This is a genomic window from Brevibacterium sp. AGC70 (assembly GCF_057334195.1).
On the sequence record NZ_JBHFIH010000001.1, the window covers coordinates 209,940 to 266,796 of the forward strand.

At 63.4% G+C, this 56,857-nt stretch carries 52 protein-coding genes and 2 tRNA genes; 16 read left to right on the forward strand and 38 right to left on the reverse strand.

Translation table 11 applies throughout. The annotated features are described in order from the left end of the window. Positions 1-59 precede the first annotated feature (59 nt). From rpmF to ACE03M_RS00920, 5 genes are all read right to left on the reverse strand, one after another. Complete coding sequence (gene rpmF / locus ACE03M_RS00900; RefSeq protein WP_009885115.1) at positions 60-263, reverse strand: 50S ribosomal protein L32; 204 nt, start codon at positions 261-263, stop codon at positions 60-62. Between the two features lie 2 nt (positions 264-265). Continuing rightward, a complete protein-coding gene (locus ACE03M_RS00905) occupies positions 266-784 on the reverse strand; it encodes a YceD family protein (RefSeq protein ID WP_198397064.1) in 519 nt (172 codons plus the stop codon). A gap of 121 nt (positions 785-905) precedes the next feature. Then, on the reverse strand, positions 906-2,093 hold the full coding sequence (locus ACE03M_RS00910) for an MFS transporter (RefSeq protein WP_485932226.1): 1,188 nt from the start codon (positions 2,091-2,093) through the stop codon (positions 906-908). A gap of 3 nt (positions 2,094-2,096) precedes the next feature. Further along, on the reverse strand, positions 2,097-2,585 hold the full coding sequence (gene coaD, locus ACE03M_RS00915; RefSeq protein ID WP_485932228.1) for a pantetheine-phosphate adenylyltransferase: 489 nt from the start codon (positions 2,583-2,585) through the stop codon (positions 2,097-2,099). Further along, entirely contained in the window at positions 2,582-3,343 is a 762-nt protein-coding gene (locus ACE03M_RS00920) for a GntR family transcriptional regulator (protein ID WP_485932230.1), read from the reverse strand. The genes coaD and ACE03M_RS00920 overlap by 4 nt, the downstream gene beginning before the upstream one ends. A 115-nt stretch (positions 3,344-3,458) precedes the next feature. Between ACE03M_RS00920 and ACE03M_RS00925 the strand changes: the two genes are divergently transcribed. Genes ACE03M_RS00925 through ehuA form a run of 4 tightly spaced genes read left to right on the forward strand, consistent with a single transcriptional unit; the run spans position 3,459 to position 6,617 of the window. Continuing rightward, complete coding sequence (locus ACE03M_RS00925) at positions 3,459-4,340, forward strand: transporter substrate-binding domain-containing protein (RefSeq protein WP_143922478.1); 882 nt, start codon at positions 3,459-3,461, stop codon at positions 4,338-4,340. 24 nt (positions 4,341-4,364) lie between these two features. Further along, positions 4,365-5,156: an ectoine/hydroxyectoine ABC transporter permease subunit EhuC gene (ehuC, locus tag ACE03M_RS00930; protein ID WP_143922477.1), complete on the forward strand. Its 792-nt coding sequence runs from the start codon at positions 4,365-4,367 to the stop codon at positions 5,154-5,156. Further along, complete coding sequence (ehuD, locus tag ACE03M_RS00935; protein ID WP_143922476.1) at positions 5,153-5,812, forward strand: ectoine/hydroxyectoine ABC transporter permease subunit EhuD; 660 nt, start codon at positions 5,153-5,155, stop codon at positions 5,810-5,812. The genes ehuC and ehuD overlap by 4 nt, the downstream gene beginning before the upstream one ends. Continuing rightward, positions 5,799-6,617, forward strand: coding sequence for an ectoine/hydroxyectoine ABC transporter ATP-binding protein EhuA (ehuA, locus tag ACE03M_RS00940; RefSeq protein WP_101571294.1), 819 nt, complete (start codon positions 5,799-5,801; stop codon positions 6,615-6,617). Before ehuD ends, ehuA begins: the two co-directional genes overlap by 14 nt. 44 nt (positions 6,618-6,661) lie before the next feature. Here the strand turns inward: ehuA and ACE03M_RS00945 are convergent, their stop codons facing one another. The 5 genes from ACE03M_RS00945 to thiL are packed head-to-tail and all read right to left on the reverse strand — an operon-like array spanning position 6,662 to position 12,445. Beyond that, positions 6,662-6,808, reverse strand: coding sequence for a hypothetical protein (locus tag ACE03M_RS00945; RefSeq protein WP_485932232.1), 147 nt, complete (start codon positions 6,806-6,808; stop codon positions 6,662-6,664). Further along, the gene (locus tag ACE03M_RS00950) at positions 6,805-7,569 is read right to left on the reverse strand and encodes an RsmD family RNA methyltransferase (RefSeq protein ID WP_485932234.1); all 765 of its coding nucleotides are present in this window, start codon (positions 7,567-7,569) and stop codon (positions 6,805-6,807) included. The genes ACE03M_RS00945 and ACE03M_RS00950 overlap by 4 nt, the downstream gene beginning before the upstream one ends. A 31-nt stretch (positions 7,570-7,600) precedes the next feature. Beyond that, entirely contained in the window at positions 7,601-9,748 is a 2,148-nt protein-coding gene (locus ACE03M_RS00955; RefSeq protein ID WP_485932236.1) for an ATP-dependent DNA helicase RecG, read from the reverse strand. Further along, positions 9,745-11,409: a DAK2 domain-containing protein gene (locus ACE03M_RS00960; RefSeq protein WP_485932238.1), complete on the reverse strand. Its 1,665-nt coding sequence runs from the start codon at positions 11,407-11,409 to the stop codon at positions 9,745-9,747. Before ACE03M_RS00960 ends, ACE03M_RS00955 begins: the two co-directional genes overlap by 4 nt. Before the next feature lies 1 nt (position 11,410). Further along, positions 11,411-12,445 (reverse strand): thiamine-phosphate kinase, encoded by a 1,035-nt coding sequence (thiL, locus tag ACE03M_RS00965; RefSeq protein WP_143922472.1) that lies wholly within the window; start codon positions 12,443-12,445, stop codon positions 11,411-11,413. Between the two features lie 32 nt (positions 12,446-12,477). On the opposite strand from thiL, the gene ACE03M_RS00970 reads away from it, so the two are divergent. After that, positions 12,478-12,996, forward strand: a complete 519-nt coding sequence (locus tag ACE03M_RS00970; RefSeq protein WP_485932239.1) for a DUF3515 family protein — start codon at positions 12,478-12,480, stop codon at positions 12,994-12,996. Between the two features lie 51 nt (positions 12,997-13,047). Here the strand turns inward: ACE03M_RS00970 and ACE03M_RS00975 are convergent, their stop codons facing one another. The 7 genes from ACE03M_RS00975 to leuC all read right to left on the reverse strand — a co-directional run bounded on the left by ACE03M_RS00975 (position 13,048) and on the right by leuC (position 20,208). After that, the gene (locus ACE03M_RS00975) at positions 13,048-14,163 is read right to left on the reverse strand and encodes a D-alanine--D-alanine ligase family protein (RefSeq protein ID WP_143922471.1); all 1,116 of its coding nucleotides are present in this window, start codon (positions 14,161-14,163) and stop codon (positions 13,048-13,050) included. A gap of 56 nt (positions 14,164-14,219) precedes the next feature. Then, positions 14,220-14,753, reverse strand: a complete 534-nt coding sequence (locus ACE03M_RS00980) for a YbhB/YbcL family Raf kinase inhibitor-like protein (protein WP_143922470.1) — start codon at positions 14,751-14,753, stop codon at positions 14,220-14,222. Between the two features lie 61 nt (positions 14,754-14,814). Next, positions 14,815-15,828: an NAD(P)H-dependent glycerol-3-phosphate dehydrogenase gene (locus ACE03M_RS00985; RefSeq protein ID WP_143922469.1), complete on the reverse strand. Its 1,014-nt coding sequence runs from the start codon at positions 15,826-15,828 to the stop codon at positions 14,815-14,817. Then, positions 15,825-16,592 (reverse strand): lysophospholipid acyltransferase family protein, encoded by a 768-nt coding sequence (locus tag ACE03M_RS00990; RefSeq protein WP_485932241.1) that lies wholly within the window; start codon positions 16,590-16,592, stop codon positions 15,825-15,827. The genes ACE03M_RS00985 and ACE03M_RS00990 overlap by 4 nt, the downstream gene beginning before the upstream one ends. After that, complete coding sequence (gene murA / locus ACE03M_RS00995; protein WP_143922467.1) at positions 16,589-17,905, reverse strand: UDP-N-acetylglucosamine 1-carboxyvinyltransferase; 1,317 nt, start codon at positions 17,903-17,905, stop codon at positions 16,589-16,591. Before murA ends, ACE03M_RS00990 begins: the two co-directional genes overlap by 4 nt. A 199-nt stretch (positions 17,906-18,104) precedes the next feature. Continuing rightward, on the reverse strand, positions 18,105-18,704 hold the full coding sequence (gene leuD, locus ACE03M_RS01000) for a 3-isopropylmalate dehydratase small subunit (protein WP_485932243.1): 600 nt from the start codon (positions 18,702-18,704) through the stop codon (positions 18,105-18,107). Positions 18,705-18,717: 13 nt separating this feature from the next. Beyond that, positions 18,718-20,208 (reverse strand): 3-isopropylmalate dehydratase large subunit, encoded by a 1,491-nt coding sequence (gene leuC, locus ACE03M_RS01005; protein WP_485932245.1) that lies wholly within the window; start codon positions 20,206-20,208, stop codon positions 18,718-18,720. A 196-nt stretch (positions 20,209-20,404) separates the two neighbouring features. On the opposite strand from leuC, the gene ACE03M_RS01010 reads away from it, so the two are divergent. From ACE03M_RS01010 to ACE03M_RS01025, 4 genes are all read left to right on the forward strand, one after another. Beyond that, on the forward strand, positions 20,405-21,121 hold the full coding sequence (locus ACE03M_RS01010; protein ID WP_009882470.1) for an IclR family transcriptional regulator: 717 nt from the start codon (positions 20,405-20,407) through the stop codon (positions 21,119-21,121). Positions 21,122-21,131: 10 nt separating this feature from the next. Next, on the forward strand, positions 21,132-21,905 hold the full coding sequence (locus tag ACE03M_RS01015; RefSeq protein WP_143922464.1) for a DeoR/GlpR family DNA-binding transcription regulator: 774 nt from the start codon (positions 21,132-21,134) through the stop codon (positions 21,903-21,905). Between the two features lie 443 nt (positions 21,906-22,348). Next, a complete protein-coding gene (locus ACE03M_RS01020; protein WP_485932248.1) occupies positions 22,349-24,046 on the forward strand; it encodes a sodium:solute symporter family protein in 1,698 nt (565 codons plus the stop codon). Positions 24,047-24,063: 17 nt separating this feature from the next. Next, on the forward strand, positions 24,064-24,348 hold the full coding sequence (locus tag ACE03M_RS01025) for a hypothetical protein (RefSeq protein ID WP_143922462.1): 285 nt from the start codon (positions 24,064-24,066) through the stop codon (positions 24,346-24,348). A 94-nt stretch (positions 24,349-24,442) separates the two neighbouring features. On the opposite strand, the gene galK is transcribed toward ACE03M_RS01025, so the two are convergent. Both galK and galT read right to left on the reverse strand, forming a co-directional pair. Next, complete coding sequence (gene galK, locus ACE03M_RS01030) at positions 24,443-25,678, reverse strand: galactokinase (protein ID WP_485932250.1); 1,236 nt, start codon at positions 25,676-25,678, stop codon at positions 24,443-24,445. Further along, positions 25,675-26,811, reverse strand: coding sequence for a galactose-1-phosphate uridylyltransferase (gene galT / locus ACE03M_RS01035; RefSeq protein WP_485932252.1), 1,137 nt, complete (start codon positions 26,809-26,811; stop codon positions 25,675-25,677). Before galT ends, galK begins: the two co-directional genes overlap by 4 nt. 180 nt (positions 26,812-26,991) lie before the next feature. On the opposite strand from galT, the gene ACE03M_RS01040 reads away from it, so the two are divergent. Together ACE03M_RS01040 and ACE03M_RS01045 are read left to right on the forward strand one after the other, a co-directional pair. Then, positions 26,992-27,960, forward strand: a complete 969-nt coding sequence (locus ACE03M_RS01040; protein WP_485932254.1) for an aldose 1-epimerase family protein — start codon at positions 26,992-26,994, stop codon at positions 27,958-27,960. A 98-nt stretch (positions 27,961-28,058) separates the two neighbouring features. Further along, the gene (locus tag ACE03M_RS01045) at positions 28,059-28,946 is read left to right on the forward strand and encodes a DUF4282 domain-containing protein (protein WP_485932256.1); all 888 of its coding nucleotides are present in this window, start codon (positions 28,059-28,061) and stop codon (positions 28,944-28,946) included. A gap of 211 nt (positions 28,947-29,157) precedes the next feature. Here ACE03M_RS01045 and ACE03M_RS01050 read toward each other — a convergent pair. The 5 genes from ACE03M_RS01050 to ACE03M_RS01070 all read right to left on the reverse strand — a co-directional run bounded on the left by ACE03M_RS01050 (position 29,158) and on the right by ACE03M_RS01070 (position 33,177). Then, positions 29,158-29,230: transfer RNA gene (locus ACE03M_RS01050), tRNA-Glu, on the reverse strand. 38 nt (positions 29,231-29,268) lie between these two features. Continuing rightward, a tRNA-Gln gene (locus ACE03M_RS01055) sits at positions 29,269-29,340 on the reverse strand. Positions 29,341-29,518: 178 nt separating this feature from the next. Beyond that, the gene (locus ACE03M_RS01060) at positions 29,519-30,808 is read right to left on the reverse strand and encodes an alpha/beta fold hydrolase (RefSeq protein ID WP_485932258.1); all 1,290 of its coding nucleotides are present in this window, start codon (positions 30,806-30,808) and stop codon (positions 29,519-29,521) included. 2 nt (positions 30,809-30,810) lie between these two features. Then, positions 30,811-32,277: a glutamate--tRNA ligase gene (gene gltX / locus ACE03M_RS01065; RefSeq protein ID WP_485932260.1), complete on the reverse strand. Its 1,467-nt coding sequence runs from the start codon at positions 32,275-32,277 to the stop codon at positions 30,811-30,813. Positions 32,278-32,370: 93 nt separating this feature from the next. Continuing rightward, the gene (locus ACE03M_RS01070; RefSeq protein WP_485932262.1) at positions 32,371-33,177 is read right to left on the reverse strand and encodes a fumarylacetoacetate hydrolase family protein; all 807 of its coding nucleotides are present in this window, start codon (positions 33,175-33,177) and stop codon (positions 32,371-32,373) included. A 73-nt stretch (positions 33,178-33,250) separates the two neighbouring features. Here ACE03M_RS01070 and ACE03M_RS01075 point away from each other — a divergent pair, with 73 nt between their 5' ends. From ACE03M_RS01075 to ACE03M_RS01085, 3 genes are all read left to right on the forward strand, one after another. Beyond that, positions 33,251-36,082 (forward strand): ATP-dependent RNA helicase, encoded by a 2,832-nt coding sequence (locus tag ACE03M_RS01075; RefSeq protein ID WP_485932264.1) that lies wholly within the window; start codon positions 33,251-33,253, stop codon positions 36,080-36,082. Next, positions 36,079-37,041, forward strand: a complete 963-nt coding sequence (locus ACE03M_RS01080) for a 3-methyladenine DNA glycosylase (protein ID WP_485932266.1) — start codon at positions 36,079-36,081, stop codon at positions 37,039-37,041. The genes ACE03M_RS01075 and ACE03M_RS01080 overlap by 4 nt, the downstream gene beginning before the upstream one ends. 69 nt (positions 37,042-37,110) lie before the next feature. Further along, positions 37,111-38,163 carry a zinc-binding dehydrogenase gene (locus ACE03M_RS01085; protein ID WP_485932268.1) on the forward strand — a complete coding sequence of 351 codons (1,053 nt, stop codon included), beginning with the start codon at positions 37,111-37,113 and terminating at the stop codon, positions 38,161-38,163. A gap of 64 nt (positions 38,164-38,227) precedes the next feature. On the opposite strand, the gene ACE03M_RS01090 is transcribed toward ACE03M_RS01085, so the two are convergent. From ACE03M_RS01090 to ACE03M_RS01140, 11 genes are all read right to left on the reverse strand, one after another. Continuing rightward, complete coding sequence (locus ACE03M_RS01090; RefSeq protein WP_143922448.1) at positions 38,228-38,662, reverse strand: HIT family protein; 435 nt, start codon at positions 38,660-38,662, stop codon at positions 38,228-38,230. 15 nt (positions 38,663-38,677) lie between these two features. Then, positions 38,678-39,256, reverse strand: coding sequence for a maltokinase N-terminal cap-like domain-containing protein (locus ACE03M_RS01095; RefSeq protein ID WP_485932270.1), 579 nt, complete (start codon positions 39,254-39,256; stop codon positions 38,678-38,680). Position 39,257: 1 nt separating this feature from the next. Further along, positions 39,258-40,043: an FAD-dependent thymidylate synthase gene (thyX, locus tag ACE03M_RS01100; protein ID WP_143922446.1), complete on the reverse strand. Its 786-nt coding sequence runs from the start codon at positions 40,041-40,043 to the stop codon at positions 39,258-39,260. 178 nt (positions 40,044-40,221) lie between these two features. Beyond that, positions 40,222-40,716 (reverse strand): hypothetical protein, encoded by a 495-nt coding sequence (locus tag ACE03M_RS01105; protein WP_485932271.1) that lies wholly within the window; start codon positions 40,714-40,716, stop codon positions 40,222-40,224. A gap of 2 nt (positions 40,717-40,718) precedes the next feature. Further along, the gene (gene lplB, locus ACE03M_RS01110; RefSeq protein WP_143922444.1) at positions 40,719-41,807 is read right to left on the reverse strand and encodes a lipoate-protein ligase small subunit; all 1,089 of its coding nucleotides are present in this window, start codon (positions 41,805-41,807) and stop codon (positions 40,719-40,721) included. Positions 41,808-41,853: 46 nt separating this feature from the next. Next, complete coding sequence (locus ACE03M_RS01115; protein WP_485932273.1) at positions 41,854-44,118, reverse strand: prolyl oligopeptidase family serine peptidase; 2,265 nt, start codon at positions 44,116-44,118, stop codon at positions 41,854-41,856. A gap of 26 nt (positions 44,119-44,144) precedes the next feature. Beyond that, positions 44,145-44,783, reverse strand: a complete 639-nt coding sequence (locus tag ACE03M_RS01120) for a GNAT family N-acetyltransferase (protein ID WP_485932275.1) — start codon at positions 44,781-44,783, stop codon at positions 44,145-44,147. 129 nt (positions 44,784-44,912) lie between these two features. Further along, on the reverse strand, positions 44,913-46,391 hold the full coding sequence (locus ACE03M_RS01125; protein ID WP_485932277.1) for an HNH endonuclease: 1,479 nt from the start codon (positions 46,389-46,391) through the stop codon (positions 44,913-44,915). An 85-nt stretch (positions 46,392-46,476) separates the two neighbouring features. Next, positions 46,477-48,012, reverse strand: a complete 1,536-nt coding sequence (locus ACE03M_RS01130) for an MFS transporter (RefSeq protein WP_485932279.1) — start codon at positions 48,010-48,012, stop codon at positions 46,477-46,479. Positions 48,013-48,483: 471 nt separating this feature from the next. Further along, complete coding sequence (locus ACE03M_RS01135; protein ID WP_485932281.1) at positions 48,484-49,575, reverse strand: branched-chain amino acid aminotransferase; 1,092 nt, start codon at positions 49,573-49,575, stop codon at positions 48,484-48,486. 151 nt (positions 49,576-49,726) lie between these two features. Next, entirely contained in the window at positions 49,727-50,764 is a 1,038-nt protein-coding gene (locus tag ACE03M_RS01140) for a 3-isopropylmalate dehydrogenase (RefSeq protein ID WP_143922438.1), read from the reverse strand. Positions 50,765-50,954: 190 nt separating this feature from the next. Here ACE03M_RS01140 and ACE03M_RS01145 point away from each other — a divergent pair, with 190 nt between their 5' ends. Then, on the forward strand, positions 50,955-51,806 hold the full coding sequence (locus ACE03M_RS01145) for an HpcH/HpaI aldolase/citrate lyase family protein (protein ID WP_204232523.1): 852 nt from the start codon (positions 50,955-50,957) through the stop codon (positions 51,804-51,806). Between the two features lie 10 nt (positions 51,807-51,816). After that, positions 51,817-52,575, forward strand: a complete 759-nt coding sequence (locus tag ACE03M_RS01150) for a phosphatase PAP2 family protein (protein ID WP_485932284.1) — start codon at positions 51,817-51,819, stop codon at positions 52,573-52,575. Between the two features lie 35 nt (positions 52,576-52,610). On the opposite strand, the gene serA is transcribed toward ACE03M_RS01150, so the two are convergent. The 3 genes from serA to ilvC form a co-directional block, all read right to left on the reverse strand. Next, positions 52,611-54,203, reverse strand: coding sequence for a phosphoglycerate dehydrogenase (gene serA / locus ACE03M_RS01155; RefSeq protein WP_485932286.1), 1,593 nt, complete (start codon positions 54,201-54,203; stop codon positions 52,611-52,613). 156 nt (positions 54,204-54,359) lie between these two features. Next, complete coding sequence (locus tag ACE03M_RS01160) at positions 54,360-55,652, reverse strand: GNAT family N-acetyltransferase (RefSeq protein ID WP_143922434.1); 1,293 nt, start codon at positions 55,650-55,652, stop codon at positions 54,360-54,362. A 130-nt stretch (positions 55,653-55,782) separates the two neighbouring features. Next, on the reverse strand, positions 55,783-56,814 hold the full coding sequence (gene ilvC, locus ACE03M_RS01165; protein WP_143922433.1) for a ketol-acid reductoisomerase: 1,032 nt from the start codon (positions 56,812-56,814) through the stop codon (positions 55,783-55,785). Positions 56,815-56,857: the final 43 nt, after the last annotated feature.

The window sequence follows — 56,857 nt, forward strand, 5'->3', positions numbered from 1 at the left end:
GGATCAATATCGATCCCGAGACTCTTCTGCAGTTCTGCTGTGGTGTCAGTGTCCACAGGTCAGACGTCAGCGACCTTGCGTCCCTTGTATTCAAGGAACAGCGGGGTGCCGGCTGCGTCTTCGACAACTTTGGCCTGGTGAGGGCGCGAGTACACAACGCGACCGTTCTCCACAGTCTTGACCAGGCTGGGAGCCTGAGCCTTCCACTGCGAACGACGGTGGCGGGTGTTGCTGCGCGACAATTTACGCTTTGGAACAGCCACGTCTAGCTCTCTTTCTTCTCATCCAACAAACTCTTCAATGATGCGAACGGCGAATCCGATTCGCTGTCGTCGACCTCAAGGTCCTCACCGAGGGTGAAGCTGAACTCTTCGCTCCGGTCCTTTGACGGACTGAAGGGCAGAGCCATGACAACAGCGTCTCTGATCGCGGGCTCAAGGTCGAGCTGATCGCGGTCGATGAGGTAGGAATCCTCGTCGCCATCGGCCTGCTCATAGACATACATCTCTTGGATGTCGACATCTATAGGCAACTCGATTTCGTCGAGAGTCCTCACATCTTCGCCGCGGGCCGTGGCCGAGACTGTGCCCGACACGTAGATTCCCTCCGACACGCTTTCGAACATCAGCTCGAGTGTCAGTGGTGAACCTTCTGCGACCCCGATCACTTCGATCTTGAGATCCGCTGGAGCAGACAGGGTGGTGTTCACCCGTTCCCATTCACCAGGATGACCGAGCAATCCCATCGACCTGAGATCGTAGACGAACTCAGACTGCTTCTTCATGCTCACTCCTCCTTTACGTGATTGAGGATGCTTACTCCTGCGTTCACACGCGACTCACCATTCTAGTCATCATCGGCGGTCATTACCAATCGAGCCTGCGAGGTTGCGCAGGTGTTCCTGGTCACCATTTCTCGTGCTGGTTGCGCCAGGTCACCCCACCGGCAGCCAAGAGCAGTGCCCCGGAGATCGTGAACACGATCCCGGACCCGGCGACGATGGTGAGCAGGGAGGCTGCCGAGGGGATCGCCACCTGGCTGAGTCGGTTGCCGGCAAGGCGGATCGACAGAACCGCCGCCCGGTTGGCCGGGTCCGACAGAGTCGAGACCCAGGTCATCGTCAGCGGCTGGGTGAGTCCGAAGCAGAATCCGGCCAGGATCAGCAGGATCGCCAGCATCCACGGCTGTGTGAACACCGGGATGAGAATGATGCAGACACCTGCCGCCGCCGAGGCGGTCCACAGCAGCGAGAGGCTGCGCCACTTGCGTGTGAGCATCCCGATGATCAGCCGCGAAACCACCGAGGCCAGTGTGCGCAAGGTGAGCAGCCACGTCACAGTCGTCACCGACAGCCCGTTCTGCTGGCCGATGAGCGGCAGGTAAGCAGTCATCAGGTCGACGGCGGCCAGGGTGGTCATCGAGGCGAGGATCGCGGGCTTCATCCCCCGGATCGAGAGGAGGGACCAGGGCGTACGGGCACCTTTGGCCGCATCGGCGCGGGAGACGTGAGGTGTCCGGCCGCGGAGCATGACGATGACCGCAGCAACCAGCGTCAGCGCGGAGATCCCCGTCATGAACCACAGGGCGTTGACGATCTGCGGGGCACCCTCCGTCGCGCCGGCGATGGCACCTGCCACGGGCAGACCGATCGTCTGCCCGATCGAGACGCCGAGGGTGAGGTAGCCGAACTTCGAGGTCAGGGCCGAGGCGGGAAAGCTCTGTGGTATCAGTGCCTGCGATGCAACGGTGGTCAGCAGCTGTCCCAGGCCCAGGCACATCGTGGCGATGAGGAGGACGCCGAGGTTGGGTGCCATCGCTGCGAGTCCGACGGGCACGATCGACAGGATCGTTCCCGTCCACAACACAGCGGTGGCGTATCCGCGGTCGACGAGTCGGCCGACGAGGAGTGCCGTGAGCAGCGGCACAAGGGAATAGCAGGCGGTCATGAGACCGAGGACGACTCCGCTGCCGCCGAGTTCCAGGGTCCGGTAGGAGATGAGGACGCGCACGCCGTTGTAGGTGGCATGAGCGACCACGGTGTGGAAGATGAGGCCGAGGAACCACGCCCGAGAGGAGGAAGAGGGAATCGGCATACGTCAGCGGCTGGCGTTCAGCGCCGACAGCACTGCGCCCGGGACGAGACCTTCGATGTTCCCGCCGCCGGAGTGAACTTCCTTGATGAGCGAGGACGAGACGTGTTCGTACTCGGGGCTGCCTGGAACGAAGATGGTCTCCAACTCGCTCAGATGCTTATTCATCAGAGCCATCGGCAGTTCGTAGGCGAAATCCGTGCCCGAGCGCAGCCCCTTGACCACTGCAGGGGCTCCGATGGAGATGCAGTAGTCGACGAGGAGGCCCCCGGCGACGGTCTCGATGGTGACGTTCCTCGTCTCTCGGGTCCGCTCATCCTCCTCCAGCGAGCGGCGGATGAGATCGGCGCGGACCTCGGGATCGAAACGACCGGATTTCTTGGGATTGTGCACGACGGCAACGACCACCTCGTCGAAGAGTCGGGCGCTGCGAGCAATGACATCGAGATGACCCATGGTGATCGGGTCATAGGAACCGGGGCAGACAACCTTCATGCCTTCATCGTATCCCTCAGCTGTGACCACTGGTCGTCGACGAGCTTGTCCTGATCGTCGGCCCTGACGATGACAGCCTCGGGTTCCGTCAGCGGGTTGTGCAGTCGGGCAGCGGCTCCGGCCATGACCCTGCCCACGACCGCCAGGGACCGTGCTTCGTTCCCGGCTGCGATCGCCTCGTTCAGCTCCCTGTGTGTCTCGATGAGGTCGCACCTGACCTCGTATCCACGCGGGTCGGAGAGTGAGAGCAGCCGGGTGTGGACCATCGAAACCTTCATCAGATCGCTGAGCCTGACCGACCCGGAGCAGGCGACGATCGAGTGATGGAAGTCGAGGTCGGCGTCGCCGATGGCGCGGGCGGCGTTCTCTTCGATCGCCAGCTCGAGTGTGGCCAGCGCCTGGTGGATGCGGGCGATCGGCTTGCCCGATCGGATGACGATCTTCACGGCCTGCGCCTCGATGGCCTCGCGGACGGCATAGACGTCATCGATGTCGTCGGTCGTCATCCGCTTGACCCAGACACCGCGGCCGGGCGCGTGTGTCATCACCCCTTCACTGACGAGTCGCTGCAGAGCCTCCCGCAGTGAGGGCCGGGAGACGACGAGGAGCTCTGCTGTGCGCACCTCGTTGATGGACTGCCCTGGCGCCAGTGAGCCGCTGTAGATGGCGTTCCGAATCTGATCGGCGATGAGGTCGATTGTCGAGGATCTGATGACCTTGCGCAGGACAGGGAGCTCCGAAGTCGGGGGTGAAGGCATATCACGATCATATAACGTTGTCTGACAGTGTGACATCCGGACAACGAAAGTATTGAATAGTGTTCCTGAGACGCATGTCACGAAGATGTGTCGACGTTCAATGAAAGGGACAGCTATGAAAGCCATCAAGGGGCTTGCCGCCGCGACCTCGATCATCGCCCTGACGCTCACACTGGGAGCATGCGGTGGAGGCGATTCCGATAAGAGCGCTCTCCAGAAGGCCATCGATGACGGGAAGATCTCCGTCGGCTTCGCTGGTGAGGCACCATACAGCTTCGAGAAGGACGGCGAACTCCAAGGAGCTTCCGTGGCTATGGCGAAGGCTGTCTTCAAGGAGCTCGGCGTCGACGACGTCGAGGGTGTCAACACCGAATTCGGCTCACTGATCCCCGGTCTCAACGCCGATCGCTTCGGCGCGATCTCCGCCGGAATGTCGATCCTGCCCGACCGTTGCGAACAGGCGGCCTTCGGCAATCCTGAGTTCATGTACACCACCGCCCTGATGACCAAGGAGGGCAAGCAGGATGGAATGAAGAACCTCGACGATGTCAAGAAGAAGGGCGTCAAGCTCGCGACGATGACCGGAGCAGTCGAGTCCGACTATGCCAAGTCCCTTGACCTCAAGACACAGGAAGTCGGCACTCCCCAGGACGGCATGGACGCTGTGACCACGGGCCGCGCCGATGTCTTCGCCCTGACCGGCATCTCGCTCAACTGGATGGCGCAGAACAACAAGGACGCCGGGGTCGAGGTCAGCGAATCCTTCGTCCAGGAGATCGATGGAGTTCCCCAGATCGGTGCTGGCGCCACGGTCTTCCGCACAGATGACACCGAACTTCGGGACAAGTGGAATGAGAAGCTCGACGAGATCGTCGGCGACGAGAAGAAGTACCTCGATGTCGTCGGCGACTTCGGCTTCACGAAGGAAGAACGCCCTGACGGCGAGATCACGACCGACCAGCTGTGCAAGGGCGAATTGCCCACAGCCAAGTCCTGATCCGGTCCTTGGTCACTCCCGATCATGACTGACAATGTCACAACGTTGCTGAATTCCCTCCCACAGCTGTGGGAGGGAATTCAGACAACGCTCATCCTCACCATCGCCGGCTCGATCGGCACCATCATCATTGCGATCATCCTCGGACTCGCCATGACCTCTCCTCACGCCTGGATGCGCATCCCTGCCAGGATCATCGTCGAGTTCTTCCGCGGCACATCTCTGCTCGTCCAGATCTTCTGGCTCTTCTACGTCTTTCCGCTTCTCGGAGTCGAACTCGATCCCCTGATGTGCGGTATCGGTGCCCTATCGCTCAACTACGGTGCCTATTCCGCCGAGGTGGTCCGATCCTCGATCAAGACCGTGAACCCCGGCCAGTGGGAGGCAGCCATCGCCCTCAGCCTCTCACCGACCAGGCGCATGATCCGCGTCATCTTCCCCCAGGCGTGGGCCCTGATGATCCCGTCCCTGGCGACCCTGCTCATCCAGCTCCTCAAGGGCACGGCAGTGGTCTTCTTCATCACGCTCAGCGACCTCACGGACAAGATCCAACAACTGCGGCAGTCAACGGGCGACACCGTCTTCGCGTTCACCGTCGGCCTCGTCATCTACTTCGTCATCGCCTGGCTGATTCAGGAGCTCATGAACCTTCTCGAACGCCAAGCCACCAAACGGCTGGGACGCCGACGCCCGAACTCCCGGTCCGATCGACGTGAAGCCCGTCGAGATGCTCGCGCGGAATCAAAACGCGAGGCCGGTGCCACGACCGTTTCCGGCCCGAGTTCCGGGAACGTCGGATACGGAGGTGCCCTGTGACCTGGAACTGGGAATTCGCGGTCGAAGCACTGCCGATCCTCCTCCAAGGATTCGTCAACACACTCATCGCCACCGTCGTCGGCACCGTCATCGCCGCAATTCTGGGCCTCCTCATCGCCGTTGCGATCCGCACGCTGCCCCGTTGGATCAACTGGCTGGTCAGACTGCTCGTCGCCTTCGTCCGCAATACGCCGCTGATCGTGCAGCTGATGTTCGTCTACTTCGCGTTCTCGGACATCCCCGGCCTGGTCAGCATTCCGGCGCTTGCCGTCGGCTGCATCGTCATCGGCATCCACTATTCGACGTACATGTCCGAAAGCTACCGTGCGGGCATCGACTCCGTGCCGCCTGGGCAGCACGAGGCCGCAACGGCTCTGTCTCTGCCGCCGGTGCGCACATTCACCGCTGTCGTGCTCCCGCAGGCTCTGCGCGCCACGATCCCGTCATTGGGCAACTACGCCGTGGCCATGTTCAAGGACACCCCGTTCCTGTTCGCAATCTCGGTCGTCGAACTCGTCACCTCGGCGAAGCAGTTCGGTGGTTCCACGTTCGCCTACACGGAGGCCTTCACCTTGGCCGGGATCATCTTCCTCGCCGCCAGCTACCCGACGTCCCTGCTCATCCAACGATTGGACAAGCGCCTTGCCACCTACTGAGAGCACCTCATCAACTCCGACGGCAGACCCCGCAAGCTCAGCCACACCGGCGATCGAGTTCAAAGAAGTGGAGAAGTCCTTCGGCAAGACCACCGTCCTCAAGGACCTCAACTTCACTGTCGCGCCCGGGGAGCGTGTGACCCTGATCGGGCCCAGCGGTTCGGGAAAGACGACGATCCTCCGCCTCGTCATGACCTTGGAGGAGCTGACCGGCGGCTACATCTTCGTCGACGGCGAACCGCTGACCCACACCGAGAAGAACGGCAAGCGAGTCGAACTGCCGTCGAAGACGACCCGCGCCATGACGACGCGGATCGGAATGGTCTTCCAGCAGTTCAACCTCTTCCCCAATATGACGGTGCTCGAGAACATCATCGAGGCGCCCATCCACGTGCTGGGCAGATCCAAGGCCGATGCCGTGGCAGAGGCGAAGTCGCTGTTGGACAAGGTCGGACTCGCAGACAAGGCCGATGAGCACCCCACTCGCCTTTCGGGCGGTCAGCAGCAGCGTGTGGCTATCGCACGGGCACTGGCGATGAGTCCGGAGATCCTCCTCCTCGACGAGGTGACCTCCGCTCTCGACCCCGAGCTTGTGGGAGATGTCCTCGGAGTCCTCCGCGATATCGCAGAGACGACCGACATCACGATGCTCCTGGTCACCCACGAAATGCAGTTCGCCCGAGAAGTCTCACACCGGGTGATGATGTTCGACGGCGGCCAGGTACTCGAAGAGGGCCCGCCGGATCAGATCTTCAACAATCCGCAGCATGAGCGGACGCGTACGTTCCTCTCCAGCGTGCAGTAGCCTCACGATCGATTCGCCGAGGCCCACGAACGTTGCGACGAACCTCAGCTGCGGATGCGACGCACGAGCCGCCAGATCCTCACGACGACTGCACTGGCGATGAGCACCATGGCCACACAGAGGAGCAGCAGACCCACCCCGCAGGCTGCGAACACCAAGGGTGTGCGGTGCCAGGGACGGTGAGAGCTCACGCCGACTCGTCTGCTGCCGTTGCACCCACTCCGTTGGCGACATCGGCTGCCTCTTCAGATTCGGCCTTGAGCTGGACGAAGTACAGTGCGGTCTCACCGAAGGTCTTCGAACGGAAGACCTCAAGGGCGGCCGGCATCGTCGGTTCGGGCGCTCGTGATGCCCGCTCGACGACAACGATGGATTCCATGTCGAGGAGCCCAGCGAGTCGACCCAGGATCTGGGTCACGGCGTCCTCCCCCAGCGGGTAGGGCGGATCCATGAACACCAGGTCGAAGATGCGGCCCTCATCGTCATCGCGATCGCTGCGCGCCTCCAACACCTGGCCGTCCTGAACCTCATCAAGGCCGTTGCCCAGCTGTGTTCGCCCCTCGTCGTCCGCTCCTGCGTGTCCTTCGGGTCGCCGCTGCACCGACGCATGCAGTCCCAGAACACGCTGGGAGCTGAGGAAGGAGACGACATCCGAGGAATGGATCCGAGTCGAGTGATCGATGCCGAGCTTCTGGGCATTCGACGCGACCGCCCGAGCCGAAGCGATGGCCGAATCGACGAAATCGACTTCGGCCGCACCCCGGGACATTGCTTCGAACCCCAGTCCGCCGGAGCCGGCGAAGAGGTCGAGGACATTCGCCGCTTGGAGGACCCCGTAGCCGTCGAGCATGGAGAACAGGGATTCCTTGACCCGGTCTGAGGTCGGGCGGGTATTGGACCCGCCCGGTGCGACGAGCTTGGATCCTTTGAACGCACCAGCGATGATTCTCATTGCGCTTCCTCCTCAGTGGGGTGGTCCGACATCAGCTCGCCTCGATGAAGTGAGCCGATTCGGCGGGCAGGACTCTATTGATGAAGGTACGCAGGGCCGGCAGTGAACTCAGATCGGGGTCGACGGAGATGATCTTCTCCGCAATGGTTCTCGCCTCTTCGACGATCGGCGCATCGCGCAGAATGGACAGGTGCTTCAGCGACGATCCTCCCCACTGCGAGGCTCCGAGCACATCGCCTTCTCCCCTGGCGCCGAGATCGTACTCGGCCAGGGCGAAGCCGTCGAGGGTGCCTGCGACCTCACTCAAGCGCTCGAAGCTCTCATCGGCCTCGGAAGCCTGGGTGAGCAGGAAGCACATGGCTGCACTGCCGTCTCGTCCGACACGACCGCGCAGCTGGTGGAGCTGAGCGACACCGAATCGCTCCGCTTCGAAGACGACCATCATGGTCGCCCGCGGCACGTCGACTCCCACCTCGACGACGGTCGTGGAGACCAGGATGTCGGTCTCGCCGGAGACGAACGCAGCCATCGTCCGGTCCTTCTCCACCGGAGACATCCGCCCATGGAGAAGTTCGATCGAACGAGATCGGAGCTCATCGGAGTTCTGAAGCTTGTCCCGCAGGTCCTCAATTCCCTCTCTGCTCCCGACCACCTCGCCCGTTTCGGGATCTTCGATGTCGGAGGGGTCGATCCGCGGGAAGACGACGAATGTGCCGCGGCCGTCCTCGGCCGCCTCGTCGATGAGCTGGAGGACCCGGCCCAACCAATTCGGATGGTCGCCCAGTGACACAGCGTGGGTGGTGATGTCCTTGGTGCCGGCGGGCATCTCGTCGAGAGTGGAGACATCGAGATCGGCGAAGACTGTCATCGCCACGGTCCGCGGGATCGGCGTCGCGGACATCACGAGCGTGTGCGGAACCTTGAGTCCGGCTTTCGCCCGCAATGCCTCACGTTGTTCGACGCCGAACCGATGCTGCTCGTCAACGACGATGAGGCCCAGTTTGTCGAACATCGTCGTATCCGACATCAGCGCATGCGTGCCGACGACGATGTCGATCTGACCGGTGGCGAGATCGAGTGCGAGCTGTTTACGTTCCCGGGCCGGCATCGACCCCGTCATCAGCGCCACTCGCACCTGATCATCGCCCGAGAGCAGAGGACTGAGCGCCATCTGGTCGCCGAGGAGGCTCTCAATTGAGCGGAAATGTTGAGTGGCGAGCACTTCAGTGGGCGCGAGCATCGCGGCCTGAGCTCCCGAATCGACGGCAGTGAGCATCGCCCGCAACGCCACGACGGTCTTGCCGGAGCCGACGTCACCGTGGAGGAGGCGATGCATCGCCGTCCTCCGGCCCATGTCTGCTTCGATCTCCTCACCGACTCGCAGCTGTGAGGCGGTGAGGTAGAAAGGCAGACTGTTGTCGAACCGTTCGCTTCTGGCTCCGACGTTGAGCAGAGGGGTGGCCTCGAGCTTTTCGTAATCGGCCTTGCGGGAGACGAACTCTGCCTGCAGGGCGAGCGCCTCTTCCCATTTCCAACGCTGTTTGGCCTTCTCCGTAGCCGCCGCTGACCTGGGCCGATGCATGTCGTTGAATGCGGTGCGCAGGTCGGGCAGATCGAGGTTCTCTCGCATGGCGGTCGGCAGCGGGTCCTCGAACTCGTCCGGATCGGCGACGTCGAGGAGAACCTTGATGGCCTTCCACAGTCGAGTCTGCGCGATGCCCTTGACCCGTGAATAGACGGGGAACGGTGAGTTGAGGTCCTCCGGGGTCCACTTCTCATCGTGTTCGTCCCGATTGAGCCAGGTGGGCGAGTTCAGGGTCAGCTGACCGCGGTATTCCTCAACCTTTCCGGCGAAGACGACGGTGAGTCCGGGCACCAGCTGGCTGTCCAGCCAGCGCTGGTTGAAGAAGGCGATCTTCATCGACTGCTGTCCGTCGTGGACGATCACATCGGTGATGGTGCCGCGGCGCTTCTGCATGCGCCGGGTGTCTACTGAGATGACCTCGGCCTGGAGGATTGCGGTCTCCCCCAAGGGGAGCCCACCCAGGGGCGTCTTCTCTCCGGGCACGAGGAATCTGCGCGGGAAGAAGCGGAAGAGATCCGCCACCGAGGTGATCCCTCGCTTCTTGAGCGCACCGCGGTCTCGGGCGGTGAAGTAGTCGTCGAGGCGGGCGCTCATTCGACTCCCATGATGAGGAGCGTCGCCCGGTCCCTCGAGTCGATGTCCTGGAACCTCACCTGAGAGTGTGATTTGCGGATCCAGTCCCGCAGGTGCGAGAGGACATCGGGTGCGCACCCGGGACCGTGGACGACGGTGAGGAGCTCTCCCCCGGCGCCCAGGAGGCGATCGGCGAGCTTCTCGACCAGGGTCGTGAGTTCGGTACTCTGGGTCTTCACCTTCCCGTCGATGAAGACCCGGTAGAACTGCGAGGGATGAGAGAGCGGAATCCTGCGCATGCCCACCGTGCTGGAGTCGAGCATTGATCCAGGACCCGAACTCGCTCCCGGAACATCGTCGATGACCGGCAGGGCACCTGTAGGCGGATTGAGGGCAAGCTGTTCGGCCGAGACGATGGTGCCCACACGGGTGCCGGCAGCAGCCTCGGTCATATCGGCGAAGATCTCCGCGGACGGGGCGAAGGGATCATGGACTGCGAGCGCCGAAAGCAGAGTGGCGACATTGCGGGAACGGACCACCTGTCCGCCGGAGACGTGTCCCAGTGCTTTCAGGACGGTCGTCGAGCTGGGGACGACGATGACCGCACGTTCTTCCTCTGCGATGATGTCCCTGGTCATGGCCCGCACGTCACCGGAATCCGGTGTCAGGGCACTTGCCCCGTTGAGCGCGCAGTGCATGAGGAGCCCGGTGCCCGAGACGATGGCTACCAGGTGGGTTTCGCCCTCTTCCTCGTGCAGACGAAGGTCTTCCATGTCCAGACGGGCGATGCCGTAGCCGGCGAGGTGGTCGAGAATGGTCACGGCGGTGGCCTCGTCGGCGACGTGGACGTGAACCTTGGGTCCGTTGATGACGATCGATGTCCCGCCGAGGTCATCGAGCGCCTCGGCGAGGGTGTTCGTGGTCTTTTCGGAATCGGTGGATGCCGGATACGTGGCCAGGATGGCAACGATCTCGAGCTCATCGGCACTGGCCTGATGGATGATGCGCGGTGACCTGGTGACTTCGACGAGCATCGAATCCTGCGGTGTCCGACCGGTGACCGTGGCGTAGAGGAGATCGAAGAGCTCCACGATCCCCGTCGAACCGGCATCGACGACCTCGGCTTCGCGGAGCACTGAGAGCTGCCCTGTGGTCTCGCGCAGTGCCGAGCGGGAGCGTAGGCGCACCGCGGAGATGAGGTCGATGAGGTTCGCCCCATTCTCGGCCTTCTCTGCAGCCTCCGTGGCCATGGCGTCGAGGACCGTGAGCATGGTGCCGTCGACAGGCCGGGCCACGGACTGCCGGGCCCTGGCGGAGGCGAGTTCGAGGGCTGCGGCCATGGCTTCGGGCGTCGCTACGGTCACGCCCTCCAGCGCATCGGCGACGCCTTGGAGTGCGACTGCGAGGATGAGTCCGGAGTTTCCGCGAGCACCGCGTCCTGCCCCATCTGCGAGAGCCGCGACGACCTGGGGCAGCGTGACGGGTCCGGTGAGTTCTTCGACGGCCAGGTAGGCGGCGCGCAGGGTGTGGTACATGTTCGTGCCGGTGTCGCCGTCTGGGACAGGGAAGACGTTGAGTTCGTCGATTTCGACACGTTCCTTGCGCAGACGATCAACGGCCCGCCGAGCCCACCTGGCGGCCAGACGCCCGTTGAGGCCGATGGCTTGATTGGGTCCGCTCATGTCACTTCCCGAAATGGCTGAAGCCGCTCGTCGGCACCGGTGCGCCGTCGAGACTGACCCCGTTGCCGACTCTCATCTCTCCGATTCTCCGCCAGCCTACCGGAGGTCTGTCGAACTGCGCCGACGACGCGACGAAGCCATGGTCCTCTCCCCCGTTGAGCACCCAGGCCAACGCCAACTCCTCGGCCTCTGCGGCAGCCTGTGCGGTCCCTTCGCCTGACTGGGCACCCTCGATGGCGCCCGCCAGGTGCCGTGCGGCAGGCAGCAGCTCATCGATGAGCTCTTGGAGTGAGGCGCGGTCGATGCGAGCGTGGACTCCCGAGGCCGACGCGATCCGTCCCACGTCCGTGCTCAGCCCATCGGAGACATCGATCATCGCCGAGGCCGCTCCCATCTGCAGGACAGCCGCATAGTCCGGCTGTGGAGCCAGTTGGGTGGTGATGAGCGACGTGAGGCTCTCATCGAGTTCAGCATCCCCGTCGACACCGGCGAAGAGGAGATCCAATCCGGCTGCGGCGCGTCCGATGGTCCCTGCCAGGTAGATCGAGTCGCCCGGCCGCGCATCTGAGCGGGTGATCGCTGCATGATCGGCGACGGTGCCCAAAGCGGTGATCGCGATGACGATGAGGCCCGAGGACGAGAGGTCTCCGCCGATGATCGGGATCTCGCAGCCCAGGTCCTCACCGGCACGCCCCGCCTCGGCGACGATCCCGGCGAAGAGCGCTTCGAGGTCCTCAATCTCGGTCGAGTTCGGCACGGCCAGCGACACCAGCAGCCCATGAGGTCTGGCGCCCATGACGCACACATCGGAGAGGTTCTGTGCTGCGGCTTTGATCCCGAGCCTGCCCCAGTCGAGCCAGGCACGGGTGAAGTCCTCGTTCTCCACGAGCATGTCCGCGGTCGACACCAGGTTGCCGTCCACCGCGGTCACCGCGGCATCATCTCCGGGTCCGATGATCACCTGCGAGCCGCTGTGATTGTGAGAGAGGATGCGTTCGAGCACGTGTGATTCGCCAAGTTCGGACAGTCGGGTCATTGCTCAAGGTTATCGGGAGATACGGTAGTTGTATGAGATCTCGTCGCCTCCGCCCGTCGCCTCGACCTACGCCTCGGAAGGCGCGCACCATCGGCCTGGCCGCCATCGCCACTGTGGTGGCCGGTATCAGCCTGGCAGGGTGTGAGCGCACGGTCGTCGTCGAGCCTGCTCAGGACGCACAGAATCCCGACTGCGCCGACATCATGCTGCGTATGCCCGATGAGATCGCCGGCGAGAAGTCACGCACGACATCCTCCCAAGGTACGAAGGCGTGGGGAGATCCCAACATCGCAGTGGTCCGCTGCGGGGTCACCCCACCCGGACCGACCACCGATCAGTGCGTGAGCGTGAGCAGCGTCGACTGGATCTCCAAGGCTTCCGAGGAGGAGGACACATGGGTCTTCACCAGCTACGGTCGCACCCCCGCAGTCGAGGTCCTCGTCAACCGCAAGGCGGAATCGGGCAATAATGTACTCGCAGCGATCTCACCGGCGCTGACTGCTGTGAAGTCTGAGGCCAAGTGTGTGGGAGCCCAAGACCTCGACAGCTGAGCAGGTGCGCTCAGGGTTGCAGGTGAACTCAGCGCGTTCGCGGCTCGGGACTCAGTGGGTGCGGGCGTGGTCGACCAGGGCGATGGTGATGAGCTCTGAGATGAGCGCCGGGTACTCGATGCCCGAGTTCGACCACATGAACGGGTACGCCGAGGTGGGGGTGAACCCCGGGAGCGTGTTGATCTCGTTGATGAGGACGTCACCGGCATCTGTGACGAAGGTATCGACTCGTGAGAGTCCTGTGCAGTCGAAGAGCCGGAAGACCTGGGCTGAGAGTTCCTGGATCCGGGCCGTCGTCTTCTCATCGACGCGCGCCGGACAGGTCAGCTGCGCATCGGCGAGGTTGAGGTATTTGGCCTCGAAGTCATAGAAGGAGTGCTCGCCGGAGACTTCGATCTCTCCGGGGAACGAGACGCGGACCTCACGGTCGTGAACCGAGCCGAGCACCGCGCACTCGATCTCACGGCCGACGACCTGTGGTTCGACGATGACCTTGGAGTCATGCTCGAAGGCAGAGCGCAGTGCCTGATCCAGACCCGCGGCGGACTCGACGCGGCTGACTCCCATGGACGATCCTGCCCGTGCAGGTTTGACGAATACGGGCAGACCAAGTCCGGTGATCCGAGCCTCGGCGTCGGCCTGCTCTGATTCCCACATGGTTTCGGTCACGAGCTCCCAGGGGCACGTCGGAATTCCGGCGTGGGCCATGAGGGACTTCGTGTAGTGCTTGTCCATGCTCGCCGCCGAAGCGAAGACCCCGGAGCCGACGTAGGCCGTGTCGCTGAGTTCGAACAGGCCTTGCAAGGTTCCGTCTTCCCCGTACTGACCGTGCAGGAGAGGGAAGTAGACATCGACGGATCCGAGTTCGGTGTACCGCCCCTCGGCGTCCCGCTGCAGCAGAGGTGAGCCCTGCGCGGAGACCGGTGGGATGACCTCGGTTCCGTTGTCAACGACCTCGGGCATATCGGCCGGGTCGAAGGCCATCGTCGACCAGTCTTCGACGATGCGCCACACGCCGGACTTTGTGATGCCGATCGGCAGAACACGGTAGGCGTCGGTGTCGATGGCCTGGATGACCCCGGCTGCAGTGACGCAGCTGACGGCGTGTTCGCTCGATCGTCCGCCGAAGAGGACTGCGACGAGTGGCCGGTGATCAGATTCAGGCATAGAAATCCTTGGTCGTTAGCGCGCGTGACCGTTTGTACGGACTGGAAAACTCTAACTCACTTGAGCTCGAACGTGCATTCCAGGGATGCACGGGCGATGCCTTTGAAGAACATGTTGAACCCGGCGAAGGCCGGTGAGGCGGATTCGTCGAGGCCAAGCGGCTCCGCCAGTGCTGTGACGATGAAGAAGTAACGGTGCGGTCCGTGGCCCTGTGGTGGGGCGGCACCGACGAAGCGAGGTTCGCCTGCATCGTTGCGCAGGGTCACTGTTCCAGCAGGCAGAAGGTCCGCCGAGGGATCGCCGGCGTTGGCGGGCAGGCTGGTCGTCGACGCGTCGAGGTCGGTCACGACCCAGTGCCAGAAACCGGAGCCGGTGGGTGCATCCGGGTCGTAGCAGGTCACGGCGAAGGCCTTGGTCTCTTCGGGGAATCCCGACCAGGACAGCTGCGGGGAGACGTCCTGGCCGCCGTCGACGCCCATCGCACCCGAGAGCTGCGGTCCGCTCAGTTCGCCCCCGTTCTCGATGTCCGTGCTGGTGAGAGTGAATGTCGGAACTTCGGAAAGGTTGTAAAACGGTGAGTTGACGCTCATGTCTGCTCCTTGACGTGCGATGTAGTGGTCGTGCGATGTGGTGCCGGACAGCCTGAGTTGCTCAGGCGGGTGGTCCCTCGTGCTTACGCTTCCGAGACAACAGCAAACCGGCGAGTTCGTCAACCCTCAGCTGTCCTCCGAGGACCGCACATACGGCTTCGGTGATCGGCAGGTCGACCGAGTACCTGCGTCCCAGGGCCAGGATGGCGGGCGCCGATTTCACTCCCTCAGCGGTCTGAGAAGTGTGAGCGATGACATCATCCAGGCTCATGCCCTCGCCGAGGTGGCGCCCGAATGTCCGGTTGCGCGACAGTGGCGAGGCACATGTGGCGACGAGGTCGCCGAGTCCGGCCAGCCCCGAGAGTGTGTGCGGCTGGGCACCCATGGCAGCGGCCAGACGAGAGGTCTCAGCCAAGCCGCGGGTGATGATCGAGGCCTTCGAGTTGTCGCCGAGCTTCTGACCGTCGGCGATGCCGACTGCCAGGGCGATGACGTTCTTCACGGCACCGCCCATCTCGACGCCGACGACGTCGGTGTTGGTATAGGGCCGGAAGTAGCCGTTCGCGCTGATCTCAGCGACCACCTCGGCGGTCTCGATGCTCTCCGAGGCCACGACGGTGGCTGTGGGCTGACGATCGGCGATCTCACGGGCCAGGTTCGGGCCGGAGACGACCGCGATCTGGGTCGAGTCCACCTCGGCGACCTCAGCGATGACCTCGGACATGCGTTTGCCCGTGTCGACCTCGATGCCCTTCATCAGGCTCACGAGCTTCACGCCTGGGCGCAGGTGCGGCTTCCACCGGCTCAGGTTCTCCCTCAGGGTCTGCGCGGGAACGGCGAGGATGATGACCTCGGCGTCTGCGACGGCGGCGATGTCATCGGCGGTCGCGCTCAGCAGCTCAGGCAGGACCCGGTCGCCCAGGTACCGTTCATTGGTGTGTGAGGAGGTGATCTCCTCGGCGACCTCGGACCGGCGAGCCCAGAGGGTGACGGGGAATCCAGCGTCGGCGACGACGGCGGCATAGGTTGTCCCCCATGATCCGGCGCCCAGCACTGCGGTCTTCTCGACGCTCATTCGCCGACCTCCTTGTTGTGGAATCTCGCCGGCAGCTCACGATTCGAAAGCTCACCGACCATCGCTGCAATGGTGTTCGTCAGACGGTGAGTGAGCACCGTCTTAGCCCTCTTCTCCTCGCGGTGGGGCCACAGGTCCTCGTAGTCGAGGGAAGGCCCGAACCTGACGACGCAGCTGTGGCTCAGAGGCTTGAACCTCGGCAGCCGAGATCCGAGCGGATAGATTCCGTTGAGCCCCCAGTGGGCGACGGGAATGATCGGTGCCCCGGTTTCAAGGGCGAGCCGTGCAGTGCCGGATTTGAAATGCTGGGGCCAGAAGTCCGGATCCTTGGTCAAAGTGCCTTCGGGGTAGATGACCACGGTCTGGCCGTTGGCCAAAGCATCTTTGGCGTATTCGAGCGAGTCCCCGGCCTGTCCCGAGGCTCGCAGCACGGGGATCTGGCCGATCGTCTTGAGGATCGTTCCGAGAACGCCGGAGAACAGAGATGACTTCGCCAGGAAATGCGGCATCCGACCGTGACGCTTGAGAGCCAGGCCCACGAGGATCGGGTCGAGGTGGTTCGCATGGTAGGCGGCGATGATGGCGGCCTTGCCCTGCGCCGGCAGATGTTCAGCCCCCGTCACCGTCATCTTCGTGGCCGTGCGCATGAGCCCGAAGGCAGCAGTGGCGGCGATGGTGCCGGCCCGGTTCTGAGCACGCACTGAGGCGGGGTCGAAGGAGACGAGGTCGTGATCATTCGAGTCCGGCTCGGTCACCGCACTCATGCGGCCACCTCGGCCCCGAGACCGAGAAGCTTGTCGAGGAAGTTCTCGTATCCGCGGTTGATGAGCTCGATGCCGTGGACCTGGCTGGTGCCGCGTGCCGCCAGGGCTGCGATGAGGTGGCTGAACCCACCGCGCAGATCGGGCACGTCGATGCGTGTTCCGGTGAGTTCGGTAGGCCCGGAGACCACGGCCGAATGCTGGTAGTTGCGGCGCCCGAAGCGGCAGGGTGTACCACCGAGGCATTCGCGGTAGAGCTGGATCTGGGCGCCCATCTCACCGAGAGCGTGGGTGAAGCCGAAGCGGTTCTCGTACACGGTCTCGTGGATGATCGACAAGCCCTCGGCCTGGGTCATGGCAACGACGAGCGGCTGCTGCCAATCGGTCATGAAGCCCGGGTGCACGTCGGTCTCCAGGGCGAAGGACGTGAGCCTGCCACCTGGGTGGCGGAAGCGGATCCCGGTCTCCTCGACCTCGAATTCGCCGCCGATGCGGCGGAAGACGTTGAGGAAGGTGATGAGCTCGGGTTGGGAGGCACCTTCGACGAAGATGTCTCCGCCGGTGGCCAGCGCGGCCGAGGCCCACGAGGCGGTCTCATTGCGGTCCGGCAGTGCGCGGTGGATGAAGCCGCGCAGGGTGTCCACGCCCTCGATGCGCACCACACGGTCGGTGTCGACGGTGATGATGGCGCCCATCTTCTGGAGCAGGGCGATGAGATCCATGATCTCGGGTTCGATGGCCGCATTGCGCAGCTCGGTCACACCTTCGGCGCGGACCGCGGTCAGCAGAACCTGCTCTGTGGCACCCACAGAGGGAAAGGGCAGTTCGACCTTCGTGCCCTGGAGTCGTCCCCGGGTGGTGAGCATGATGCCGCCGGAGGTCTTGTCGACCTCGGCACCGAACTGCCGCAGCACATCGAGGTGGAAGTTGATGGGACGATCGCCGATGTGGCAGCCGCCAAGATCCGGGATGAACGCTTGGCCCAGGCTGTGCAGGAGAGGTCCGCAGAAGAGGATCGGGATCCGTGAGGAACCGGCGTGTGCGTCGATGTCGACGATCGATCCCTGTGCCATATCGGAGGGATCCAAGTGAAGTTCACCGTCGGACTGCTGTCCATCGACCCCGGGCGTGACCCGAACCCCATGGAGCTCGAGCAGACCGGTGACGATCTCAACGTCCCTGATCTGCGGCACCCCGCGCAGGACGGAGGGCGTCTCTCCCAACAATGAGGCGACCATGGCCTTGGGAACCAAGTTCTTGGCACCTCTGACCTGGACGGTTCCACCTAACGGATTACCGCCGCGAACTTCGAGCATGTTCCTCCCTGCGTCACACTTGCACCCGGTAGGATCCGGACGTGGCCCAGACTAGTCCGGACTCGTCCAAGACTAGCGCAGACGCGGCGTGGGTCCTCTGTGTCACGGCTCTCAGACCGTCGCGTTCGACGATTCGAGCCTTCACTGAGAAGGGTTCAGACCCTCACTGAGAAAGCCTCAGACTTTCGCTGCGGAAAGTTCAGACCTTCGCGGGCAGAGTCGTCGGCTTGAACGTCGCCCGATTGGACTCGAAATCGGAGGTCTCGGATTCCTTGGCCAGGGTCAGGCTGATGTCGTCATGGCCCTCGAGGAGGCGCCAGCGCGTGTAGTCATCGATCTGGAACGTCACTGTGACCGAATCGCAGGTCACGGTCTTCGCGTTCAGGTCCACGGTGATCGGGGTGCCCGGGTGGTTCTCCAGGATCTTCCAGATCAATTCGATGTCCTCCTGTTCCAGCTGAGCTGCCAGGAGACCCTCTTTGCCGGAGTTGCCGCGGAAGATGTCGCCGAAGCGCGAGGAGAGGACGACGCGGAAACCGTAGTCCTTCAGTGCCCACACGGCGTGTTCACGCGATGAGCCGGTGCCGAAATCAGGTCCGGCCACGAGGACGGAGCCGGCCGAGAAGTCGGGGTCGTTGAGGACGAAGTCGTCGTTCGTCCGCCACCGGTAGAACAGCGCGTCTTCGAATCCGGTGCGGGTGACCCGCTTGAGGAACTTCGCCGGGATGATCTGGTCGGTGTCGATATTGGCGCGACGCAGCGGGACGCCGATGCCGGTATGTGTGCTGAAAGCTTCCATCAGTCGTCAGTCCTTAAGCGTTCGCCGAGGTGGGGGTCGGTGTCAGTGTCAAGGTGGGCCTATTGTCCGTCCACGCCACCGGTTCGGCGTCGCGTGGGAGGTCCTTGACGTCACCGGGCGAGGACAGCGTCCCGCGCACGGCGGTGGCCGCGGCCACGAGCGGGGACACCAGGTGGGTGCGCCCGCCCTTGCCCTGACGGCCCTCGAAGTTGCGGTTCGAGGTCGAGGCACAGCGCTCACCGTCGGCCAGTTGGTCCGGGTTCATGCCCAGGCACATCGAGCAGCCAGCGAAGCGCCACTCACCTCCGAAGTCTTTGAAGATCACGTCGAGGCCCTCGTCCTCGGCCTGCAGGCGAACCTTCGCCGATCCGGGGACGACCATGAAGCGGACGTTCTCGGCCTTCTTCCGGCCGCGGACCACCTCGGCGGCGGCACGCAGGTCTTCGATGCGTGAGTTCGTGCACGAACCGAGGAACACGGTGTCGACTTCGATCTCACGCAGCGGGGTGCCCGGCGTCAGACCCATGTAGGCCAGAGCGTTGGCGGCCGATGCCTTGTCGTTCTCGTCGGCGAAGTCATCGGGTGAGGGCACTGAGGCCGACAGCGGCAGTCCCTGGCCCGGGTTGGTTCCCCAGGTCACGAACGGTTCGATGTCCTTGGCCTCGAGGACGACCTCATGGTCGAAGGTGGCACCTTCGTCGGTGTACAGGGTCTTCCAGTAGTCGACCGCGGCGTCCCAGTCTTCGCCCTCGGGTGCGTGCGGACGGCCCTTGACGTAGTCGAAGGTGGTCTCGTCCGGGGCGACCATGCCTGCGCGGGCTCCGGCCTCGATCGACATGTTGCAGATGGTCATCCGTGCTTCCATCGACAGCGCGCGAATAGCCGAACCGCGGTATTCGAGCACGTAGCCCTGCCCGCCGCCGGTGCCGATCTTCGCGATGATGGCAAGGATGATGTCCTTGGCGCTCGATCCTTCGGGCAGTTCGCCGTCGACGGTGATCGACATCGTCTTGAAGGCCTTGAGGCTCAACGTCTGAGTGGCGAGCACGTGCTCGACCTCTGAGGTGCCGATGCCCAGTGCCAGCGCCCCGAAGGCGCCGTGAGTGGATGTGTGCGAGTCGCCGCAGACGACGGTGGTCCCCGGCTGGGTCAGGCCCAGCTGTGGGCCCACGACGTGGACGATTCCCTGGTCGGCATCGCCGAGGCTGTGCAGCCGGATCCCGAATTCCTTCGTATTCTGCCGCAGGGTTTCGATCTGTGTGGCAGAGGTGGGCTCGGCGATGGGCTTGTCGATGTCCCAGGTCGGAGTGTTGTGATCCTCCGTGGCGATCGTCAGGGCGGGGCGGCGCACCTGGCGCCCGGCGAGTCGGAGACCATCGAATGCCTGCGGGCTGGTGACCTCGTGGACGAGGTGGAGATCGATGTAGATGAGGTCGGGCGCACCGTCTTCGCCCAGGGATACGACGTGATCGGCCCAGACCTTCTCGGCCAAAGTGCGTGGCATGATTCCTCCCGCTGGTACAGGGATTGCCTGTACGTGCTTACTGCTGTGACGGCCCGTGTTCGGGCGTGGGTGACATTCGATTTGAGCGCTCGACGAGTGCGCGATGTGCGCTCAACGAGTTCGTATAGGAAACCTACTCGCCCGTATCGCATTTCGAACTTGCATCTCGCCCACTGAGACGCGCACAATAGTGTCTATGACAAGCAATGGTAGCGGCGTCGGAGTCATCGACAAGGCCGCAATGGTTCTCTCCGCCCTTGAGGCTGGGCCCGCGTCACTGGCCGAGCTGGTCTCACTGACCGGACTCGCCCGACCCACTGCCCACCGTCTGGCCGTTGCGCTCGAATTCCATCGCATCGTCGGACGTGATCTGCAGGGTCGCTTCGTCCTCGGCCCACGTCTGGCCGAACTCTCCTCGGCCGCCGGCGAGGACCGCCTGCTCGCCGCGGCCGGACCGGTGCTCGGCCAGCTGCGCGACCAGACCGGCGAGTCCGCACAGCTCTTCCGCCGCCAGGGCGACCTGCGTCTGTGCGTGGCCGCCGCCGAACGCCCTGTTGGTCTGCGCGACTCGGTGCCGATCGGTGCCACCCTGAGCATGCGCGCAGGTTCCGCCGCCCAGGTGCTGCTGGCCTGGGAGGAACCCGACCGTCTGCACACCGGTCTGCGCGGTGCCCGCTTCTCCGCCACCATGCTCTCCGGTGTCCGTCGCCGAGGCTGGGCGCAGTCGATCGCCGAACGTGAACGAGGAGTCGCCTCCGTCTCAGCCCCCGTGCGCGGACCCAGCAATCGCGTCGTGGCCGCTGTGTCGATCTCCGGCCCCGTTGACCGCCTGACACGTCAACCGGGACGCCTGCACGCGAAGTCCATCATCGAAGCGGCCCGGACCTTGAGCGAAGCTCTCATCAGAGGCTGAGGACAACCCCATGATCGCCGCCCAAAGACGAAACGTGATCATCGAGACGATCGAACGAGACGGCGCGGTCTCCATCGCCGCCCTTTCGGATCTGCTGAGCACCTCAGCGGTGACGGTCCGTCGCGATCTCGATCAGCTCGCCGACGAAGGACGCCTGACCCGCACCCACGGAGGCGCGGTCGCCTTCTCCAGCGCCCGCGAATCGACGTATGCAGAGAAGCTCGAGCAGGCACTGGCTGAGAAGACTGCGATTGCGCGGGCCGCAGCCAAACATGTGCGCAACGGCGACGTCGTGGCCCTGGGCCCCGGCACCACGACCGAGCTGCTGGCCAAGGAGCTCAGCGATCGCTCGGGCATCCGCATCGTCACCAATTCCCTCCTCGTCGCCGAGGCGATGGTCTCCTCCCCCGACGTCGAAGTCATCGTCGTCGGTGGAATTCTGCGACACTCGATCCGAGCCTTCGTCGGCGGCGGCACAGTCTCAGCGCTCCTCGGCCTGAGGGCGGACACGGTATTCCTCTCGGGCAACGGGCTGGCCGCGGACTTCGGCCTCTCCACCCCTGCATTTCCTGTCGCCGACACCGACCGAGCCATGGCCGCCGGCGCCGGACAGGTCACCGCACTCGTCGACCACACGAAGGTCGGCCTGCGCTCCTCGGTGCTCACGGTCCCCACGGAGGAGATCGACCATCTGATCACGGACTCCGGCAGCGACGGCTCCGAGCTGGATGCACTGCGCACCGCAGGCGTCGATGTCGAGGTCACCACCACCTCGGCGAGCTGACCGACGACCCGCGCCCAGCTCGCCGGAGCCTCTCGACCTCTCGATCTGGCTGAACGGCGCTCAACGGCGGCCGCGTCAGAGTCCTCGGCACCGTCGGAGGCGCACTGCTCTTGCAGCTCATCGTCTCCACCTTTTCGTCCCCCACAGTGTTGCGGACTCCGTCACGCAGATGATCCAGGCCGTCGTGATCGTCGTCGCGGTCGCAAAGCTCCTCCTCTCGCGGGTCCAGGCAAAGGAGCGTGAGCGCAGACGCGGAGGCGAGGTCGCGGGTATCTCCGACACGCCGAGGGCAGGGGGAGAATCCCCGCCCACAGGCGAGCGATCATAAACAATCAAAACTTTTCATGTTCGATCACTGGAGATCGGTCGATCCGTCCTCTAGAGTATCCGTTTGAGGTGGCTTTGATCACAAGGAGCCATTCACCGAAGACGTTGGAGGAACCTTGGAAGACATCCGCCTGGACGCTCAATGGATCGACTATCTGCTGATCGCGATCTACTTCGTATTCGTCCTCGGAATCGGCTGGTTCGCCAAGCGCGGCATCTCCTCGAGCATCGAATTCCTTCTCTCCGGGCGCAGCCTTCCGGCGTGGGTGACGGCCTTGGCCTTCGTCTCGGCGAACCTCGGTGCCGTAGAGATCATGGGGATGTCGGCCACCGGCGCCCAATACGGCATGCCGACGATGCACTATTTCTGGATCGGCGCGGTCCCGGCGATGCTCTTCCTCGGTGTGGTCATGATGCCCTTCTACTACGGTTCGAAGGTCCGGTCCGTTCCCGAGTTCATGCGCAGACGTTTCGGCACTGGCGCCCACCTCGTCAACGCGCTGTCCTTCGCCGTCGCACAGATCCTCATCGCCGGCGTCAACCTCTTCCTCCTCGGCACGATCGTCAATCGTCTCCTCGGTTGGCCGCTGTGGATCGCCCTGGTCGTCGCTGCCGCCATCGTCCTGTCCTACATCACGCTCGGCGGGCTGACCGCTGCCATCTACAATGAGGTGCTCCAGTTCTTCGTCATCGTCGCGGCCCTGCTGCCGCTGACGATCATCGGCCTCAATCGGGTGGGCGGTTGGGACGGTCTCGTGGCGAAGGTCAGCAACGACGGCATGCTCGGGGCCGAGCAGCTGAGCAGCTGGCCGGGAGAGCAGCTCTCCGGGTTCTCCAACCCGGTGCTCTCGGTGGTCGGGATCGTATTCGGGCTCGGTTTTGTGCTCTCCTTCGGCTACTGGACGACGAACTTCGTCGAGGTCCAACGTGCCATGGCCTCGAAGAGCATCAATGCCGCACGACTGACTCCGATCCTCGGCGCCTTCCCGAAGATGCTCATTCCGTTCATCGTCATCATTCCCGGAATGATCTCGGCGGTCCTCGTGACCCAGATGACGAAGTTCAAGCAGATCGCGTCCAGCGTCGACGAAGCGACCGCCCAGTCCCAGACCGGAGTGACCTACAACGATGCGCTCCTGCTGCTCATGCGCGAGGTTCTGCCCAATGGTCTCCTCGGAGTTGCCATCGCCGGCCTGCTCGCCGCCTTCATGGCCGGAATGGCCGCCAACATCTCCGCGTTCAACACCGTCTTCAGCTATGACCTGTGGCAGCAGTACGTGGTCAAGGACCGCGACGACGCCTACTACCTCAAGGTCGGCCGCTACGCCACGGTCGGCGCCTGCATCGTCGCGATCTTCACCGCCCTCATCGCCGGCAACTTCGCCAACCTCATGGACTACCTGCAGACTCTGTTCGGCTTCTTCAACGCACCGCTGTTCGCCACCTTCATCCTCGGTATGTTCTGGAAGCGCATGAGCCCGACTGCCGGCTGGGTCGGACTGGTCGGCGGCACCCTATCGGCCGTCGCGGTATTCGTCCTCAGCGAGACCGGCGTGTTCGACCTGCCCGGTCAGGGCGCAGCGTTCCTCGCCGCCAGCACGGCGTTCGTCGTCGATATCGTCCTCTCGGTGATCGTCACCTTCAGGACCACACCCAAGCCTGCCCAAGAACTGCGAGGGCTCGTCTATTCGGAGACGCCGAAGACCGACTTCGAAGATCTCAGTGAACCGAAGCCCCCGATGTGGAAACGCCCGGTGCCCGTTGCGGGAGTCGCCCTGGTCCTCGTCATCATCCTCAACGTGGTCTTCGGCTGAAGGAGCAAGTGAGAACAATGAGCAAAGCCAATGAACTGACCAAGACCGCAGGTGCCTTCGACATACGAAATTTCATCGGCGTGCTGCTGGGGATCTTCGGAGTCATCCTCGCCATCGCAGGCCTTGTCGACTACACCCCCGACGAGGCGGAGCGGACCGGCGGAATCGACGCCAACCTCTGGACGGGAATCAGCCTCATCCTCGCCGCGGTCTTCTTCATCGCCTGGGCCAGGCTGCGTCCGATTCGCATCATCGCCGATGAGTCGACCGAGGTGGCCGAGACCGGCGAGACCCGCGCCTAGTCCGGCCGGGCGTTTTCGCTGCCTGGTCGGCCGATCGTCCTGCCTGGTCGGCCGATTCTCCTGCGGGCCCAGGTCGGTCGATTCTGCCTCGAAGTCAGGCGACTCTGCCCGCGCCCTTTCCCGGACTGACTGCGAAGATGTCGGGCCTGCGGAATCCGTGGTCGGCGAACGTCGCGCGGACTGCCTCGCCAACCTGGTCGACACTCGCAATGTCAACGAGTGCGATCGCCGAACCCCCGAAGCCGCCGCCGGTCATCCGCGCTCCGATCGCACCGGCCGACATGGCTGCCGCGACAGCGGTGTCGAGTTCGGTGCACGAGACCTCATAGTCGTGGGCGAGGGAGTCGTGGGAGGCAAGCAGGAGTTCGCCGATTCCGCGAATGCTGTGGCTCCCGCCGCCGGACTCTAAAAGGTCGACGGTGGCTCGGACTCGGGCGTTCTCAGTGAAGACGTGCCGCACCCGCTTCCTCTGCTCCTCGTTGAGTGGGCCAAGGTCCACGCTCTCATCCAATTCGCGCAGACTCGCAGCTCCGAGGATCCTGGCGGCCTCCTCACAGGTGCGCCGCCGGTCGCCGTATCCGCTCTCGCTGTGGGAGTGGGACACGCGGGTATCAATGACGAGCAGCCGCAGCCCTTCGGCTTCGAGATCGAAGGGGATCTGTCGAGTCCGAAGGTCCCGACAGTCGAGGAAGAGTGCATGCCCAGCCTCGGTCATGATCGAGGCCGCCTGATCGACGATTCCGGTTGGAGCGCCGACGAAGTCGTTCTCGGCGCGCTGGGTCAGCAGCGCCTTCTCTCGGTCGTCGAGTCCGAGCCCGCAGATCTCGTCGACGGCGATGAGGACCGCCACCTCGAGCGCATGGGACGAAGACAGACCGGCTCCTACGGGGACACTCGATTCGATGTAGAGGTCGATGCCGCCGACGACTGTGCCCGTCGTCTTGGCGATCTCATCGACGACACCCGCCGGATGGCTGAGCCAGCTCGGCAGAGCTCCGGGTACCAGTTCTTCGGCCGTGAACTGGCCTGCGAGTCTCTCACCCGACTCGTCGCGATGGTCGGAGACGATCCGGATGCTCTCCTCGCGCCGAGGTGGTGCCGCAGTTCCGTGTTCATGATCCTCCGACCGGCCCCAAGGACGCAGGCCGATGGCCACGTGGACAGCCCTGTCAATGGCGATGGGAAGGACGAACCCGTTGTTGTAGTCGGTGTGTTCTCCGATGAGATTCACGCGCCCGGGAGCACGGAAGCAGTCATTCGGTGGATAGTCGAATAACGCTTCGAACTCGCGGCGCATGTTAGTGCCCGTCGGAGGGGTGGCCGCGCTCATCTGCGACCGTCTTCGAGCGCAGGCGACGCCGCACGCAACCGTGCAGCCGTCTCTTCGGCGGAGACGTCGCCGACGAAGGCTCCCATTGCCGCTTCGGATCCAGCGAGGAACTTCAGCTTGCTCTCGGCACGTCTGGGGCTGGTGATCTCGAGATGCATCCACTCCGCCGAGCGGTCCGCACAGTTGACCGGCGCCTGATGCCAAGCTGCGATGTATGGGGTGGGAGTCGAATACAGGTTGTCGATCCTTCGCAGCACCTCGGGGTAGATGCCAGCGAGGTCGTCGCGTTCGGCATCGTCGAGTTCGTCGAGTCCCAGCACCTGCCGATGCGGGACGATGTGGACTTCGACGGGCCACCGAGCTGCAAAGGGCACGAAAGCAGAGAAGTATGCCGACTCAAGGACCATCCGCTCCCCCGAGCCGCGTTCGAAGTCGAGGATGTCGCCCAGCAGCGGCCTGCCGGTCTCGCGCTTGTGCTGCACCGCTCGAGCCGAGGTGACTACGGTGTGCGGGGTGACGAACGGATAGGCATAGATCTGGCCGTGCGGGTGGTTCATCGTCACACCGATATCCTCACCCCGATTCTCGAACACGAAGACCTGCTCGATCCCCTCTTGTGCAGCGAGCTCCCGGCTCCGATTCGCCCAGGCGTCGATGACTGTGCGGGCACGCGCCGGGTCGAGGTCGGCGAACGATCCATCGTGCTCGGAAGAGAAGACGACGACCTCACAGCGCCCATGGGCGGGGGCGGTCAGTGCGGATTCGGAGGCCGCCTCGGCGAATTTCTGTCTCGGATCGGCAGGCACCGCTCCGAGTGATGGCCCCAGCGAAGGGAACCGATTCTCGAAGACGACGACGTCGTAGTCGGCGACAGGGATCTCAGTGGGTCGTCCGGGTGCCGAGGGGCAGAGGGGGCACTCGGCGGCGGCGGGAAGATGCGTCCGCGACTGGCGATGCGTGGCCACGGCCACCCACTCGCCGGTGAGCAGGTCGAAGCGCAGCTGTCCGCCGGTAGGACGCGGTTCTGCGGGGCGATGGTCCTCGGCAGGTGGTGCCGCCGTCGAATCTTCGTCTTGGAAGAAAAGGATGTCTCTGCCGTCGGCAAGCGTGTTCCGACGAACCTGTGTGCTCAACGGACACCCACGAGTTCAACGGCTCGTCGGTGGAATTGAGAAAAGCTACACTGACCCATCAGACCTCCCAAAACTGATCATTTTCGATCATAATGCTAACATCCGCATGGGAGAGATCCCAGATCTCGCGTAGAATTCTGGGACACCGGAATATCCGCTCACCACCTGCTCAGGAGTCGCATGACCGATCTCATCGAGCTCGCCCTGGGCGACGACAGCGCGGTCGTCTCCACAAGCGGAGCAGCTCTGCTCGACTATACCGTCGGGGATCGTCCAGTCGTCGTCCAGATGTCCGCCTTCGATGGCGCCGTGCTGGCACCGTGGCCGAACCGTATCGCCGATGGACGCTATGACTTCAACGGCCGCTCCCACCAGTTGCCCATCACCGAAGTCTCACGCGAAACGTCTCTGCATGGTCTTGTGGCCGAGACCGCCTGGAAGGTGAGTCAACGCAATGATGCCTCGGTACGGCTCGAAACAGACATCTCCGGCCCGCCGGGGTATCCCTTTGATTTGTCCCTTGAGGTGACCTACGCCCTCGTCGAGCGTGAAGACGAGGGCGAATGTGCGAATGAATACGAGGGCAGCGGCGAGCTCCGGGTCCTGGCTGTCGCGAGAAACATCGGGCACGAGACCGTTCCCTTCGGTTTCGGCTTTCATCCCTGGATCCATCCAGGCGCGGAACGAGTTGATCAGGCACAGCTGCTCGTTCCGGCAGAAACCTGGTTCGAGACCGATGACAGACTCATCCCCCAGACGATCAGGCATTTCGACACCGGATCGTACATCCCCGCCGATCACGGGCCCGACGAAGCATCCTGCGTCCTCTGCAAAGACTTCCGCGCGCTGCGCACTCTTGGCCCGGCGATCCTCGATGACGCCTTCGGCACACCACAGCGCGGTGACGACGGGTGGTCGCGAGTGAGGTTGAGAGGAGCCGACGACAGGACGGTCACCATCGGAATGGATGAGAGTTTCCGGGCCTGGCAGTTGTGCACCGGAGACGAACTCGACCAGCCGCTTCGCCGCAGCGCCATTGCCATCGAACCGATGACGTGCCCACCCAACGCCTTCGCCTCAGGTTCGGACTTCGATGTCATAGAAGCGCAGGGCGAACTCCGCGCGGAATGGACTGTCTCCTTACGTTAGCGGAATGGACCGTCTCCTTACGTTAAGAGTTCTGGCTGCAAAGTCAGCCTGCACTGATAAGTTGCGACTATCGGCTTCAACTCGTGCGAAGGAAGATTATGTCGACACCACAGAACCCGTACTCCGGTTCGGATGCAGAGAACAATCAGAACATCCCGGGCGATCAGCCTGATCCTGACCTGGACCAGCCGCAGGAACCCGCGGCCGGCGAACAGACGGTTCACGAACCCGCTGTCGGCGAACAGCCAGGTGACCCCCAGTCGCATGCTGGCACTGCCCAGTATGGCCAAGGCTCACAGTTCAGTCAGAGCGATCAGTACAGCCAGGCAGATCAGTTCAGTCAGAGCGATCAGTACAGCCAGGCAGATCAGTTCAGTCAGAGCGATCAGTACAACAGCCAGCAGAGCCAGTTCGGTCAGCAGCAATTTGGCCAAGGCGGCCAGTACACGCCTCAGGATCAGTACGACCAAGGCGGTCAGTACGACCCACAGAATCAGTACGTTCAGTATGGACAGCCAGCCCAGCAGGGTCAGTACTATCAGGATGCTGACTACGCTGCATACAACCAAGGCAATTACGCTGGCTCCCAGCACGCTCCGGTGGGCAATTTCCAGCAGCCGGCAGCGCAGCAGAAGCCTGGCGGAAGCGGCGGTTTCTTCAAGTCGCTCTTCGACTTCCGCTTCGATAATCTCATCGCCGTGCGATGGGCAGGATTCATCTACATCATCGCCATCGTTGTGGCTGCGTTGTCCTGGCTGGGATCCATCATCGGCGGAATCGTCACAGGTGCAGCAGCAGGAGCGGCGACCGGTTATCTGGGCGATGGCCCGAGCTTCAGTCCGTGGCCGCTGCTGCTGGCGATCATCTTCGGCTGGATCATTCCCGCCCTCTGGGTGATCTTCGTCCGATTGGCCCTCGAGCTCATCGTGGCCAACGTCAAGACGGCGGAGAACACGAAGAGGATCGCGGACTCCCTCGGACGCTGAATCAGCTCAGCATTCTCTCTGAGTTCATTCGACCTGAGTGCATTCGCTCTGAGTTGCAGTGATCGGCTTCGAAGCCGAGCTCTGTGACTCAGAGCGAGCTGATTCAGAAACATCCGGACCCGCGAGGCTCAAGGAGGCTCGCGCATCTGCAGAAAAATGGTCGTGAATTAGAGCGAGCCCCACACCGATTCCTCGATGCGGGACTCAACCGTACCCCCGAGCAGGTTCGAACTGCCGTTTCCGCCTTGAGAGGGCAGCGTCCTAGGCCACTAGACGACGGGGGCCAATAAACAGCTCAGAGTCATACTCCCGATGCTGTTCGCTGGGGTACCAGGACTTGAACCTAGACTAAATGTACCAGAAACACTCGTGCTGCCAATTACACCATACCCCAATGTCATTCAGGCCCATCCCCGAAGGAATTTCCCTGAGCAACGAGATATAACTCTACACAAACCCCCCGCTCGACTCCAAATCATCGGGGCTCATTTTCGGTGTGACCTTCTTAACACCGCTTCCCGCGAGAACGATTTGCCTCTCACTCGAACGATGTGCCACCTGCACGAACGAATTCACTCCCGCGCCAGGGAGATGAGTCGATCGAGCACCCGGTATCCATCAGCACGCAGTCCGTTGTGCTCGTACTCGTTCGTCACCCATGGTTTCACTCCGTCGAGGAGGTCCGCTGTAGCCAATGAGTACTCCGGAGGAACGTAGGCGTCCTCGAAGTACACCGCTGCGCCTCCGCGCACGTTCGAGGCCCGCAGCGCATCAACGTCGTAGAGCCTGGGCCATTCGTGCTGTGCCACGAGCTGGGCCACCTCGGCGAAGGGGGCAAGCTCGGGATCCTCGGCAAAAGACTCGGGGCCGGCGTGCTCGCCGGCCAAAAGGGTCGGATCGGCTTCGACGTCCGCAGGCATTGCCCTCCGAGCTGCCCAGTTGGTGACCGCGCCGTCGGCCCAGCAGGACTCGTGGACCACGGCGTAGAGCGGGTTTCGTCCCGAGAACGGCAGTGCAGCAGCCAGATCATGACGGAATGCCGCCGAGGCGAGGTCCAGGTCCAGCAGGTAGTGCAGCTTCTCGGGTCCGTCAGAGGCTCCGAGGAAGTGCCCGAGGAGCCGGATGCGTTCCGTCGTGGCGCGGGCTCCGCCGGGCAGTGCGATGCCCCCATCCGCCTCGGCGAGGTCGATGAGCCGGGCGAGCTTGTCACGGTCACCGGGGAACGCTCGGTAGAACTGCTCCGACTTCCGCTTCATTCCTTCCCACGTCGTGGCGTACACGGTGGCGGGGTCGGTGTCGATCGCCGGCAGTCCGCCGGTGAAGTAGACCTCGTTCAGCGATTCCGAATGCGCGGAGACATACCGCAGGGCGGTGAATCCTCCGAACGACTGACCCAGCAGCGACCAGGTGTCGACTCCCAGCCCGCGGCGCAGGATCTCAGCGTCTTCGACGATCGAATCGGCACGGTAGTGGCTCAGCGCCGCAGCGATGTCTGCAGGGGCCTCGCCGACTCCGTCGAGACCGGTGATGCGTCCGTCCGCGGAGCCGATCGGGCTCGACCTTCCGGTTCCGCGCTGGTCGAGCATGACGACTTGGAAGTCCTCGAGTGCTCGCGCCAACCAGGTGGACTCGCCGACGGGGGTGGTGGGCCTTGGCGCTTCGACACCCGGACCGCCCTGCAGGAACACGAGGTACGGCTTGGTGCTGTCCGCCTCGGTCGCGGTGATTCGGGCGAAGACCTCGATGTGCGCCGAGGCGGCCGCGGACAGTCCCGCTCCCCCGCCGAAGTGGTCGAGTGGGGCTTCGAAGGTCACGTCCTTCAGGTGCAGTCCCCCACGCGTCCAGGCCGCCTGCTTGAGCATCGTCACAGCTGGGCTGCCAGCGCCCGCAGGCGAGTCAGTGACGAGTCCTTGCCGAGGATCTCCATCGACTCGAACAGAGGTGGTGAGACCTTGCGTCCGGACACGGCCACGCGCAGCGGGCCGAAGGCCAGTCGAGGCTTGATCTCCATCTCGGTGACGAGTTTGACCTGAAGCGTTTCGTGCAGCGTGTCAGTCGTCCAGTCCTCGACTCCTTCGAGGACCTCGATCGAGGCGGCGAGCACCTCGGGAGCCGAGTCCTTCAGGGTCTTCAGACCGTCCTCGGCCATGGTCAGCTCGGCATCGGGAGTGAACAGGAATGCGAGCAGGTCAGGTGCTTCGCCGAGGAGGTTCATCCTCGTCTGCACGAGCGGAGCCGCCTGGCTGAGGATCTCCAACTGAGCCTCCGATGGCTTCTCCGGGAGCACCTCGGCGGCCTGGAGATAGGGCACCAGACGGTCACGGAAGTCGCTGACGTCGAGGAGCCGGATGTGGTCGGCGTTGATCGACGTCGCCTTCTTCACATCGAAGCGGGCGGGGTTGGGCAGAACATCGTGGATGTCGAAGGCCTCGACGAACTCCTTGACGCTGAACACGTCCCGGTCGGGTCCGATTGACCAGCCGAGCAGGGCCAGGTAGTTGATGATGCCTTCGGGGATGAAGCCGTTGTCGCGGTGGAGGAACAGGTTGGATTCCGGATCGCGCTTGGACAGTTTCTTGTTGCCGTCGCCCATCACGTAGGGCAGGTGACCGAACTCGGGGGTTGCCTCGGCGACGCCGATGTCCTTGAGCGCTTCGTAGAGCACGACCTGACGTGGGGTCGAGGACAGCAGGTCCTCACCGCGCAGCACATGGGTGATGCCCATGAGGGCGTCGTCGACGGGGTTGACCAGGGTGTACAGCGGCTGGCCGTTCGCACGGACGACGACATAGTCGGGAATGGTGCCTGCACGGAAGGTGATCTCTCCGCGCACCAGGTCGGTGAAGGTGACGTCCTCGGCCGGCATGCGCACACGCCAGACCGGCTCGCGTCCTTCAGCCTTGAAGCCGGCGATCTGCTCGGCAGTGAGGTCCCGGTCATAGCCGTCGTAGCCGAGCTTGGGGTCGCGGCCTGCGGCCTTGTGCCTGGCTTCGACCTCTTCGTTGGTCGAGTAGGACTGGTAGATGTGTCCGGCGGCTTTGAGCTTCTCGATCACGCCGGCGTAGATGTCGCCGCGCTGGGACTGGCGGTAGGGTCCGTCGGGTCCACCGACGTCGATGCCTTCGTCCCAGTCGAGACCGAGCCACTTCATGGCCTCGAGGACCTGGCCGAAGCTCTCCTCGGTGTCACGGGCGGCGTCGGTGTCCTCGATGCGGAAGACGAACTTTCCGCCGGTGTGCTTCGCATACGCCCAGTTGAACAGGGCGGTGCGGACCATACCGACGTGCGGGGTGCCGGTGGGTGATGGGCAGAAACGAACTTTGACGCTCACTGTGATCCTTCGGTCTCTGGTGCTGCGAGTTGTGTGGCTGCGAGTTTTGGGGCTGCTGCGCGGTGGGGCTTGAGCTGGTGATGTGTGCCGGTCTCAGGCGTCCATGACCATGTTGGTGAGGACTCCGAGCCCGTCGATCGCGATATCGACACGGTTTCCGGCGACGATCTGACCCACGCCGGCGGGAGTGCCGGTGAGGAGGACGTCCCCGGGCAGCAAGGTGATCGTCTCGGACAGGTGCTCGATGATCGTCGGGATGTCGAAGATGAAGTCGGCGGTTGTGCCGTCCTGCTTCAGATCCCCGTCGACCCAGGACCGGATGGAGAGGTCATCGACGTCGAGCTCGGTTTCGATCCATGGTCCAAGTGGGCTCGAGGTGTCGAAGCCCTTCGCCCGGGTCCACTGCTTGTCCGACTTCTGGATGTCCCGCAATGTGACATCGTTGCTGGCGGTGTAGCCGAGGACGTAGTCGAAGGCGTTCTCTGCCTTCACGCCTTTGGCGACGCGGCCGATGATGACGGCCAGCTCGGCTTCGTAGGACACATATTCGCTGATGGCGGGCAGACGGATCGGGTCTCCGGGGCCGATGACCGAGGTGTTGGGCTTGAAGAAGGTCAGTGGGCTGATGGGCACCTCATTGCCGAGCTCGGCGGCGTGGTCGGCGAAGTTGCGGCCGACGCCGATGACCTTCGACCGTGGCAGGATCGGACTGAGCAGACGAACATCGTCGAACTTCAGCCGCTCCCCCGTCGACTGGGCCGGAGCGAAGAACGGGTCCTGGTCGAGAACGGCGAGGCTGAGACCGGATGTGTCCCACACGCCGTCCTCAATCTGCGGCACGTCGCCTTCGACGACTCCGTATTTGGGTTCATCCTGGTGCACAAATCTGGCAATACGCATGTGCCCCAGTCTAGTCAGTCGCCTGAGTCCCTGGCACACGGGCTTTCCAGCTTTCGGCTGAGACACTGGGGACATGCCCGATTCTCGACGCTTCGACCTGCAGACCATCTCTGCGGGCCTGCCCGCTGCTGCGCTCATCGACCAGTTGGCGAACTCCTCTGTCGGCAGCTTCCCCCGTCTGGTCGTCGAGGCCCCGCCTGGAACCGGCAAGACCACCTTGGTGCCCCCGCTCATCGCCGAGCATCTGTCCGGAAGTCAGACAGGGCCCGCCGGTTCATCCGCTGACCCGGGGCGCATCATCGTCACTCAGCCAAGGCGCATGGCGGCTCGAGCAGCGGCCAGGCGACTGTCGACGCTGACGGGGACCCGCCTCGGCGAGGATGTCGGGTTCACGGTTCGCGGCGAGTCGCGCACCTCGGCGCGCACGAGGATCGAGTTCGTGACCACGGGAGTGCTGCTGAGTCGGCTGCTGCGCGATCCCGAGTTGGCGGGAGTCTCAGCGGTCATCCTCGATGAAGTGCACGAACGGCAGTTGGACACCGATCTGACGTTCGCGCTGTGTCGAGAGCTCATCGATCTGCGTGAGGACCTTGGTCTCGTCGTCATGTCGGCAACCCTCGATGCCAGGATGTGGGCGAGGCGCCTGGGCTCCGGGGACAGCACCGCCGGGGACAGCGCAGTCGAAGACTTCTCTGACGGGATCTCCTCCGACGGAGGCGGGGAGCCTGCGGTGATGCTCTCGGTCGCCGCCGAGGTCCATCCCCTCGACATCAGGTGGGCACCGCCGAAACAGCGGCCGCTGGATGCACGCGGAGTGACCTGGGACTTCCTCGATCACATGGCGCGAACGACCATCGATGCCCTGTCTCGGCACGACAGTGGCGACGTGCTCGTGTTCGCCCCCGGTGCCCGGGAGGTCGAGGAGATCGCTTCACGGATCACCCGGTCGCCTCACACCGGTGCGGGAACAGAAGTCCACACACTGCTCGGACGCACTTCGGCCAAGGATCAGGATGCGATCCTGCGCCCCCATCCCGCCGAGGCTGGCCATCGTCGCGTGATCGTGTCGACCTCGGTCGCGGAGTCAGCTCTGACAGTTCCCGGAGTGAGCATCGTCGTCGACTCGGGGCTGGCCAGAGTTCCACGGTTGGACACTCGTCGTGGAATGTCGGGGCTGGTCACGACCCGCGAGTCCAAGGCCTCGGGAACCCAGCGTGGTGGTCGTGCCTCACGGCTGGGCCCGGGCACTGTCTATCGCTGCCTGTCCGAACCGGATTGGGCGAGTCTGCCCGAGCACACGCCGGCAGAAATTGCGACCTCCGATCTCACTTCGGCGGTCCTGACCCTCGCGGTGTGGGGCGGCGACACGGACCTGCTGCCGGATCCGATGCCAGAGGGCCCGCACCGCCTGGCCATAGAGAATCTCGTGGCCCTCGGGGCGATCGAGGTCGCAGAATCCGCAGTGATGACGGACGGTGAAGACAAGGCGAGCGCCGAGACTGGGGCGCTTGAGGACGCCGCCGTCACCGTGACGGAGCTGGGGCGGGCCATCGCCCGGATTCCCGCCTCCGTGTGGTCGGCGCGAGGTCTCTTCGACGGAGCCGCAATGCTGTCCCCGACCGCGGCAGCCGAGGCGATCGCTGTGATCGAATCCGAGCAGCGGGCTCCCGGCGCCGATCTCGTGGCCACCCTGCGCGAGCTGCGGCGCAGCAAGGACCGGCGGTTCACCCAGGATGTGAAGCGCTTCGCGGGCCTGGCCGCGGAGTTCTCGGATCCGCCCGGCGCTGCCGCACGCGACGCAGCCGGACGGGACTCTGCAGGGCGCGACACAGCCGTACGCGACACAGCAGTCCACCAAGCACAAGGCCACAGCTCAGTTCGGGGTGGTTCTCTGCGCCCTGATGATCTGGGTCTCGTGGTGGCGCTTGCCCACCCCCTGCAGATCGGACGGCTGCGCAGTTCCTCTGCTTCCGAGTATCTGCTGGCATCCGGAACGGCGGCGTCCCTGCCCCGGAACTCGTCTCTGCAGGGCAGCCCTTGGTTGGCGATCTCCGATGTCGGACTCTCGGGCGGTCGCGCCGTGATCAGGGCTGCTGTGGTCATCGACGAGGACACCGCTGAACTTGCAGGCGCCGGACTGATGGCGACCGAGGAGACTGCGACTTTCGATCAGGGGAAGGTGCGTGCGGTGCGCCGGACTCGCCTCGGCGGCATCGAACTCACTGCCACGCCGATCAAGGCGAGCCCGGATCTGGCTCGGTCGGCGATCGCAGCGTCTGTGCGCCAGCGCGGGGCCCGCGAGATTCTGCGACCCAGCGAGGCATTCGAAGACCTGCGGTCCCGCTTGGGGCTGCTGCATGCCGTCTATGGTGCACCGTGGCCGGACGTGCGCTGGTCGCGGCTGTCCCAGACCCTGATCGACTGGTGCCCGGCAGCCCTGGATCGGATCGCACGAGGGGCAGACCCGGGCAAGGTCGATCTGGTGTCGGCGCTGCGGACGCTCCTGCCCTGGCCGCAGGCGGCCCGCCTCGAGGAGTTGGTGCCGGTGAGCATCGAGGTGCCCAGCGGTTCACGGATCCGCCTCGACTACCCCGATCCCGACCTGGTGGATTCGGACTCCGAGTCCGAGCAGGGGCCGGTTCTCGCGGTCCGGCTCCAGGAGTGCTTCGGTTGGCAGACGGCTCCGAGCGTGTGTGAGAGCCGGGTGCCCGTGGTGGTCCACCTTCTGTCCCCCGCCCGCCGACCATTGGCCGTCACCAGCGATCTCGCATCCTTCTGGGCAAATGCGTATTCCCACGTCAGAGCAGAGAACCGCGGACGGTATCCGAAGCATTCATGGCCCGAGGATCCGCTGACGGCACCCCCGCTGCGCGGGACCAAACGGTCTGGGACAATGAAGCGGTGACCTCCACCGCCTCGCTGACAGCCGACAGCACCGACTTACTCGGTGCTGACAATGGTGCTGCCGAAGGAACCGCCGGTGCTGCGATCTGCGCGTCCAGGTGGCGCGCGTTGCGTGATCGTCACGCAACGCGGATCGCAGAGAGGACCGATGCGCACCTCGCCCGGCGCCTCAGGGGCGAGAAGCACCCGGTCGAGGACTTCCTGTTCACCTACTATCCGTTCAAAGCGGGTCAACTGGCCAAATGGAACCCCGGCCCCGGCGTGCGGCTCGAACTGGCCGATGACGCCGATCAGTCCTATTTCGACCGCCGCTGGTACGAAACGAACCCTGCTGGCACGGTCGCCGAGGTGGACGTCGAGGCCTGGCGCGAAGACCGGGGCGATGGGGCGAAGTTCATCGCCTCACTGCTCCAGTCGACCCTCCACCGTGAGGCGAACTTCGGGTGTTTCGGCATCCACGAATGGGCAATGGTCTACAAGCTCAGCGAAGAGCAGCGCCGCCACCAGCAGGTGCCGCTGCGTCTGAGCCATGAGGCCACCGATGCCGTCGTCGAGAGTCACCGGATCCAGTGCTCCCACCACGACGCGTTCCGCTTCTTCACCGAACCTGCCCGGCCCCGCAACACTCTTCAGCCCACCCGCGAGACCATGGTGGCCAACGAACAGCCCGGCTGTCTGCACGCGGGCATGGACCTGTACAAATGGGCGATGAAGATCGGCCCCATCGCCCCCTCCGACCTCGTCGTCGATTGCTTCGATCTGGCGCTCGACATCCGCACCCTCGATATGGAGGCCTCGCCCTACGATCTGCGCGGATGGGGCTACGGAGTCGTCGCCATCGAAACCGCCGCGGGCAAGGCCGAGTACATGGACCGGCAGAAGGCCTTCTCCGAACGTGCGCAGGCTCTGCGGCAGCGACTGCTCGACGCTCTGAATCACGTCGGAATCCACGCCCGGTAGAGTTCGGCCGGCGAGCACACAGTGTGGACCGCGCTGTGCAGCAGGAACGCCACTGCATAGGATCGATGTGTGCGCGCAATCGTCTATGAAGAATTCTCTGTCCTCCCTCAGCTGAGAGACATCGAGCCTCCCTCCGCCCCCAGTTCTGGTGTCGTCATCGACGTCGAAGCCACCGGAGTGTGCCGCAGCGACCATCACGCCTGGTCAGGCCATGATTCGACGATCACTCTGCCCCACGTGCCCGGGCACGAGCTGGTCGGTCGCATCGCCTCGGCGGGGCCCCAGGTCACGAAATTCCACACCGGCCAGCGTGTGACCGTGCCATTCGTGTGCGGCTGCGGTCGCTGCCGGTGGTGCTTAAGCGGCAATGCACAGGTGTGTCCCGATCAGACTCAGCCGGGGTTCACTCACTTCGGTTCCTGGGCGGATCAGGTGGTCATCCACAACGCCGATGCCAACCTCATCGCTGTTCCGGACGATCTCCCTGCCTCGGCGATGGTGGGACTCGGCTGCCGATTCGCCACAGCCTTCCACGGACTGCGCGTGCGGGCGAACCTTCACGAGGGTGAGACAGTTGCCGTCTTCGGCTGCGGCGGAGTCGGCCTGTCTGCGATCATGATCGCCCGTGCCATCGGTGCTCGGGTTGTCGCGGTCGACGTCAGCGATGCTGCGCTCGACCGGGCGCGTGAGCATGGAGTCTCACACACGGTCAACGCCACCGGTCAGACCCCGGACGAACTATCCGCCGAGGTGATCGCGCAGTTCTCGGATCAATCCCCAGATGGTGTGGCGGTGAGCGTGGATGCCCTCGGCCGTGAGGACACGATCACTGCTGCGATCGCCTCGCTGGCGCCCTTGGGTCGGCACGTGCAGATCGGGCTGCTGGCCGCGCCGCCTGTCGTCGACGTGGGGCGTGTCATCGGCCTCGAGCTCAGCGTGTTGGGTTCTCACGGGATGGCCGCGGCCGAATACCCGGAGATGCTGGACCTCGTCGTCGACGGCAAGTTGCGCCCGCAGGATCTGGTCACGAACATCATCGGGATCGAGGACGCGCCGGCGGCCATGGAGGCTCTGGCCTCGAACACCGGTTCGGGGATGACGATCATCGACCTCAATCGGTGAAATCGGGTCGTTGAGCCAATCCACTCTGGCCGCTGACCTGGCGGATTCCGGTCGCTGAGTTGACTCAGCGATCCTCCAGCGCCGACCTCATCGACACCGCCAGGTCCTCGATCAGCTCGGCCTCACCGCGGACCCCGGGTGCGAACGGCAGCCTGAGCCGATCCTTGCCCTTGTCGCGGTAGCGCGGGATGACATGCATATGGAAGTGGAAAACCGACTGCCAGGCGTCCTTGCCGCAGCAGTTGAGCAGGTTGACTCCATCGGCACCCCAGACGTCGAAGGCCTGCTTCGCGATGCGCTGCGATTCGATCGCCACGTCGGCGAGGTCGGCGGGCGGGATGTCGCACAGATCGGTGCTGTGACTTTTCGGGACGACGAGCAGATGCCCGTCGGAGCCCGGCTGGATGTCCATGAACGCGAAGGTCGTGTCCGTCTCAGCGACCTTCGCGCTCGGCACGTCACCTGCGACGATCCCGCAGAACAGGCAGTCCTGACTCATCGGCGCATCAGCCCGTCACACCATGACGGCGAGGACGACCGCGGACTCCTGGCCCGACCAGCGGCCCAAGAGCAGTCCTGCATCAGATCCCTCAGCCGGAGAGTCGAGGTTGAGCTCATACAGCACCTGCACGTCTTCGGCACCGGCCAGCGGACCCGTGCCCCAGGCATGAGCCACATCGGTGATCTCTTCGATTCTGTTGCCCTCATCGTCGACGCGGTACTGCTTCGCAGACGTTCCAGCGGTGGCGATCGTGTGGTCCAGTCGCTGCCGGAAGAGAGGATCGCCCATCCCGGCGTAGACCCAGCGCTTGCCGAGGATGGAATGTTCCATGGTGGCGATCAGGTGCTTGTCGGCACCTGCCAACTCTGCGCCGCGGTAGGTCAGGGGCACCTGGAAGACACGGTCACCGGCGGCGACGATGTGGATCTCGGCTCCAACCTTGTCTTCCGGATCATCCAACCGGTAGGAGGTGACCTTCTGCAGCGAGTCCGGAGCCACATCGGCCTCGGCTGCCCACGCCTGCTTGGTCAGCCAGGCAGAGATGACGTCGAGTTTCCCGGGGTTGAGTTCGGCCTTGTAGATGTCAGCCATGTCATGCCTTTCGGGTCCCGGGGATCCATTCCCCGTCGACCACTTCATAGTCGGAGAAGATCGCTGGGGCCTCTTCGAGCATGGCCTCACCGATCTTGTTGAACACCAGTCGGATCTCTTCCTCAGCACCCTTGGCGGTGCGCATCTCGATCACGTGACGAAGGGAGCGGAGGTTGGCGGTGTAGACGATGCCAGTGGCCAGGCCCTCGGGAGCGAAGCGACGCATGAAGGAAGTCATGTGCTTCTTGTGGGAGAACTTGGTGCTGGCTTCGTCGAGTTCGAAGTGCTCGGCCATCCACTTCTGGTGCTCTTCGAGCGTGTCGAGGACCTTGAGGGAGCGTTCCATGAGTTCCGAGTCCTCACGCGCCCATTCGGGGAACCAGAACGGAATGTCGGCCAGGCGGACGTAGCGCAGGGATTCCTGCGAGAACGCCGATCCTGCGCGGTGGCGGATCAGTTCGTGGGTGAGCACTCGCGAGACATTGTGCAGCACGAACGTGAAGTTCGCGTGTTCGAGCACCGAACCATGTTGGGAGGCGATGACGTTGCCCAGGTACTGGGCCGAATCCGTGCGCACACGGGATACATTCGGGTTCAGTCCCGGTTCCCATGAGCGGTAGCACATGCGTCCGGAGAACTCGAGCAGATCCTCGGCGTCGGGAGAATCAGCCTCTTCGACACGATCCGCCCAGGTAGTTCCGCCCACCTCGTCGAGGTATGTCCTCATCGATTCCCAGTCGATGCTGGGTTTTGCGAGCAGTTCTACGGACGGTTCGACCTGGCGCATGGCTCTCCTTGTGCAGGGTATGGCTTGATTGATTCCCAATCCTACAGACCAGATCGCCGAGGTGGTCCGACGGTCCGTGCCGAATGTTTCCAGACGCCTCCATCGCGCGCGAAAAAGCGAACTGTCAGGACGGCCGTTCCACCGCCGAGGAAAGTCGAGGGTTTCAGAGCATCATCCTTCATCGTCCTGTGGGCCCGTGAGGTCGTCTGCTCTGCCATTGGTCTCGGGCTTCCCGCCCCGTTCGGCCAGCCTTGACCAATGCCACGACGGCGCCGATTCCGAAGAACAGGAAGCCGATTGCTGCGACGACGAGCACCACGATCTGATGACCGCTCGCCCCATAGGTCAGCGCTGATGAGAGTGTGAAGATGAACAGGAGTCCCATCCCGAGCCCCATCAGCAGCGCCACCCACAGCGTGAGCACGAAGGTGGTCCGGGAATTGGGGTCCCTGCGCATCAGGATGCCGCCGAGGAGACAGGCACCGAAGAAGACCAGACACACCAGGCTGATCAGGCGGAGAGCGCCGATGAACATACACAGCAACGAGACCGCCACGAACACGGCCGAGACGATGATGAGCGCGGTTCCCTGTCGTCGCTCCCGGCGTTGCGATTCCACGGCAAGGGCCAGAGCTTGGTCCTGCCACCAGGGGCCTTGATTGCCTGGGGACATACTCACGGCACCCGGTGCGTCCACTTCTCGGTGCCGAACTTCTCATCAACCAAGGCCTGAGCCTTTTCCAGTTCGTCAGCGGTGAAGGTGTCGAAGCTTGCCCCATAGCGGTCGGCGAAGGTGTTGGCCATGACGTCGATGATGTCCTTGCGGGCTTCGCCGGTCTGACTGCGGAGAGGGTCGACGCGCTTCTTGGCACTCGAGACTCCCTTGTCAGAGATCTTGGCCTCACCGATGCGCAGGACTTCGACCATCTTGTCGGCGTCGATGTCGTAGCTCATCGTCGCGTGGTGGAGAAGAGTGCCATCGCGCAGTCGCTTCTGTGCCGCACCGCCGATCTTGCCTCCGGTCGAGGAGATGTCATTGATCGGTTTGTAGAAGGCTTCCACACCGAGGCTCTTCAGCGCTGCCAGCACCCACTGGTCAAGGAAGACATATGACTCCTCGTAGTCGAGGCCGGCGACCAGCGAGGGCGGCACGAACATCGAATAGGTGATGCAGTTCCCGCCTTCCATGAACATCGCGCCCCCACCGGAGATGCGACGCACAACCTGCACGCCGTACTTCTCTACGCCTTCTGGGCGGAGTTCGTTGACATACGACTGGAAGGCTCCGATCACCGTGGCGGTGTCGTCCCACTCCCAGAATCGCAGCGTCGGTTTCCGACGTCCCGCCGCCACCTCCTCCAGCAGCACCTGGTCGAGTGCGACATTGACCTGTGTGGGCAGCACCTGGCCGCGGATGACCTGCCAGTCGAAGTCGGTGAAGTTCGCCGCCGACCCCAGAGCACGGCGGACGACGGTGGCGATATCCGAAGTGGAGAATCCGTGCATCGCCAGTTCAGAGCCGTACCCGGCGAGCGCCGCATCGAGGCGCTGCCGCAGATTCGCGTTGTCGGCGATGACGCTGGCGCCCACAAGAGCGGGGGCGAGGTCGAAATAGGCCTCTTCGGGTTCGAGGAAGAAGTCACCGGAGATTTTGACCTCGGTGATGTGCTTCCCGTCAGTCTCCACATCGGCGACCACAAGCTTCCCGCCGATGACCTTGTATTCGGCGTGATAACGCTCGGGTTCGTGCATATCGTTCGTCATGTTTCCAAACCTACTCTCGGGGCCCTCGTCGAAGCTGTGAACTTGCTCACTCGCCGGTCAGTGAGTTCCACAGAAACCGGTAGCTCAGGGCCCGGGTGAATGCCGCCTGTCTGTTGTCCGATGCCGCTGAGTGTCCCCCTTCCGTGTCTTCGAAGAACCACACATCCGAGATGCCGCGATCCTGCATCCGCGCAGCCATCTTGCGTGCCTGCACTGGTCCGACACGATCATCAGAGGTTGCCGTCCAGAACAGCACTGGCGGATAGTCTGCGCCGTCTTCGAGCAGATGATAGGGCGAGAACTTCTGGATGAACGCCCAGTCCTCGGCCACATCTGGGTCACCGTATTCGGCCGTCCACGAATAGCCGGCGCTCAGTCTGGTGTAGCGGCGCATGTCCAGAAGAGGCACTCCGCACGAGATCGCGCCGAAGAGCGCGGGGTGCTGCGTGAGCATGTTCCCCACCAGCAGCCCACCGTTCGATCCGCCGGCGCAGGCCAGTTTCGACGGGCTCGTCACCCCGCGTGTGATGAGGTCCAGGGCAACGGCGGCATAGTCCTCATAGGCTCGCATCCGGTTCTCCCGCATCGCCGAGGTGTGCCACCGTGGCCCGTATTCTCCACCGCCGCGGATGTTGGCGAGAACATAGACCCCACGACGTCCTGCGGGAATCGGTGCCTCGGCGTTCTCACCGGTCTGTCGATCGGCGGGATCGTGTCGGGTTTCAGCCGTCGTGCGACCCAACCAGCCGATGCCCATCACCGGGGAGTACACCGGAGTCCGGCTGACTTCGAAACCGCCGTAACCGTCCAGGAGGGTCGGATTGGTCCCATCCAGCACCAGCGTGCTGTCGGCGATCTGGAAGTAGGGGATCTTCGTCCCGTCCTCACTGGTGGCGAAGTGCTGTTCAACGATGAACCCGTCGCTGGGAAAGAGTGCTGGTGCCGACTTGATGACGGCGGGTTCACTGTCACGTTTCGAAGATTTCAGGCTCCCGTACGACAGGGTCGATGGAGTCAGAAACCCCGTGCTCACCAGCCAATAGTCGTTGGCGCTCGCGTCATCATGCTTGTCGACTGCTCCCAACCCGACCATGTGATTGGCGGGGACTCCTGGCAGGGAAGACGACGAGAAATCGTCATTCGGGTCAAGAACAGTCAGTTGCGACTGCACATCGGTCAGCAGTTGAAGGATCAGGTAGTCCCGTGTCCACGTCCATGACTGCAGGGCCGTGTGCTCATCCGGGGTGAAGATGACGGTCGGTGCGATTGTTCCGGCCTTCACCTCGGCGATGTCAGCGACGGCCAGACCTCCGGCCGGGACTGAGAAGTCCTCATGAATCCACTCAGATTGGGGACGGAAGAGGACGTTGTCCCTTTCGAACCCGACTTCCACATCGGTCGGCACCTCGACGACGGTCCAGTTGTTCTCCCATGCCGAGGCGACGGTTGAGACGGACCCCGACTCATCGGTGACTGCATCGAGGTCGATGAAGCTGAGCTGCGTATTGAAGAAGTCGATGGCATCGATGGCGAACGCTCTGTCAGTGACGTCGGACGCTGCCGCTCCCACATCGCTGCCCACAAAGATGGCGACATGCTCGCGGGGCACCTCGGCGACGATCGGGGCATCGGAGATGGCCTGTCCGCGTGTGAGGACACGTGCCTGACGCGGATAGGACGATGTGGTCAGTGAGTCTTCACCGGTATCGGTGGCGACGATGATCGTGTCATCGTCCAACCACGCGAAGCGAGTCTTCGCCGAGGGCAGGTCGAAGCCGCCGTCGACGAAGGTTTTGGTCACCAGGTCGAATTCGCGCACCCGGTGGGCGTCGCCACCGTCGGGAGACAGTGAGACGAGTGCTCGGGAATCGTCCGAACGACGCACCGAGGCTCCGGCCCATACCCAAGGCGTCTCCTCCGCTCCGCCGAGTTCGTCGAGGTCGATGAGGATCTCCCATTCGGGGGAATCCGAGACGTAGCTGTCCCATGTGGTTCGTCTCCACAGGCCTTTGGGATTGTTGGAGTCACGCCAGAAGTTGAAGTAGTGCTCACCGCGTTTGGCCACCATCGGGATCTTGCCCTCGGAGTCCAAGGCTGTCCGAATCTCTCCGGCGATGGAGTCAAACAGGTCGTCCTGGAACCGGGAGATGGTCTTCGCGTTCTGATCCTTGACCCAGCCCATCTGTTCGTCACCGTGGATGTCTTCGAGCCACAGGTTCTCATCGTGTGGCATCGGGGCAGTGTTCTGCGACTCCGTGGCCGTGGTGGAGGTTTCGGTCTTCTGATTGTCTGCCGGAGCTTCTCTGCGCATGCCACCATCCTAGTGAACGGTCCGGCTCAGGCTGCTGGTCTGAACATCACCAGCCCCGGTTTGCCGTTGGGTGCCTGCGGCCCATGACCGAGCGTGAAGAAGCCGAGGCTCTCATAGAGTCGGCGGGCGGGGCTGTCGATGTCACTTGTCTGCAGCCAGCAGCTGTATCCGCTGATTCCGGCCAGCCACGTCTGCAGAGTGGCCCGTCCGAGACCAGAACTGCGCAGCTGAGGGTCACGTGCCAACAGGTTGAGCGCGAACGACCAATCGATCATCGGAGCGGCGTCTCCGAGAGTCGATCGGAGCTCATGTGCCCAGTCGTAATCCTGTTCCAGCCACGACCAGAAATGACCGTAGGCGATCGATCTTAAGCGCCCGTCGGATCGCCCTGCCACGACGAGGACCTGACCGTTTCGGACCGAGAGGTCGTAGAGGCTCCCGAACAGTGCCGCGTGCTTCGGATCTTCGCTCAAAGGAGGTTCGGCTGCCGCCGTTGCGTAGAGTTCTTCGACCTCGTGGGGAGGAGGCAACATTCCCGGGATTCCGGCTGCGGAGCCGACGGGTTCCCAGCTTTGGCCCAGCCCGCCTGGCACGCCCCACACGAGTTCGACGTTGAGCTCTGCAGGTGAAGTTCCAAGAACTTCACGCTCGGCATATTCGTCCATGCTCCCAGCCTAGCCACGTCGGCAGTCGCGCAGTTGAACTCAGAGGGAATTCTCGCTGGGCGGCCAAGAACATGATGCTGTGCCAAGGACATGATGCTCTGCCAGGGACATGGTGCTGCGCCAGGTGAATCAGAGTGCAGAGGCGAATTCGGCCAGTTGTCCGACAAGGCACATCTCCACCTCGCTCGGCGGCTCTTCACGACGGTGCCACATATCTACCTTGAGGGATTCGAATCTTCCCTCAAGCCTCGGCGCTTCGACCTTTCGAAATGGAGGAATCCTCACTGTGAAGGTGTTGGGTGTGCTGGCTTCATCACACGTCTGGTCGTTGGCGAGGTTGGAGCGAGGTAGCTCACTGGAATTCGTCGTCGGGGTCCCGAGCGGTCTGGTGCCGATCTGATACCTGTGCCCTGTGGGAGTTCGTACGACCAGCTCTTCTGCTGTGGCCTCGTGTCGCCAACCTGGCAGCTCCTTGAGGAAGTTGCAGGCAGCGCAGAGTCCCGATGCATTGTCCCAGACGGTCTCACCACCAGCGGCGAATGCCTGGGAGTGGTCTGCGTGTTTGATCTGGGCATCGCACCACGGTGATCGGCAGACGTCATCGCGGATCACCACCATGCGTCGTAGCAGTCCGGAGAATTCACGTCGCTTCGAGTCCATTCGGACCAGCTGTCCGTCGGACGGACGCGTGTACAACCTGCGGATGAAGACTGAGGCTTCGTTCTGAGCGATGAAGTCGCGTGCCGTCTTTGCCGGAATCGGGCCGAAGCCGGGAAACCATGCTGGAGTCTCGCCCGGGTCGAAGAGGCTGTTTTCATTCATCACCACGTGGACTTCGGTAGGAATAGCCTCAGCGCTGTCTTGGCCCGTTGTTCTCTCGACCAAGAGATCGGCCATGACCTGTCCTTGAGTTCGCCCTTCGGATTGTCCTGTCCCGACGATGGACTGTGCCGATTTCGACAGGCTGGTATACGCTGCCACAGCCTGCGACAGGGGCAGGAGCGCTGTCAGATAGGCCATGTTTCCTGGTGCAGGACGCACAGTGACGGCACGTTCTTCCACACATCTGTCGAGGTGCTCGACGGCTGCTTTCTGGTCGAGCTGCTGAGCCAGAGCGCGAACCTCGTTGCCGAGTCGACCGACACCCACCTCGGCGAGGCGGTCGGCCATCCGGTCATCGACCTGGTGACGCTTGTCTCTGGGAAGCCAATCGGTCTCCTTCACAACAACTCGCGCCTTCTCCTCTGAAATGGCTCCGCTCTTCAATGAGGCATAGGTCTTCGGCAGATCCAGCAACAAGGACCGGGCGAAGCCGAGCAGTCTGCTGCCTCTGGCCCGCGACACCTTCCGAGCCAAACCGATCTCGGCACCGAGGCCCTTGCCCTGGGTGCGGCTCGACATGCCTTCTTCGGCTTCGCGATTCCGACGGTGCATGTCGAATGTCAGCGTCTCTCTGGCCTGAGCTGCCGCACTCGCTGAGGTCAGTTCTTCCAGCGCAGTGATTCTGTCGATCGCTTCGTCCTCCGTCTGCGCGGGAGGCAGATCGGACAGCACTTCGTGCCACCGATGAATTTCGGTGATCACGTCTGAAACCGACTCCGCTTCCATATCAATGACGGTAGCGGTCGGTCCTGACACGAGATTTTCGATCAGTGTCAGCCCAGGTCAGAGGTGAAGCTAAGCAACTGGAACCTCAACCGAGCGCTTCGCCCGTGGTCTCGCGCGCAAGCAGACCCATCAGCACCACCGCCACGATCACGAGCAGTCCCGTGAGAATGAAGGTCACTGTCAGTCCGAGGACTGGCCACATGAACGCACCGAAGACCAGCGGAGCGATACCGGTTGCAATGCGCGAGGCCGCAGATGCCCAGCCGAAGCCTGAACCTCGCAGACGCGTCGGGTACAACTCCGACACGTAGGTGTAGAGAGTGGGAATCGCGATCTGCACGACGAACCCGAATCCGATGATGCTGGCCTTGGCGGCGAAGGTCAGCTCTGAGCCCGAGGCCTCGATGAACACTGCAGCGCCGACCAACAGGAGGGCGGAGACGATCGAGGTCACTCCGAGCACCCATTTTCGACCCACGCGTTCGACGATCAGAGCCGAGACGATGACGCCGAGGATGCCCACCGCGGTCATCGATCCGGTGACCATGAATGCTGCCTGATCGCCCAATCCCTGCTTCTTCAGGATGCCCGGCAGCCACGTCAGTGCCGCGTAGTAGACAAGGAGAACGGACACGAACAGCGACCACGAGACGAGAGTCGTCTTCGCCGAGTACTGCCAGAGCTGGACCAGCTGGCCGCTGGCTGCACGAAGCTGCTTGTTGACGGAAGTCACCGTTCCAGCCGAGTCCGGTGTCTTCACCGGCACCTGGGCCGGGCCGGTGACGTCGCCCGTGCCGGCGGTCCGGACTGCGGTCGTGCCGGCTGCGTCGCCCGTGCCGGCGGCACCGGAAGTGTCGGTCGTGCCGCTGGCACCAGAAGTGTCGGTCGTACTCACGATGGGGACATCGTGGGTCCAAGTCGTCACCTCGGCGCCAGTGCGCTCAACGAGCCGGGAGATGATGGCGTCGGCTTCGGCGTATCGTCCGACGGAAGCAAGGTAGAGGGGAGATTCGGGAATTCCAAAACGCACGGCCACCGTCAGCAGCGCGGGCACGATCATCACGAGCATGATGAGTCGCCAATCCCCCACGTCCAGCAGCATTGCAGAGACGAAGGCGCACAGCGATGCGCCGATCGGCCACCAACCGTCCATTGCCGTCAGGACCCGACCACGGTGCTTCTTGGGGGTGAATTCCCCGACGAGTGCATAGTCGACGGGGATGCATCCGCCGAGCCCGAATCCAGCGAGGAAGCGGAAGAGGATGAACCAGCTGAACGCTGGAGAGAAGGCGCCAGCGACGGTGAAGATCGAAAACACGAGGAGTGTGAGCGTGAAGGCCTTCTTGCGACCGATCACGTCAGCGATGCCACCCCAGATGAAGGCGCCCAACGCCATGCCGATGAGATTGGCCGTAGCGATCCAGGCGGCCTGGCCTACGCTCAGGCTCCAGTAGTCGCTGAGCAGTGGGATGAGGAACCCGTTGAGGGCGACGTCCCAAGCATCGAACATGAACCCGAGGCCGCCGATGATGAAGATGGCACCTTGGGTTCGCCACCGCCACGGAAGGTTGGCGACGACTTCGGAGGCGGTCGGCGTGGACGCCGAGGTTGCAGTAGACACGAGGCCACAATACCTCTTTAACGCATTTGTGAGTAAAATTCTCCAAATCTTGTCTGCGCTTCGATCCAGGCGATGTCCCTTCTTCGCCGGCACGGCCCTGTGGCTGGGATCGCGCGGCTGCTCCCACCTGCGCCAGGTTCGTTTCTCTGGATCATCCCGATCTCAACTGTCCTCAGCACTGCGGTCTCAACTGTCCTCGGCACTGCGGTGGGAATCGTCTTCACTCTTTGGGGTGCAGCGTCGTTGATGCAATTCGTCGCTGATACATCACAAGGACGGGGTGCAGCTAAAGAAAACGTCAGGTGGTGCTCAAGAAGATCGGGCGCAACTCAAGAAGGTCAGGCGCAGCGATCGAAATCGCAGCACCCGACCCTCTCAATGCGGGGCGTCCTGAGCCGCCATGTCTGAGCAGCCCTCAGCCCTCAGGCCTCAACACTCAAGTCCTCAGCCCTCGAGCCTCGAACCCAGACTTCAGGCCAGACGAACCATCCAGTTGTTCTTATCCTCGGCGCGACCGTACTGGATGTCGAGCAGAGTCTTACGGAACTCCATGGTCTTCTCACCAGGCTCTTCACCGTGGTCGATCGTGAATTCGCTGCCGATGACACGGCCGATCGGAGTCACGACTGCGGCGGTGCCACAGGCGAAGGCTTCGACGATGTCGCCATTGGCAGCTCCCTCACGCCATTCATCGACGGAGATCTTGCGCTCTTCCGGCTGCAGGCCCAACTGCGGGGCGAGGTCGAGCAGGGACCGGCGAGTGACACCGTCGAGGATGGAGTCACCGAGCTCCGGAGTGAGCAGGCGGCCGTCATTGGTCACGAGCATGAGGTTCATTCCGCCGAGCTCATCGACGTATCTGTTCTCTGCCGCATCGGTGAACAGGACCTGCTGGCAACCCTGGGCTGCAGCTTCGTTCTGCGCTGCCAGCGAGCCAGCGTAGTTGCCGCCGCACTTGGCGAATCCGGTGCCGCCGGCGCCGGCGCGGTTGAAGTTCTGCGACAGCCAGATCGAAACAGGTTTGATGCCGCCGGAGAAGTACGGTCCGGCGGGGCTGGCGATGACGTAGTAGTCAACCTCGTGGCTGGAGCGCACGCCCAGGAACCGTTCGGTGGCGATCATGAATGGGCGCAGGTACAGGCTCGACTCGTCGGCTTCGGATTCAGGGGTGGGAACCCACTGCTGATCGAGTGAGACCAGTGCCTTGATCGATTCGATGAAGTCGGATTCCGAGATCTGCGGCAGCGCAAGACGCTCGGCGGACTTGTTGATGCGCGCAGCGTTGCGCTCGGGACGGAAGGTCCAGACGGAGCCGTCTGCGTGGCGGTAGACCTTCATGCCTTCGAAGATCTCCTGCGCGTAGTGGAACACTGCAGCCGCAGGATCGAGCACCAGCGGGCCGTACGGCTTCACTTCGTGAGCGTGCCAACCATCGTCAAGGGTGTACCTGACATGGGCCATGTGGTCGGTGAAGTAGAGCCCGAATCCGGGGTCCTTCTTGATGTTCTCTCGCACCAGCTCGGGTTGCGGCTGGACATTCTTGAGAACGGCAAACTTGGTCATAAGAACTCTTTTCTCATTTGTGATGAGTGACACTGTCAGGGTAGTCCATCACCCCGGTGCGCGTCGCACCGGGGTGATAGCTCACGAATCGTCCAGTCGGCCCTCGCCTCGCCGAGGTGGTCGTGCCCGACCTCGGCCCCTGCAGGCCACGTCAGCTCAGGCGGGCAGCGATCGCGTCGCCCACCTCGGCGGTGGAGCGCTTGGTTCCGTCGCGGTCAGCCAGATCGGCTTCGACAGCGGTCTCGATCGACTTCGCCACGACATCGAGCCCCAGGTGCGAAGCCATGAGCGCACCGGAGAGGATCGAGGCGGTGGGATCGGCAATCTGCTGACCGGCGATGTCCGGGGCCGATCCGTGGATGGGCTCGAACAGGCTCGGTCCCGTGCCTTCGACATTGAGGTTGCCCGATGCGGCCAGACCGATGCCGCCGGTGACAGCCGCGGCGAGGTCGGTGAGGATGTCACCGAAGAGATTGTCGGTGACGATCACGTCATAGCGGCCGGGGTCGGTGACCATGTAGATCGTGCACGCGTCCGTGTGCTCGTAGTTGAACGTCACCTCCGGGTATTCTGCGCCGACCTTCTCGACGACGCGACGCCATAAGTGACCCGCGTGGACCATGACATTGTGCTTGTGGACGTAGGTGAGCTTCTTGCTCCTGGCCTGCGCACGTTCGAACGCATCGCGGACTGCCCGCTCCACGCCGTACCAGGTGTTGATCGAGACCTCGGTCGCGACCTCATAGGGGGTATCGGTGCGCACCGAGCCGCCCATTCCAGTGTAAGAGCCTTCGGTGCCTTCGCGGACGACGACGAAGTCGATCTCGCCGGGGTCGGCCAACGGGCTGGTGACTCCGGCGAAGAGCTTCGAGGGACGCAGGTTGACTGCGTGGCTCAGGCCGAAGCGCATCTTGAGGATCACACCTCGCTCGAGCACGCCCGACGGCACACTCGGGTCACCGCAGGCGCCGAAGAAGATGGCATCGTGGGAACGCAGCGATTCCAACTCGTCGTCCGTGAGTGTCTCGCCGGTTTCGTGCCAGCGCTTGGCACCGACCTCATAGTCCGTAAGATCGAGTTCCACGGGCTCGCCTGACACCTCGATGGCGCGCTTGAGGACCTTGAGACCTTCGGGGACGACCTCGTTGCCGATACCGTCGCCGGGCATGACTGCAATTGAGAACTTCATGGTCTCAGACTAGAACTCATCTCAGCATGCAACTTGGTCGTCCTACTATTCGGACACATTTCGACTGCCGGGTTCAGCGAATCCCGTCATCCACAATTTCATGTCTCAAACTTCGTTCCCGACTACAATTTCGCGGCCCGAGCGTCGAAGATGGGAGGAACACCCCGAAACCCCCAGAGAAAGTCGATCATTGACAGAGACGATCCGCAACGCCCGAGCCGCCGCACTTCCCGCCAAGCTCTCACGCTCCTGGCTATTGGTCAACGCGGCCAAGGAGGAGATCTTCACCGAGGCGCAGATCTCCGAATCGGATTCCGTCATCTTCGACCTCGAGGCCTCGGTCTCCGATGACAAGAAGCTCGCCGCCCGCGACAATGTCGTCCGTGCTCTTGAAAGCGGCATGTCCGCATGGGTCCGGATCAACAAGATGGACTCTGAGTTCTGGGACGACGACCTTGCCTCCATCGCCATGCTCCCCGGTCTGCGCGGAGTGATGCTGCCCGAGACGGAACGTCCCGAGCAGGTCTCCTACACTGCGATGCGCGCGAAGGCGGGACTCCCGGTCATCGCTCTGCTCGAATCTGCGATGGGTGTGGAGAACGCGACAAAGATCGCCGAGGCGCCGGGCACATTCCGCCTTGCCTTCGGAACGAATGACTTCCGCAAGGACACCGGCTTCTCCGGCGATCCGATGGCACTGGCCTATGCCCGCTCACGACTGACCATCGCCTCGCGCATGGGTGGACTGCCCGGTGCGATCGACGGCCCCTCCGCAGCTGTTGCCAGCGATGAACAGGTCCGCACGGACGCCGAGGTGACCCACATGATGGGCATGACCGGAAAGCTCGTGCTCAACGTCGATCAGGTCGTCACGCTCAACGAGTCGATGAGCCCGAGCGAGGACGAGCGCGACTGGGCCCGCCAGCTGCTCGAGGCAGCCGAGGGCGGTTCCGAGATCACCGACGGCTCATACCTGCCACGCCTGGCCCGCGCGAAGAAGATTGCGTCCCTGGCATCAACCTACGGACTCTGGAACGCCTGAGTTCTCAGGAATGTCGGTCCGTCAACCCTCGTGGATTCTGTGGTCCACCCTGCCGGCGGTCCTCCTCGTCGTTGCCTTCGGCCTATGGCTGAGAGTCAATGTCTCCGGGCCCACGTCGGTTGACCAGGACTGGCTGAATCTCGTCGGGCTTGATCCCGACACCTCCGGATACTGGCTGGCGGTCATCCTCGCCGAGGTGGGAGGGGGTACGGGGGCCGTGATCTGCACCGGCCTGCTGGCTGCGCTCTTCATACTCCTGCGACGATTCCGCTCCGCGGGCGTCCTCGTGACCACCATGCTCATGGGAATCGTCCTGTCCGAGCTGCTCAAGGCCGTGGTCACCCGGGTCCGACCCAGTGAACAGCTCTATGACTCGCTAGGCTATTCCTATCCTTCGGGCCATTCCATGGGTGCCGCAGCGCTGGCCCTCGGCCTCGCCTTCATCGCCTCTCGAGCACATATGCTGCGTCTGTCCGAGGTGGGTGCAGTCGCTCCATTGGCGATCCCGCCTGAGGACACGGACGAGGTCGACGCCGTTCCGACCGAGATCACTGCCCCGCTCGAACCGGTGCGACTGCAGTTCCACTGGTCGATGGTCCTGGCCTTCGCGTGGATCCTGCTGATGATGTGGTCGCGCACCGCGCTGCAGGTGCACTGGCTCTCCGACACGATCGCCGGAGCCCTCATCGGCATCTCGGCTGCGGTACTCGCCGACGAACTCTGGACCTGGGCGGCGATAAGGTCCCGTTCACCTCATCCTCAGAGGTGAACGGGACCCGTTCGATCTGCTGTTTCCTGTCGAGGTCAGTCCTCGCTCAGTGAGACTCCGCTGAAGGCTGATGCGTTGACGGCTCCGGCCACTGCCTTGACGACTTCCTCGGATACTGCCGAATCGACTGCCAGCACTGAGAGTGCATCGTTGTCGGTCGCCGAGGGCGAGACCTGCATGCCGGCGATATTGATGTCATTGGCACCGAGGGCCTGGCCCAGCTGACCGATGATGCCGGGACGGTCCTCATAACGGAAGATGAGCAGGTTGTCGGTGAGCTCGATCTCCAGGTCGAAGTCGTTGACCTCGGTGAGTTTCTGCACGAGCTTCGGTCCGGTCACGGTGCCCGAGACGGAGATCCGCTGCCCTTCGCTCGTCGTCGCGGTCAGCCGGGTGACGTTGCGGAAGGATTCGCAGTACGGATCGGTGACCAGCTCGACGCCGATGCCGCGCTCCTCAGCCAACAGCGGTGCGTTGACGTAGGAGACCTGATCGGACACGACGTCCTTGAACAGGCCCTTGAGCGCAGAGAGCTTGAGGACGGACACGTCCTTGTCTGCGATCTCGCCGTTGACCTCGACCTTGAAGTGGGTGACAGAGGAGTTCGCCAGTGAGTTGACGACTCGGCCGAGTCGTTCGGCCAGGGGAATGCCGGGGCGCACGTCCTCGTGGATGGCTCCGCCGGCAACGTTGACCGCGTCGGGAACGAGTTCACCGGCCAGAGCCTTGCGCACGGACTTGGCCACGGCGACGCCGGCCTTCTCCTGTGCTTCAGCGGTCGATGCGCCGAGGTGGGGCGTGACGTTGACGGCGTCGAGTTCCATCAGCGCCGAGTGCTCCGGAGGTTCGGTGTTCCATACGTCGATGCCGGCACCTCCGACCTCACCTGCGGCGATCGCCTCGGCGAGGGCGTCCTCGTCGATGATGCCGCCGCGGGCCACATTGATGAACCGTGCACCCGACTTCGCGGCCTTGAATTCCTCGGTGCTGATCATGCCGATCGTCTCCGGGGTCTTGGGCATATGGACGGTGACGAAGTCGGACACGGCCAACAGTCCGGGCAGGTCGACGACCTCGACGCCCATCTGTGCGGCGCGAGCCTGAGTGATGTAGGGGTCGTAGCCGACAAGGCGCATGCCGAATGCCTTCGCGCGCTCGGCCACGAGACCGCCGATGCGACCGAGTCCGACGATGCCCAGAGTCTTCTCGTAGAGCTCCACGCCCGTGTACTTCGAACGCTTCCACTCCCCTGCCTTGAGCGAGGTGTTGCCGGCGCCGAAGTAGCGCGCGGATCCGAGGATGTGGGCCATCGTGAGCTCCGCCGCGGAGATGATGTTCGAGGTCGGAGCGTTGACGACCATGACACCCGCCGAGGTGGCCGCCGGGACGTCGACATTGTCGAGTCCGACTCCGGCGCGGGCGATGACCTTGAGACTCCTCGCAGCACCAATCGCCTCGGCATCGACCTGAGTGGCGGAGCGGACGAGAATCGCATCGGCATCGACGATGTCGTTGAGGAGCTGAGAGCGGTCAGCACCTTCGGTGTGACGGATCTCGAAGTCGCCTCCGAGGGCATCGATGGTGGCCGGTGACAGATTTTCGGCGATGAGCACGATGGGCTTGGGCACTGAGTTCCTCCTGAAGCGTGTGGGACGCGTCCATCTTATGAGACTTTGTGAATGCTTTCACAAAGTCTCAAACTCTGGGAAGTGAGTCTCGGCACACTCAGTCGCGGATCTCAGGTACGTCGCCCGGGTCTGGGCCCCAGAAACCGTTGGGTGAGTTCAGAAACCGTTGGGTGAGTAAGGCATCCGGCCCAGGTTGAACATCGAGCTGGCGCGCACGGCAGCACCCGGCACATTCTCGTCGATGCGTCCTGCGCGGGCGAGGATGACAGGATCGGCGCCGCCGAAGTAGAGAGAGCCGAGTTCCGCGATGCCCATGCTCAGATCGGCAGGGGCCGAATCGGGGGCGGTTTCGACGACGGCGTTCTCGCCGTCGGAGGTGATCGTGAAGCGGCCACCAGCCAGATCGAGGGAATCGTCGATCTCGAGTACCAAAGTGCCGGGCACATACCAGGGCCTGGCTTCGAGTGCTGCCTTGACATCGAGGATCCGGATCCAGATGTTGTCCTCTGTGGACACTGTCCGAACGCGGCGGGAGTCGGTGAGCAGCCAGGGCAGCGGCGAGTCCTCGGCGGATTCTCCGAATGTCACTCTCGTCGACAGATCGATGGCGGCCAGGAACGACCAGAGTGAGGCATAGGCGGCGTCGGTGACCGCGACGAAGTCGATGAGATCGATCGTCGGCGGATTCTTCGACCAGCCGGCGAACTTATAGGACACGTAGCCGTCGGCTTCCCCCTGCTCGTTGAAGTGCAGGGCGGCACGTACACCGCGGTCGGCTTCGCCTGTGTCGGTGTTCAACGCACCGGTGGCACGCTCGATGTAGGTCTGCTGGCGCTCCATGGCACCGGGCGAGGTGCGCATGAACTCCCCGTAGATCCTCGGAGCCAGTTCGCGCAGTTCGCTGGGCAGGCACATCTCGACTCGGCGGTCGGGCTCGTGGACCATCTTGAAACCGGGCGAGGTGTCGACCTCGATGGAGTGGGCCCAGGTCGCGACGCCGAAGCCGAAGCGGGAGTAGATCCCACCTTCGGTCGCTGTCAGTGCGGCGAACGGGTATCCGTCGGCCTTGGCCTCGGCGAGATCTGTCGTCATCAATGACCGCAGCAGTCCGCGCCGGCGGTGCGTCGGGCGCACTGTCACCCATGTGATCAGGTGACCGGGCACCAGACGCCCACCGCCCACGTTGACCAACTTCTCGAACCACGCGAAGGTCGCCACGGGAACGCTGGTGTCGAGGGCGTGCTCGTACTCCTGCTTCGCGTAGACGGCGGTGAGATTCCGCCCGTCGGCGATGGCCCGCTCGACACGGTTCTTCAGCGCATCATCGGTGGACCTGGCGTCATGGAATCCCACACTCGTCGAGGCGAAGTATCCCTGCGTGCGTTCATCGGGGGCGCCGGTGGACTCGTCGAAGGCGGGCTTGAAGTTCTCGAACCTGTAATTCGTCACGATTCCAACAGTAATTCACATCACCAGGATTGCGGGTCCGCAATGAGTGGAAATAGTCGCGTCCCACCGGGAGCGGGTACGACGAAGCCCCGGAGGCCAAGCGGCCTTCCGGGGCTTCGTGGTGTGACGATCAGCGAGCGGCAGTGCCCTCGGTGTAGTCGTCATCGGAGTCCTTGAGCCACGCGAACATCTTGCGCAGTTCGCGGCCTGTGGTCTCGATCGGGTGCGTCTCTTCCTTCGAGCGCAGTTCCTTGAACTCGGCCGCACCGTTCTTCTGGTCGTTCATGAAGCGCTCGGCGAACTTGCCGTTCTGGATGTCCGCGAGGACGGCTTCCATGTTCTTCTTCACGTCCGGGGTGATGACACGAGGTCCGGAGACGTAGTCGCCGTACTCAGCGGTGTCGGAGATCGACCAACGCTGTTTGGCGATTCCGCCCTCGACCATGAGATCGACGATGAGCTTGAGCTCGTGGAGAACCTCGAAGTAGGCGATCTCCGGCTGGTAGCCGGCTTCGGTGAGGACCTCGAAGCCGTACTGCACGAGGTGGGAGGTGCCGCCGCAGAGCACGGTCTGCTCGCCGAAGAGATCCGACTCGGTCTCTTCGGTGAAGGTGGTCTTGATGCCACCGGCACGCAGTCCGCCGATGCCCTTGGCGTAGGAGAGCACGAGCTCCCAGGCGCTGCCAGTGGCGTCAGCTTCGACGGCCACGAGAACGGGGACGCCGCGTCCATCGACGTATTCGCGACGCACAACGTGCCCGGGCCCCTTGGGTGCGACCATGATGACGTCGACGCCCTCTGGCGGCTGGATGTAGTCGAAGCGGATGTTGAAGCCGTGGGCGAAGAGCAGAGCGTTGCCGGGCGACAGGTTAGGAGCGATCTCGGCGTTGTAGATCTCGGCCTGAACCTGGTCAGGAGCGAGGATCACAACGAGGTCGGCCCATTCGGAGACCTCGGCGGGGGTGCCGACCTCGAGGCCTTCGGCTGCGGCCTTGTCGCGGCTGGCGGAGCCTTCCTTGAGGCCGATGCGAACCTCGACACCCGAATCGCGCAGGCTCAGTGAGTGCGCGTGGCCCTGGCTGCCGTAGCCGATGACGGCGACCTTCTTGCCCTGGATGACGGACAGATCTGCGTTGTCGTCGTAATAGCGTTCTGCTGCCATAGTTCTCTTGCTCCTTCAGAGGTTTGGGGTACTCCCCCATTGT

What these genes read in the sequence shown, in the direction of transcription:
- ACE03M_RS00905 (WP_198397064.1), bottom strand. Translation starts at nt 784, where the DNA reads ATGAAGAAGCAGTCTGAGTTCGTCTACGATCTCAGGTCGATGGGATTG.
- ACE03M_RS00910 (WP_485932226.1), bottom strand. Translation starts at nt 2,093, where the DNA reads ATGCCGATTCCCTCTTCCTCCTCTCGGGCGTGGTTCCTCGGCCTCATC.
- coaD (WP_485932228.1), bottom strand. Translation starts at nt 2,585, where the DNA reads ATGAAGGTTGTCTGCCCCGGTTCCTATGACCCGATCACCATGGGTCAT.
- ACE03M_RS00920 (WP_485932230.1), bottom strand. Translation starts at nt 3,343, where the DNA reads ATGCCTTCACCCCCGACTTCGGAGCTCCCTGTCCTGCGCAAGGTCATC.
- ACE03M_RS00925 (WP_143922478.1), top strand. Translation starts at nt 3,459, where the DNA reads ATGAAAGCCATCAAGGGGCTTGCCGCCGCGACCTCGATCATCGCCCTG.
- ehuC (WP_143922477.1), top strand. Translation starts at nt 4,365, where the DNA reads ATGACTGACAATGTCACAACGTTGCTGAATTCCCTCCCACAGCTGTGG.
- ACE03M_RS00950 (WP_485932234.1), bottom strand. Translation starts at nt 7,569, where the DNA reads ATGAGAATCATCGCTGGTGCGTTCAAAGGATCCAAGCTCGTCGCACCG.
- ACE03M_RS00955 (WP_485932236.1), bottom strand. Translation starts at nt 9,748, where the DNA reads ATGAGCGCCCGCCTCGACGACTACTTCACCGCCCGAGACCGCGGTGCG.
- ACE03M_RS00960 (WP_485932238.1), bottom strand. Translation starts at nt 11,409, where the DNA reads ATGAGCGGACCCAATCAAGCCATCGGCCTCAACGGGCGTCTGGCCGCC.
- thiL (WP_143922472.1), bottom strand. Translation starts at nt 12,445, where the DNA reads ATGACCCGACTGTCCGAACTTGGCGAATCACACGTGCTCGAACGCATC.
- ACE03M_RS00970 (WP_485932239.1), top strand. Translation starts at nt 12,478, where the DNA reads ATGAGATCTCGTCGCCTCCGCCCGTCGCCTCGACCTACGCCTCGGAAG.
- ACE03M_RS00975 (WP_143922471.1), bottom strand. Translation starts at nt 14,163, where the DNA reads ATGCCTGAATCTGATCACCGGCCACTCGTCGCAGTCCTCTTCGGCGGA.
- ACE03M_RS00980 (WP_143922470.1), bottom strand. Translation starts at nt 14,753, where the DNA reads ATGAGCGTCAACTCACCGTTTTACAACCTTTCCGAAGTTCCGACATTC.
- ACE03M_RS00985 (WP_143922469.1), bottom strand. Translation starts at nt 15,828, where the DNA reads ATGAGCGTCGAGAAGACCGCAGTGCTGGGCGCCGGATCATGGGGGACA.
- ACE03M_RS00990 (WP_485932241.1), bottom strand. Translation starts at nt 16,592, where the DNA reads ATGAGTGCGGTGACCGAGCCGGACTCGAATGATCACGACCTCGTCTCC.
- murA (WP_143922467.1), bottom strand. Translation starts at nt 17,905, where the DNA reads ATGCTCGAAGTTCGCGGCGGTAATCCGTTAGGTGGAACCGTCCAGGTC.
- leuD (WP_485932243.1), bottom strand. Translation starts at nt 18,704, where the DNA reads ATGGAAGCTTTCAGCACACATACCGGCATCGGCGTCCCGCTGCGTCGC.
- leuC (WP_485932245.1), bottom strand. Translation starts at nt 20,208, where the DNA reads ATGCCACGCACTTTGGCCGAGAAGGTCTGGGCCGATCACGTCGTATCC.
- ACE03M_RS01010 (WP_009882470.1), top strand. Translation starts at nt 20,405, where the DNA reads ATGACAAGCAATGGTAGCGGCGTCGGAGTCATCGACAAGGCCGCAATG.
- ACE03M_RS01015 (WP_143922464.1), top strand. Translation starts at nt 21,132, where the DNA reads ATGATCGCCGCCCAAAGACGAAACGTGATCATCGAGACGATCGAACGA.
- ACE03M_RS01025 (WP_143922462.1), top strand. Translation starts at nt 24,064, where the DNA reads ATGAGCAAAGCCAATGAACTGACCAAGACCGCAGGTGCCTTCGACATA.
- galK (WP_485932250.1), bottom strand. Translation starts at nt 25,678, where the DNA reads ATGAGCGCGGCCACCCCTCCGACGGGCACTAACATGCGCCGCGAGTTC.
- ACE03M_RS01040 (WP_485932254.1), top strand. Translation starts at nt 26,992, where the DNA reads ATGACCGATCTCATCGAGCTCGCCCTGGGCGACGACAGCGCGGTCGTC.
- ACE03M_RS01045 (WP_485932256.1), top strand. Translation starts at nt 28,059, where the DNA reads ATGTCGACACCACAGAACCCGTACTCCGGTTCGGATGCAGAGAACAAT.
- ACE03M_RS01060 (WP_485932258.1), bottom strand. Translation starts at nt 30,808, where the DNA reads ATGCTCAAGCAGGCGGCCTGGACGCGTGGGGGACTGCACCTGAAGGAC.
- ACE03M_RS01070 (WP_485932262.1), bottom strand. Translation starts at nt 33,177, where the DNA reads ATGCGTATTGCCAGATTTGTGCACCAGGATGAACCCAAATACGGAGTC.
- ACE03M_RS01075 (WP_485932264.1), top strand. Translation starts at nt 33,251, where the DNA reads ATGCCCGATTCTCGACGCTTCGACCTGCAGACCATCTCTGCGGGCCTG.
- ACE03M_RS01090 (WP_143922448.1), bottom strand. Translation starts at nt 38,662, where the DNA reads ATGAGTCAGGACTGCCTGTTCTGCGGGATCGTCGCAGGTGACGTGCCG.
- ACE03M_RS01095 (WP_485932270.1), bottom strand. Translation starts at nt 39,256, where the DNA reads ATGGCTGACATCTACAAGGCCGAACTCAACCCCGGGAAACTCGACGTC.
- thyX (WP_143922446.1), bottom strand. Translation starts at nt 40,043, where the DNA reads ATGCGCCAGGTCGAACCGTCCGTAGAACTGCTCGCAAAACCCAGCATC.
- ACE03M_RS01105 (WP_485932271.1), bottom strand. Translation starts at nt 40,716, where the DNA reads ATGTCCCCAGGCAATCAAGGCCCCTGGTGGCAGGACCAAGCTCTGGCC.
- lplB (WP_143922444.1), bottom strand. Translation starts at nt 41,807, where the DNA reads ATGACGAACGATATGCACGAACCCGAGCGTTATCACGCCGAATACAAG.
- ACE03M_RS01115 (WP_485932273.1), bottom strand. Translation starts at nt 44,118, where the DNA reads ATGCGCAGAGAAGCTCCGGCAGACAATCAGAAGACCGAAACCTCCACC.
- ACE03M_RS01120 (WP_485932275.1), bottom strand. Translation starts at nt 44,783, where the DNA reads ATGGACGAATATGCCGAGCGTGAAGTTCTTGGAACTTCACCTGCAGAG.
- ACE03M_RS01125 (WP_485932277.1), bottom strand. Translation starts at nt 46,391, where the DNA reads ATGGAAGCGGAGTCGGTTTCAGACGTGATCACCGAAATTCATCGGTGG.
- ACE03M_RS01135 (WP_485932281.1), bottom strand. Translation starts at nt 49,575, where the DNA reads ATGACCAAGTTTGCCGTTCTCAAGAATGTCCAGCCGCAACCCGAGCTG.
- ACE03M_RS01140 (WP_143922438.1), bottom strand. Translation starts at nt 50,764, where the DNA reads ATGAAGTTCTCAATTGCAGTCATGCCCGGCGACGGTATCGGCAACGAG.
- ACE03M_RS01150 (WP_485932284.1), top strand. Translation starts at nt 51,817, where the DNA reads ATGTCGGTCCGTCAACCCTCGTGGATTCTGTGGTCCACCCTGCCGGCG.
- ilvC (WP_143922433.1), bottom strand. Translation starts at nt 56,814, where the DNA reads ATGGCAGCAGAACGCTATTACGACGACAACGCAGATCTGTCCGTCATC.